The sequence below is a fragment of the Flavobacteriaceae bacterium genome, from assembly GCA_014075215.1.
Classification (GTDB): domain Bacteria; phylum Bacteroidota; class Bacteroidia; order Flavobacteriales; family Flavobacteriaceae; genus Polaribacter.
On record CP046177.1, the window covers coordinates 2,304,555 to 2,362,225 of the forward strand.

The window sequence follows — 57,671 nt, forward strand, 5'->3', positions numbered from 1 at the left end:
AGCTGACCAGCCTTTAGATTTGTATTCTAATCTGCCGTTATATAGATTCCATATTTTTAACACATTATCATCTAAAATTAAAAACTTATCATTTTCTAAATCTATTTTACTTTCATCATATTTTTGATTAAAAACCTTTATTTTTTTCCTCATTGGCATATACCATATATGTATACCAGTTGAATAATACCCAATTAGATATCTATTATCTGAGCTAAGTTTTATTTTTTTTAAATAATCATCTTCTTTGAAAGTTAATTCTTTATTTAAACACCACGTGTCATCTTCATTAATTAAGCTAACAACAATGATGAATCCATTTTTACTTGAAATAATGATTATATTTTGATTTTCTCCAAATATCAAATCAGACACATCAAGTTTCACATTAAAAGAACCTATTTTTGCTTCCTTATTGTTATTATCAATATTTACAATATTAATCTGTGATGAGCCTGAAAGGTTATTAGCTGTAACGATTCTTGTTGTTTTTATTCCATCATTGAAGAATTCAATAGCAGAATGAGTTACCACTTCAGACTTGTGAGTAACATAAAGTATTCGATTTAATTTTGGGACACCCAATATTGATACTTTATTTTTATCGCTAGGGTCTTTTATTATTATAAAATCATTAGTTGCTTCAATTTTACTCTATAAAAAGTCCGAGTATTTATTATCATTGATAACAACACGAGTAATTAGACTTTCATTTTTAATATCCCATATTTTTATACAAAACCTATCATTATCAATACTGTCTCTTGTTAGACAAGTAATTAATAAGAGATATTTCTCTCCAACTTCTTTAATCTGAAAAATAGTTCCATCCCCATAGTCATCTTCAAAAGAATTTAAAAAATCGTTAGAGTTTATATTCCACATTAAAACAGATGCTGTTTCTTTGTAAGATTCCAAGGACGTGGTATAAAAGATATTCTTATTAGCGGAAAACTCATATGTATAAAAATTTTGTTGTCCGTTAAATACGTGAGCAAGATGACCTTGTGAAGAACTTAAATTATTCATTGGACGAATCCAAGTGTCTTTAGTTTTTTCATTAATAACATCTTTGATAGAATCAATATAAGTATTACTGCCTTTTTCTAAATAGCCAAATAACTGTGAATTTAGCTGTTTCGGATTAGCTTCAAGAATATGTACTATTTGTTCTAGTGCACTGCATCAGCTTTAAGAAAAAAATATCCTTTTTTGTTATTAGTTAAAAATTTATCAATAGCATCAAATACAAATTCTCGACCTATGAAATGAGGCAAAATATGTTGTTCTCTTTCAGGATATGTTTGAATATAAGAGCAGATATTTTCAGAAACATATTTTTTTTTATGACTTCTTTATATTGAACTTTCTTTTTTATATTGAATAGTTCCTCAATCAAATTATCAAGAATGATTTTTTGACCATCACTGGATAAAATAGTCTTGTTATTACTTTTTACTATATGCCCGTTTGCAAGTAACAATAGATTCATTCCACCTACTTCAATAAAATGAAATTCTAAGAGGTTTTTTTTATTTAAAATTTCGGCTATTTCATTTTTGTTTTTGAAACTGAAATCTTCCCAACAAAACCTGATTAAAAGTTTATTTAAAGAAAGAAGAATCTCTCGCAATTCTTTATTGTTTTCATTTTCTTTTTTTAAAACAAAAACAAATAGTGATTGCACAATATTTAACGTAAGCCTATCTTTATTTGTGCTAAAGGCACTTTTTAATGTTGTATAAGGTGCTTTTCCGTTACTACTCTTGTTTATTGCATTAAACAACGTAGTGTCTTTTGTATTTCCCCCTATGACATAAGTCTTGAGAAAATCTAAAAGATTTTCATCATATCTTATATGTGCTTCGCTCGTACTCATCTTTAACGTCTGGCTAAAGTCGGACTTTAGTCTTTTTTATTTTTCTGATTATCTGATAGTTATAAAGCAGATTTCACATTTCTTTTCTTATCGTTTTTCATCTCTCGTAATCTTGTTGTGTACAAAAATTACAAGTGAATTCATTTAACAACAATAACAACAAAAATTAAATCTAAAGATATGAATATTAGAATAGATGATATCAAAAAAGCCCTTTTAACTTATATAAAGAGTTTACCACCATATGAAATCTCCAAATTTCTACAGTTCCACAAAATGTTAGTGGATGATGCGCTTTACTATATGGAAAACACACCTGTATCCGTTCAGGATGATTTAGAAACGGAAAAGAAAATCACACAGCTTTTTTCGGAAACCGAAATATTAGAAACAGCTAAAAAGCTATTAAAAGTAAATGCATTATGAACATAGAAGAACAAAGCGAACGCACTGAGTTCGTATTTATAAAACGACAGGATTTAAAAGAAGAATTACGCCTACTAATGACGGAAACTATTTCTGAATATAAGCAAGAGAAGATTTGGATTACAGCAAAAGAAGCAATGGCTCTGTTAGCCATTAAGAGTGCCACTACGCTCCAAATGCTCAGAAATACAGGTAAAATCGAGTTTTCTCAACCTATGAAAAAGCTGATTTTATACAAGAAATCATCGGTTTTGGAATATTTAGAAAAACACTCTAGAAAAACGTGGTAAGATGAATAGGACCAGCGTATATAATAGGGATTTTGTTTTCAGAGTGATGTGTGGTATAAACAGAAACCATTTCAGCACAATGTGCCGACCTACCAATATCACTATTGGTTCTTTTACAATTCATTACCTAATTAGAATGACAGCAGACAAAAAATCAGCATACAGCAAAGAATATCGGAAACTCCGTGTACATCGGGTCATCATTTTCTCAAAAGAAGAATTTCAGCACCTTACCGCTCTAGCGGAAAAACATCGCAAGCCCTTTAGTACACTCGTTCGTGAGCTGGCTCTGGCTCAAAGTAAAAATCAATATTTGTTACCATTGGAGGAACAAACCCAAGAGGTCAAAATTCAGTTAATCAAGATAGGTACAAACATCAATCAGATAGCACACGTTTGCAATGCTACTAAGAAAATCTCACTTGATATTATTAAAAAATTACAAGCGGAATTTTCCGAACTCCAAAAAGCAATTGTTGCCATTTACGATAAGCCACAAAGTTTATCCGATTTAATAAGAAATACTCTTATTAAGATACCTAGCTACGCTGAAGAAATCAAAGCCGTTTTAACCCAATTACATCTATGATTATTAAAAGCCTTAGACATACCCAGTTTTTATCCAATTACAGCGTGAATTACGTCTTTGACGGCGTTTCTAATGAGCCAGAACATCGGTGGCTCATATTTCAAAATATCACGAGTGGTTATGACCGAAAATCCATCATAAAAGAGTTCAATACTAACGCCCAATATTTGACCAAAACAGCGAATAGAAAAAAGGTTTATCGTTATCACGAGGTGTTGGCATTTGCTCACGATAATTCAAAGGATTTATCTCGTGAAAAATTGCAACGTATTTGTAATGAGTATCTCAAATTACGAGACTCACAAGGGTTAAGCAAAGCCGTGTGTGTTCCACATTTAGATAAAGGACATTATCATATTCATATCCTATTAACCTCGAATTTTTTAGAAAGTTCTCGCTCTGGGGATATGCGAATGTCTAATGAACGCTATTACGACATAAGGCGCAGTATGGAACGATGGATGTTACGGGAATTTCCAGAACTGCATAGAAGTACGGTTTATCTCGAACAAGAGGAAATCGAACAGCTCTTACCTGAACGTTTTATGAGGGAACGGCAATTATTACAGCAACGGGAAAAACCGCAGAAAAACCGCAACCACACTAGAGACAAAGTAGCCGAACGTATTAAGGAATTATTGGCTCAAAGCAACACGCTAGAACTCTTTGAAACCCATATCAATAATGAGCCATAATATGCTACTTATAGTAGAAATGGCAAACTAACAGGCGTAATACATAATAACAAAAAATATCGCCTTAAAACATTAGGGATTCCACTTTATGAGGAAAAATTCCACGTCCTCAAACGAATGCAGGAACTCGAACACATCAATCATCAGCGTGAACACTCAATAGAGAGGGAGCGGTAAATCTATTTTATCAACTAAAAACAAAAATTATATGTCATTTTTTAGGTATTCATATTCTCAATATTCGGCGAAATTTTTAACAGGATTGAGGCGTTTTTTATTACTAAACTGTTTTAAAAACGGTTTAGTGGTTGATGGCAAAGCTCGTATTTCTGAAAAGGAAAGTATGCAAGGGTTAATTTGCCTTGGTTCTACAGGGTATGGAAAATCGACCGTTTTTAGTGCCTGTAATTTAATGACGATAAAAAATGCCAGTATGGTCGTCATTGACCCATCAAAAGAACTCTATAATCTCACACATAGGTATTTGAGAAAATACTTTGATGTGAAGTGTATTGACTTGATTGAACCCAAAAAAAGTGATAGGTGGCAAGTTCTCTACACCGCCAAGACCAAAGAAGATATGACAATGATTGCAGATGCGATTATTTCTGCCTCATTTCCACAAGAAACGGCAGGTTCTCGTTTTTTTAACCAATCTGCTAAAAATCTCATTGCGGTTCTGCTCACAAGTGTTCTTAATCGACCAGAGCAGAAAAATTTAGGCTACATCTATGCAATGCTCAATCGCTATAACAAGAATGACAAAGCCGAATTGACCAAGGAACTATCAAAATATTTAGATGCTGAAACGTGGCTTGAATACAAAGCTATTATGAGCCAGCCTGAACGCCTCGTGGGAAATGTTATTGCAACGTGTAGAACTGCTCTTGCACCAATGACAACCGAGACATTGAAAAAAATATCAAGCGGACACGATATTCATATAGCCAGTTTGAGAACAAAGCCAACGGTACTGTTCATTAATATTGCTGAAAATCGTTTTAAGGAATTTGGCTTATTCGTTTCGTTACTACTCAGAGAGATTACAGAAACTTTTTCTGTAATGCCGAAAAAGAATGACTTAACACAATACCTACTATTAGATGAAGCAGGAAATTTTTATTTCCATAAGCTCGCAAATTTCTTGACGATTTGCAGAAAGCGTAGGGTTTCAGTATCGCTAATACTGCAATCAATGCGACAATTACGAGCCTTATATAATGATGATGCCGATACTATCATAGAAAACACTAAACATCACATCTATTTCCCAGGGCTATCCCTTGAAAGCTGTGAACAAATTAGCAAGAAAATCGGCTATATCTATGGGGATTTTGATAACACATTTTTACCAACCAATAAAAAGAGAGGGCGGAAATATCCACTTGTTTCTCCCGAAGCCATCAGAACTCTTAAAAATGGGTTTGGGTTGCTTTTGAGTGGTAATAAGCAAATAGCCTTACTCAAATTCACGCCGTGGTACAAGAATTTTTGGTTACGAATGAGATTAAAATAATAACACAAATTATAACAATTAAATACTATGTCAGATAACGAAGAAAGAAAAAAAAGACATAACGAGGCGATGAATCGTCTGTTTGAACGCAAGAATATAGTAGCACTTGACTTGCAAAATAAAGAAGAAACTCTTGAAAGATTAAAAAATAGCAATTGCTATTCTACTGCTAAAGAAAAAGAAATAGCAGGCATAATAGATCCGCTAGGAGAGATTGTTGATTCTATTTGGGTAGAAGAATTTTGTCTTAAAATACAGCAAAATAAAGAAGTCTTATCACATAAGAAGATAAAAAATATCCTGTCACTTGAAGCTACAATCAAAGAATTAAATGCAAAGAAAAACGAATTAGAAAATACTATTAAAACTTTAAATAATGAGAGATAGAGATATAAACCGTGAATTTGATATGAGGGAAATGGAGTTTGAATACAAATTACTTACTACTCTAGAAAATTCAATACAACGTATGGAAATGAAAGCAAAGTCTATGAGTAAAGAAATCCATAAACTAAAGAAAAGAAAGAAAAAAGGAAAAGAACTAAAAGAATACATATCCAAAAAGCTGGATTCTGCTGTAAATATATCTTGGCAGATAATACGAGAAAAGAAATTAGCTATTGAAACTCTGGAAAGTGAATTAAAAGCTCTTAGATTAAAGACTGAGTTTGTACTTCAAGAAGAAAAAGGTTTAAAAACACAAATAACGGAGTTCTCGGCAGAATTGGAACAAGAGTTTTTGAAATCACAAAACCTTAAAAACAAGAAAAAAGAGTAAAACAATATGGAAAACAAAGATAGTATAATACGAAACATTAAATCTCTCAAAGAGTATCACAACAAAATACAACGGCAAAATAAAACGCTACTAGAAAAAGAGAGGGAATTGAGAAACAAAGCCGTAAACTATGTTAGTCATTTCAAATCCAATGCAATGGAAAATAGAGATTTAAATCTACTTATAAAAAACAATAATTATATGGATTTAGTTTCTATTAGTTCAGTTGTAAAGAGCCTCACTAAACATAGAGATGTAATTAAAAACCCTAAAATGAACTTAATTATTTCTCTCTTAGAAAAAGCAAATAATGTGTCACAGGAACATAAAATACTAAAAAAAGAATTAAATCAATTATTAAGATGAGAACCAATAGTTACAACTTAGATTATATCAATTTAGATAGTCTTGATATAGAAAAACTCAAAAAGATAGAAAGTGAAGTTTCCAGAGAGGTAAATTCGGTTGAAAATTCAATTTCCCTTAGAAATAAAGAAATAAATCGTTTAAACTATGAAATTGGAGTTGGGGAAAAAGTTGTCGCAGAAAACGAATCATTTGTGAAAAATGCTATCTCGTTCTTACAGGATTTTGTCTGGAATAAGGAAAGGAAAATAGTCAACCTCAATAAAAAAATTAAAAAAAGCATCAAAGCTCCTGTAGCGCAAAAAATAAATGATTTTGAACAACAGGCAAAAACAGCATCTAAAGATAGAGATAATGCACTTATCCAAAGTGCAGAAAAAGAACGTCTAAAATCACAAATAACAGCGTTTTCCACAGAATTAGAACAGGAGTTTTTGAAATCACGCAATCTCGGTAACAACACAAAAGAATAAAACGCTATGGAAAACGAGATACAACCTTTTGAAAAAATCAGGAATATTATTGAACTGTACAAAACCGAATTACAGAAAAAGGAAACGGAAATGGCAACCCTAACCGAAGCCAAAGAAAAAGCCTCTACAGAAAGTTTCATCAAAGAAGAAACCATTGCATCAAAACAGCAACGAATCACCGAACTTTTAGAACAAGTAGCATCTTTAACTGAAATGCTGGAAAAATCAGGACTGGAAAATGACAAAAAAGATGAAGCCATTAAAACTCTGAATGACCAAATAACTGACCTTACCTTAGAAAAAGAAAAAGGGCAACGCATATTAAAAGTGGTGAGCAATGAGAAAACCGAACTTGTGAAAAATTTTGACAGCAAGGTTAAGGAAAAAGCCGATAGCACAGCCATTAGGCTGTTAAAGCAACCGTATCTGATACCACGCTATATTACCGAACTGCAAAAGCGAAAAGCCATTGAACTCAAAGAGGGCGAAGAAATGCTCAAAATGGCGCAAATGATGCAAGGCATTAATGAGAAAACATTGGAAAGTAAAGAACAGGCTTTGGAAACTAAAGATTTACAATTATCCATTAGGATTGAACGACAAGATTATGAGATAGAAAAAAACTTTACGATACTGACCAACATTACCAAAGACATTTCAATGGAACGAAAAGAATGGGGCTTACAAAAGAAAGAAGATTTGTTAAGTATAAGAGAAAAACGGTTTGAGATATCTAAGCAGTCAACCTACAATGAAATTTCCACCAAACAAATCCAACTGTTTCAGAAAGAAGTGAATTTACAACTCGACACAAAGAATTTTGATATACAGCAACGGGAAAAATTTGTCACGCTCTTACAAAAGGAATTGCAGATTGATAGAAAAAATGTGTTGAATGAAGTGGTGGAAAAAGCATTTGATTTAAAGAAAAGAAAAACCGAATTACAGCTTTCATATCGGGAATCGGAACTCTCAATTAAAGAAAAAGAAGCCGTACATAATCAAAAAGTGAATCTTTTTAAACTGATAGAAAAAGAATTTTCGCTGAAAAAACAACGGGGATTATTGGAACTGATGCAGTACGGTTTTGACATCAAGCAAGAACGCACCGAACTGGAGAACCAAATTAAGCAAGAAGAATTTAGTAAAGACAAACGCTTGTTTGAAATCAGCAAACGGGAACTGGAGGCGTTCAATGCTGTTGCTGAATCGCAAATCAATTTAATGAAATCCAAACTGGAAAACGAACGCCAATTATTATATCTCGACATCAATCGAGGAAAAAACACCAATGAAAACAATAAACGTCTTTTGGAAATCGACAAGGCAATGCAAGCGGTTAAAAATGAAGTGACATCGGTAAAGTTTTCCAGAAAAGAAATCGAACAGTTTGCCAAAGACAGAGATTTACAACATACCGAAAAAGTACTCAATTTGAAGAAAGATATATTGACAGGATTCCAAGACACTTATCTCAATCAACAATCCTATGATATTAAGAAATCCTATCGAGCATTAGGATTTGGTGTAGATAGTCCGTACCAAGAAGAATCTTATCAATTACGCAAAGAACGTGATGAATTATTAAATCAATTGGAAGAAGAAAAAGGAACAGAAGAATAAAAAATGTTTGAGAATGTTTTTTGATTTTTCCCGAAAACGTTTTGGCAAAATTTCAGAATCAAAATTCGCCGAATTTTGATCCGATTTCGCCGCCGCAACGAATATTATTTTTGATAGCGTAGGTTATGACGATGAGGCTTTGGGTTTTTCTGAATGTTGGAAACGAAGTGAGTAGGTACGTGGGGAGTGCATTGATTGTGAGCGAGTGAGTGAGAGAACGAATAAAAGAACGGTAATGAAATGAGAGTGAAAGTAATGAGAGAACGAGTGAAAGAGAGAGCCAAACAATGACCGTATAGCAAACTTGGTTTCCTTTTTAGTAAAATTAAAGAATAAGAGGAATAAATTGAATAATAAATATGTTAATAAGACCAATGAATACAGGGCTTTAGCGAAAAAGAGGTGTATAGACTAAATCATACACCAAATTATAGGGCAAATACTATAAAGATTATGAAACAATTACAACAAATATACCCCATCAGTATTGAACATAAAACGGTTCAAAAATGGCTCGATGAATACTTTAACTACAACAATTCATCGGCTATGGAATGTGTAAAATTAGGGCAAACTATCCCGTTTCACAATTTGGAATTTGTCGTTTTTTTTATGGAAAAATGGGTGGATTATTACGATAATCTGTATGAGAAACAAAGTGGTTTTGGTTATGTGTTGGAACTGGCATCAATCACCGCCTTACGTGGTTTTAAACGAGAAGAATTACGTCTTGTGTTTTCCAATAAAACCCTGCCAGAAAACTATATCTATTATCGTGTCTTTGATTATTTTACCATTATCGACAAGGAAGCACAAAACTATTTTATCGCAAAATATAATCGTGAGGGTGAATCTTTGGACGACATATTTTTGAGTTTATTGACTGAACGTATTGGCAAGGAAATTCCTGTATTACAAAAGGTGCTATTCACGCCCGTTACGCACCTTGTGCCGATAACATCACTCTACAGGCACGCTTATATTTTAGGGCGTTCTGGAAGCGGTAAATCTGAACTTTTAAAATATCTTTTTTACACGTTGTACCAAACAGATACGGCGCAAAGAAAATCATTGTGTTTGCTTGAACCCAATAGCGACCTTGCTACTCAAATTTTACAGTTTCATTTGAACAAAGACAATAATAAAAAACGGGTGGTATATCTTGACCCGTTTATTAGGGAAACGGCAAAAAAGCTGTTGGGAGAGGACATTTTTACAGACGATTATACGTTTGTACTCAATCCGTTTCATATCGAGAATGCAACTGACAGAGATATAAACTATACTACACAAGAACTCTCTAGCGCATTTTTTGAAATCCTCAAAAGTGAAGCCACACCACAAATGAACTCCATAATACAAGCCTGTATAGATGTACTGTTACGAGCCAATGACACCGACATCACGGATTTAAAACGGTTTATGGACGATGAAGAAAATAAAGACTTGATACAACTAGGCAAAAGCAACCCTAATCCCGAACGTCAAAACCTTATTTCTAAAAAGTTTACAGAAGATAGAGTAAACCCAACCAAATCGGGTATTTATTTTAGGCTACAAAACATCATTGATAATACTGATTTACGAAGCCTTTTACAAGGCACAAGTACCATCAATATTGAACAGGAAATCAATAACGGTAAAGTCATATTGTTTAATCTTTCCAAAGGGTTTTTAGGCGTAGAATCATCGACCTTGCTAGGTAAGTTGATTGTGGCACTCATACAAGGAGCGGTGCGTAAACGGCAAATAAAGAACATTAAAGACAGAGTGCCAACGTTCTTTTTTATTGATGAGATGCAGAACTATATTACTAAAACCATCAAAGAGATTTTAGCTGAAAGTAGAAAATATGGCTTGCATCTGATAATGGCAAACCAAATTCTCGGTCAAGGTATGGATAGAGAACTGCAACGGCTTATTTTAAGTAATACCGCGATAAAAATTGCAGGACACAATGATGAAGATAGCGTTAAAGCAATGGCACAGCAAATGCGAAATATTACACCGAATGACTTTTATAAACTCGAAAAATACAATTTTCTCTGCTATGACAATACAGGCGAACAAGCAACGGCAAATGTGATAAATGTTCCCGATACGCTTGTAAATATAAACCCACCAATGTATATGGATAAAAAAGAACTCAAAGCGTTCTTTTTGTGGTTGGTTCACGAAAGTGGTTATTACGTTAAAAAGAAAAAAACCATTACACAAAAGACTGCTCCAATAGAACCAACAACAAACGATTCAAATACATCAACGATTTATAACCCAAATTTTGAAAACTAAGATGGCAACAAAAAATATTCTCTGGGCGCATACCATAACCAACATACAAGAAAATATATTGTTAGGATTAGCACGCTATAAGTTTCTCACGTCAAGTCAGCTATTATCATTCGATATCGGCACAAAACATTACCCGTATTTGTGGAAACAGTTGGTTTCTTTGCGTGACCGTAATAAACCATTAATACAATGTCATAATTTCCCTGCTCCCAATCCAAAAAAAGGGAGGGTCGAATCAATGTATTTCCTGACTAAAGAAGGCAAACGGCAAATCCTAAATAACGGTTTTATGAGTGCTGAAGAAACCATTAAAATGCCTATTGGTAAAACGATTGCCTATAAAGATTATTTCCACAGAAAATACACGATTGATTTCCAAATACAGCTTGATAGATGGGCTAATACAAACAATAAAACCGTAGATTTTTTTGATACCTATTTTGATAAAACGGGCGATAATCGTACAGGAAAAAATCTGAGAGCCAAAACCAGAATTGATTTTACAGGAAATGCTTTTTTTATTCCTGATGGGATATTTACTGTGAATGGCCAGTTGTACCTTTTTGAAATGTACAACGGCAAAGATACAGGGCGAGTATTGGAACAGTTACACAAACACGCCGAAGCTCTCACCTATAGATATACGCACAAAGCATATCATTTAGACACTAAAAAAGCCTATACAACGGTATTGCTGTTTGAATTTTTATCGGCGAAAAATGCGCTATTACAACGCATACAAAACGAACCGTCTTTTGAGTATATATGCCCTTATTTTCTCACTAAATCACTCGAAGAATTACATCAGGAATTGTTTATGATATGGACGGATTTAAACGGCGTGGAACGACAATTTTTAAGCGAAAAAAATGAAAATTAAAAGTATTTTCTTCTATCAACAATATTCCATCTGTGCCAGTATTAGCATACTTAAATGTTAAGAGTTGTTTACCATTGTCTAATTGCTGATTGAACTGTGGATAAAATGTAAAATCAAACGTATAGATTGGGTTCATTTTGTTATTTTCAATCGTGGCAATGTGTGTTCCCTTATCATCAGAATAAATATGTAACAATCTTTTCTTCGATACAAACGAGGTAGGAATATAAAAATCCATAGTATCAAGCAGTTTTTCAATACCACGCTCATTTCTACTCCCAAATCGCTGTTTAAAATCCCAATTAGATTTTTCGAGGTTTTTTGGGTCAGGAATTTTAATAACACTTGCAAAGCCCATCATATGCCCCATATAGTTGGTGATATAATATTCATCATCAATAGTGTTCACAACAATAGGGCAAGTAGATGAACCCTCAAATAATTCTTTGGTATGTTTATTTTGAAAAAAGATTGTACCACCAAATTCGCCTCGACACCTAGCGTACACATTGAAATTTTCATCTTCAAAACTCTTAAAAGTTCGTGTTGCTGTTGGTTTAAAATCGGTAACATATTTTCCTAAGGCAAAATTTTCTTCATCAAATTGCGCCCTTTGCAAAAAGAGGCTATCATTTTCAATTTCAATATTGAAGTAATTCATTCTTTGGATTCCTTTTGGCAGGAAAACATCTTCTAAAAAATCACCTTTATTATCGAGAACCACCATTTTTTTGAAAGACCTAGATGTGTTCTTTCTCTGGCTTAGAAACATACAATAGTATTTGTCATTAAAGAGTGCTACACTTCTTAAACGACCATTTATAGAAAAATTAAACGTGTCTTTTTTTATAACAAATTCCGAATCGTTTTTTGTTTCAATAGTAACTAAAGCCTGCCTTTTATCTTTTTGACCACAGGAAAAAAACATAAGTACAGTCAAAACTATCAAGAGTATTTTATTCATCTGTATGGAATATATGTTGCCTAAAATAATCAATAGTAATCAAAAAATGTGCCTAAGCATTTTTTCTGGGATTCCAAAGGGTCGCCCTTTGGCAAGTGTGCCAAATTTATCAATCTATATAGATTCACTATTAATTTGGCGTACTTGCTTATGAAACTAGTTTCATTCATTTTGATTTTTGCTCCTTTTCTATATGGAAAAAAGCGGTGGCGAAAAGGTCCAAAATTCAAAAAATCTATATAGGTGCTAAACGCTTTCCGGAAATCTTTTGCTAAGGATTAGCAAAAATTTCCAGAATGGGTTTTATCCAATTATTAAATCTTCTTCCTCATTAACTTTACAATGTTCATCTATGGTAGTAATTAGATGTGCATAATTCGAAGATTTGGCTTTATCCAGAACAAGTTTTATTTCTTCTTTTGTCCATCCTTCTCGTTTAGCTTGTTTGGAAAAAGCCCCCATTATCGCAAAAGCATTCCCATCCATTCCAACAAGGTCAAGGTTAACAGTCTTATTTATAATTTTTCTCATTAAGTAATGTTAAAATAAATGGACAGTTTTATTATAACAAAACCTACTAACTAAGAAAAATATTTTTATTTATAATGGTTTCATCCACCTATTCTATAGCAAACTTGGTATTTACTTTTACGGAAAACTTAATTTTGTTAAAATCAATGATGATAGGTTCACTTTCTTTATTCCCATATATACTAGATGCGCCTCTTATCCTAACTCCAGAGGCTTTTCCTTGAAGTAAGTTTGTAATGGAGTTCAAATCAGAAACAAAGATTACTGAACCTACTTTTTGATTAAGGGGATTGAGCATAGATTCTGCATTCTGTTTTGCTTTTAATATAGCCTTTGATTTCAAATCCAATAAAAGCTGTTCTGCTTTTGAGTATTCCGTTTTCTCTATGGAAATATTTGAAATCCCAGAACTTTCTAATTTGGCTAATACTTTTCCTGCAGTAACAGCATCACGAACAAGTAAGGAATACATTTTTGTTTTTAACACTTTTTTATCGCTAAGAAAATACTTTTTAAAATTGCTGTTGAAATCCAAAAGAGATAAATCCTTTTGCGTATCAATGTTTAAGGTCTTCAACGCTTGTTGCATTAGATTTTCCAGTTCTTCGGTAGATTTTTTGTTTCGGTTATCAGATTCATTGAGAATTATAGTCATATAAATCCTATCTGGGATTACCAATGAATCTATTTCTACTTCTGTTTCCAGATAAGGTTTGTCAATAAAATTTTTTGTTTGCGAATAAGTTGTAAACGCTGTAAAAATCAAAGTCAGAATGAGTATGGTTTTTTTCATTTGGTTATTTTTTTAGTTCGTAAAGCTCAAAACTAAGACAAGTATTGATGTTCCAAAAACCCTAATGAGTGAATCACTTATTTGGATGAGTAAAATGGAGAATAAATCAGATTTTCTATTCCGAACTAGGTTATCTAAAACATAGAGAACTGTCCTGTTTTTTGATTTAAGATGGTTTTTATATCCTCATAATCATCTGCTGTTTTTTGCGAGGTTTTCTTTTCTTGCTTTGGAAATAAATCTCTCACCATATCAAAAGGATTAACGGTATAACGCACATAGTTATAGGCTTGCTGTACGTTGTCGATGTATTCAATTTGTGGCACGCCCGTTTCGTGCAATTTTCTATTGACCACAAACGCACCTTTGAAATCATTGCCAGGGAATAAACCGTTGTCAGCAACAATAATACCGTGAATGCCGTGGTGCATTAGATTGAGCGTTGCCATTTTGGCGCAGGTAACATCAAGGTCAACCAGAAAATGAAAACCACCTAACGAAACTGAATTTGAAGCTAATGAAAAACGACCACTCCCGCAACAAGGGTCACTAAAAGTCTCATTGTTGTTTGGTGCTACGATTTGAGCCATAAAAGTACAAATTGGTGCAGGAGTAAAAAATTGAGCAAACCCTTTTTGTTTAGAGAGAGCTGCACTTTCATAAAACGTTCCAAAGAAATCGTACCAATCGGAATCACTTTGAATTTCCTTATCAAGTATTTTAATGACTTCATACATCATTAGGGTAAACTGTTGGCGTTCTTCCAATTTGTAACGACTCTGTATCAATTCTCGATTGAATTGATAGTTGAAGCACCACGCATTGAGATAAAGGTCGAGAAAGTCCTCGAAAACATAATAATAGCCGTGACGACGTGATAAGGATTGAAAGATGTCATTAAAGACTTTAAATTCATTAGGTAGATATTTTGTTGATTTACTCATTGTGAAAGAGATTAAGAATTAAATATGCCCTTTCACAAGCTGAACAAACGACAAAAAGCACAAGGAGGAATTTGCAAAAGCATTCCTTGTGCATTTTGGCTGTTCAGCTATTTTTGGCGGATTTTATTTAATCTCGGTATGAGTAATTGAGGCGATTATTTCTAATGATATAGTTAAGCTGTATTAAATATCTCCCTCGTCATTAAAGGAGTAATAATCGTCTTTGGTTAGAATAATATGGTCGAGAAGTTTGATGTCTATTAAATTGGAAGCCTGCTGAATTTTTTTAGTAAGTAGTTTATCAGTTTGTGATGGATTGGGATTGGAACTCGGATGGTTATGGCAGGCAATCATCGCTACTGCTCCAGATTGTAATGCACCCATTAATATTAATCGAATATCTACGATTGTTCCCGTAATACCACCTTGACTATGTGGGTATAAGCTAATGACTTGATTGTAATTATTAAGATACAGGATTTTAAACTGCTCTTGTAATTCCAGAGAACCATTATCCCAAAATGCTCTGAGGACTTCTGATGCTTGTCGGCTGTCCAGTATTTTTAGGCGATTTTTAGGCATTACCTCTTTGTTATACTGCAGTTTGATTTCTGCAAGCGGGATCTGTTCTAGCACTCTGGCTCTAAACTCTACTTGTAATTCTTCTTTAGTAGGCTCAAAGGGTTTGTGAAGATAATTTGGTGATGGTTTTTTAGGTGCGTTCATTTTGGTATTGTTGTAAAAAAATAAAAGGGAATAACGTAACAATTTAGAAATGTTATTTGTTCGCTTTGGTAATAAGAAAAAGGGCGTTTTTAGACTAAAAATTGTAATTGCTCTTGATGCTTTTTAAGCCGTTCTATAGTCATTGGATAATAGTCGCTATCAATCTCGCAAGCCGTTAAATCAAACCCAAGATTATGGCAGGCAATAGCAATACTGCCACCTCCTAAATGCGTGTCTAAAACTTTATCGTTTGGTTTGGCATAATTGAGTAATAACCATTCATACAAGCGGACGGGCTTTTGAGTAGGATGGATTCTTGTTTTATCCGCTCCAATAAATCCGCTATAAGCAATTGATATTTTTTTTAGCGTGTGATTAAACGATGTCCACGCCAGTTCTCCATCTGCATAATTCACGCCTTTAGAAATGAATTTATCCCAGAAAATCCACGATTTTGTGATGGGTAGTTTAAAATAATTTCCACCCCAAATAATTTGATGTTTAGAAACTCGAAACAATTCGTCAAAATAAGCTGAATCTGGCGGTTTGTTGTCCCAATCTTTTTTGGTGTGAGGTATAGAAGTGCTGGACTTTTTACGCCCCATATTCATATTGATGTTTATTGCGTACGGTGGGTCAACAATGGCAAGGTCAAAATAGTTATTGGGATAACGTGCCATAAGTTGTATATTATCTTCATTGGTAATCTGCATTAAAAAAAGGATTAATAAATAGAAAAGTGGAATCCTTTTTCGATTACTGTAATTTATCATCTGTCTTGACTCGTAAATACTCTCGATAAGTCATATTTCCGTATTGCTCCAAAAAGAGAATTTTTGCACGGATGCGATATAATTCACCAATATGACCAATAATACAGTAGGCATCTTTAGAATGCTCATCACAAAGAAATTTGACCAAAAGCGAATTGTGACGCAATTCTTCGAGATTTAAGATTGCTCCTTTGTGGATGTCAAAATCAGGAACTGAGCTGACCAATCGGCGATTGATCTTGATAACATTGAGGTTTTTCATAAGAAAAAGGGGTTAGAAAATAGAAAAAAAGACTTCTCAGAGGAGAAAAACTCTTTTTTGCTGTGAAGATTTCTAACACAGATTTTTCAAAAATCCTTGGAATTTCGATTGCTCAAAAAACTTTTGGAAGCAATGGTAGACTTAGGCAAAAGTTTTCCACATTGGAGTTATGCACATTCCTATTGAGTATGGTATAACGTACTTCCATATTTTATTTACTAACCCTCTTTAATGAAAAAATGGAAATCAAAAGATATTACCGCCTTTCAAAAACTGTACTTGAAGCATTACGATGTAAAGCACAATGCAGACGAAGCATATAAAAGTCTTATAAAAAAAGAATAAAGTAAGGTTTTGAATTTCATTTGCTTAGTATATTTTAATCCCATTTTTATGAAAATCCCCCTTATTCTTCCACAATTTAAACGTTTTGCATTGCACGAAAAAGGAATGAGACCTAAAACAATTCGTGAAATTTTAGCCATAGTTTCAGCATTATCTAAAGAACTTTCAAATCCATCTGTAACCACCATAACAACAGCCAAAATCCGTGAATTTATGTATCAAAGAAAACTAGAGCGTATGTGGACAAACAAAACGTTTAGAAATTATCGACAGTATATAAAAACCTTTAGAGGTCAGTAGTTAGTTACATATAATTTCACTTTGATAAATTTTATCACTCATGACCATTTTAGTTATTAAGTTATTGAATATTGTGTTTTTGTTTTGCGAGCGATTAATTCTAAAACAAAACTCATTAAAGTATCGGTTTAGATTAAACTCACTTACCCAAGAATAAGTTGTCCTAATCCATGATTTTATTTGATGAATCATCGTATGTAAGGCTTTAAAGTTTAATCCTTTGTCGCTATCAATCTGGGTAATGTTATAGGCTTTTGCAATAGGCCTGTAGCCTTTCCATTTGTGAGTGATTACTTGAGCCTTTCTATCAATATGCTTAATGAACATATATTGCAACGATTGTGCAGAAAAATCTTTGATGTTTAAAGCATACATACGCTTTACTTTGCCCTGGTCTGTGAACTCAACAGCAGTAATAGCCTTCTTTTTCTTAGCATCATAACTACGACCTATCTTGTTTTGCTCATAACCACCCAACACAAATTCATCAACCTGTACATGACCATCCATAGGGTTATTTTCACTAGAAGCCATAGCTTCTCTTACTTTAAGCATAAACAATCGTGCTGTCTTTTCTGTAATACCATAGCGTACACCCATTTGTGTAGCTGATAAACTCTTGGTGGTAGTTGCCATTTCAAAACAGATAAAAAAGGCTTTTCGTACACCAAATCGCACTCTGTGAAAAATGGTGTTAGCCGTTGGGCTTTCTGTATCACCACATTTATTGCATGTTCTTGAAAAGTTCTTACGTACTTGGTAACTGGTATTACCACATTTACGACATACATAACCCTCTTTCCACTTGATTTGACCTAGATATGCTTTGCAATCTACATCTGTTTTAAAGCGTTCAGCGAACTCTAAAAGGTTTTGACCCTTGAAAATTTCCATAAAATCCCTATTTTTATTGACATACAAGTTATGAAATTATCTACTGACCTCTAAAAACCTTTTTTGATTTCTGTGTTCGGGAACAGTTTATATCTTCAAATCCTGCTGAAAAGATTGAAAAACCAAAACTCCCTAAACGTATTCCCCGATGCTTAGATAAAGGGCAAATAGAAAGCCTATTACTGCATTTAGATTGTTATTCTTGGTTTAATGACTTAGAAGCCAAAAGAAATAAAGCCATTATTCGCACCTTTTTATATACTGGAGTTAGGTTGAATGAGCTTTTGAAATTAAAAACTACTTCTATAAATTTTGAAGCCTCAGAAATTATCATCTATGAAGGAAAGGGGAGTAAAGACAGGATAATACCTATTCATCCAGATTTAATGCTATATCTCAAAGCTTATCAGGATGTAAAGAAAATACCGACAGAATATTTCTTTTCCAGTATTCGTTCAGATAAACCACTTACGGAAAATAACCTATATAGAATCATCAAAAAAATTCGAAGTAAAACTAAGTTTCATTTCTCTCCACATCAGCTAAGGCATACTTTCGGTAAATTATCTATTGAGGGTAATCTCAATCCTTTTAAATTACAAAGAATAATGGGACATTCAAGTATAGAAACGACACAGATTTACGTGTATGTGAGTGATAACAATTTGAAGGAAAGTTTTCAAAAAATCAATTTTGGATAATTATTCCAAAGGGTGTTTACTTATCTGGTCTTGTAAATGTGAAACGGTAGCAGATAAATAGATAGTCGTTGTTTTAATATCACTATGTCCTAATAATCGAGAAACACTAAAGAGATTACAACCAGCTTCTAGCATTAAAACGGCAAAGGTATGACGGAGCAAATGAGCGTGAATATGGATGCCTGCTTTTTTACCAATTTTCCTAAGTAAACGAGGGATAACTTCTGCACTCATTTGTGCTGTGCAAATAAGAGAAACAAAAAAATATACACTTCTATTGTTGATTTTAGAACGTACAGATAGATATTTTTCTAAGTACTTTTTTAATTGAGCATTTATTGGAATCATACGGTCTTTCTTGCCTTTCCCTGCTCGAACAAATAAAACGTTCTCTTTAGTATTTACATCGTCAATTTTTAGATTGAGTAATTCCTGCAATCTAATTCCTGTAAACAGAAAAACGGCAAGAATAGCCACAGCTCGTGGTTTTTCGTAGTAGTGATGATAAGGGTAGCATTTTGCCCAATCCAAAATAAGTGTAGATTGTTCTTTGGTTAAATGCTTTGGGATTTTAGATTCTAATTTTGGCACAGGAATATTATCAGCAGGATTCTTTTGTAAATACCCTCGTGCTACACACCATTTAAAAAACAAGCGCACATTACCTAAACGGGTACGGATAGTTTTAGTTGACCAATTCTTTTCACATTTTCCGTGAATAAGCCAATTTTCAATCACGTTTTGGGTAACATCTTCGATGTTATAAACTTCTGTTTGCTTCACAAAATAATTAATGACTTCCTTAAACCATTTAATCGTTCTTGGAGTGTTATTTTTAAAAACAACTTGATACTGACAGAACTCTTGATGCCGTTGGAGAATAGTGTTCATTGTGACTATCGGGTAAAATCTGACAGTCGTTAGATGAATAAATTCCTTATACAAATGATACTTTGTGACCGTGATAGTCCCATTCTGGTTGCGGAGGCAGGATTCGAACCTGCGACCTTCGGGTTATGAGCAAGTCCACAGATTTTTAAAATGGATTAACTCGCTTCCAGAATGGAACAATGCGTTTTCTTGCAGAAAATTTATTCGTTTTCTAACGATTGTCGGGTTAATTATAAAGGCTAGGAAAATTGCTGTCAAACTTTCTATTAAATAATTCCTAACTTTGTATTTCAACACAAAAACTATGTGCCTATTATAACATAAAATCATCGACATACATAATATAGCGTAGCTATCATCTCTTTAACCGAAAACCGCCAAAATTTTCAAAAAACAGGAAGAAATGAATTAGTGAGCATACCGCTTGGGTGTGTTCCGAAACTAGTTCAGTCCTGTTGGGTGCTTTGGCGGTACCTCGGTTAACCGGATTTAGTGGAGGTTCACTCCTTTTTTATTTACTAATGTTTTGGAGAACCTACAAAACGATAAACAGGAATAATTATGAAATTAATTATCGAAAACCGCCAAACAAAAACCAAATTATTAATCTTATTTCTAGCTACATTTTTATTCTCGTTGCAAAGTTGCGCCCAGAAAAATGTAAGTAAAACACAACAAACCAAAAAAGAAAATTTGAAAGCTGTGGATTATTCAAAAGGTAGCAATATCATTGAATTTCCAGAGAAACTCACAGGCGATGAAAAAGCTATTTTTAATCACAAATACTTTCAAGACTTAACAAGTAATGAAACAAGACATTTAGACCCATTCAAAGTCAAAGAAGAATTTGAAAAGCTAGGGATTACTAAAGAGCAAAGAGCAAGATTTGTAGCTGCTTATACTTTTTTCAAAACACGTTATTTTGGACATAAAAAATCTTGCGAACAATGGGAATATTTCAAAGATTTAGCACCGAAATCAGATAATTGAAAAATCGCTGAGTCTGTGATATAATAAAGGGATGCGGAATAATTTGGAAAATTCTTCGGCTATGTTAGAATCGGCAGATACTTTGGTATCTGCCGATTACGCTTTGCGTAATCGCAAATCATTGAGTTTGGAGCAACTTAATGATAGAGCAAAACAGGAAAAAAGTAAACGAAAATCGCGCGAAAAATTTGAAAGCAGAGAACACGAAAAGGCAGATTTTGACTTATCAAATGAACTATCACTTTTAGATATTTCAACAAATGAAGCAGAAGAAAAATATAGTAAGAGAGAAGATATTGAAATAAATAGAGAACTTTCTATCGCTGACCAAGTTAAAAATTATACGGAATCAATCCGACAAGGCAAATCTCAAACGGAAATTCTACATCTTTTAATTACAAAATTTGAGAATAACAATGCTGTTTCTAAATGGGTGGAAAACTGGCGAGATTTTCTCAAGTTGCATCGGTTCGCTGAAACCAAACCACCACAGGAACGCAAAGCAATTAAGCGTATTATTTCCAAAGCTGATTTTAGTGACGAAACATCGTTTAGCACTTCATTAGCAGAAATCTCACAAAGCAAGGAAATTTCACAAGCAACTAAACTGGAAATTTCTCGAGAATTTGGCGGTGCGCATATTGATAGTGTGGACGGAATGGATTTTCAGCTAAAACAGGTCAAGGAACACACCAAAGCTATTGAACGGGAAATTGACAATAAATCTCGTGAGCAAGAATGGTTGGATTCAGAAATTGAAAGTTTAAAGACTGAATTAGATTCACTGCCTCTTGATAGTCCAAAACGGCAAGAACTTGAAGAAAAAATTGAGCAGAAAAAAGAGCAACTGGAAAACACCAAAGATGAAATTAACCGTTTAGAAAAAGGGAAACCAAAAGAAACCGCCTTTGTGTTGCGTGAGGGATTTTCTGCAAAAATGGATCCCGATGGCAGTCGAAGCATAAAAATTATGAGTAGTGATTTTTCAATCAAGTTACCGAGCAATCGTTGGCTTTTTAGCGATAAGAAAAATATACGAACTATCAATTTAGCCTTTCCGTTTGCTATACTCAAAGAACAAAATTTCGCCAAATTTTTGTTTCGTCCAAATCTTGAAGATAACGCTGTACCAACTGTTGAAAATCGCAAAATGGGAAGTTTAATTTTGAACTCACTTGGCTATAGTGATTCTAAAATTCTTTCGCAAGAAAGTATCAAACAACTCAAAAAAGATTTATCAATGCTTAATCTTAAAAATGGGAAAACTGCACAAGAAAATTTGATTGAGCTAGGGATTTTTGATGTTGCTTCACAGTCTTTAAACATCAATAATTTTAAAAATAGGTTAACTTCTATACGTGAGAATAGAGATATTACTAAAAATTAAGCACTATCATCCAAATTTTTAAGTTCAATTTCTGGTTGGGGGATTATTCTGGTATTGCCAAGGTCTACTACTTTTGAACGCATTAATTCATTGTCAGTAAAAATACGAGACATATTATATTTGCTTATACTTTTCAGAATTATCGTCGCCATAACCAAAAATAATATAGGATTGGATTGACTTTGTAATTCTCCGTGAATATAAAGAGTTCTTTAACCAGTAGCTAGTTGCTTGTTTTTTTGATAAATACTTTCAATATAGTTTGAAAGTAAGTTTTTGGTGTAATTAAAATTAACTATTCCGAGTAGTTTTTCTGTGTCTGGAAATTTTGTTTCTAGAATATTGTCTCGCTGAAAATCATTAACTTATGAAGTTATTAACATCAATATTCGTTTTTTGAAATTTTACTGCGTAACACCAGTTAGTAAGTAAAAAAACCATATTACACACGGAATATTGGTTTAGTCAAGCTAATAATCTAATTTTTTTTGGAAAGGAAGGTGTTTTTTTATATTTTCACTATGATTAACAAGGTTTGGAATAATTATTGCTGAAAATTTATTAATATTAAATTTATAATGTCATGAAAACAAAAGTATTTATTTTAACACTAGTTAGTGTATTACTCAATTCTTGTTCAAATGAGGATTCAATTTCCTCTAATTCTAATGTAGAAATAGAAACAATTATAGAACAGAATAATCTCGACCAGAAAGTTGTTAATAGAACTACGGAATTTAAAAAGTATTATGCGCTTATAGAAAAAATGAAGCAAAAAAAATCGGATAAAAACTAATCTTTATCCGATTTTTTAATCAAGTTTAGGGTTTTAATTTTCAGCATCCCTAATCTGATAATCTCTTCTGAATTGGCAGTAAGAATTTACAAATTCTTGCGCAGTATCTCTATCTGGAGCGGAAAAGTTAAACCTATGTCCGTCTCTACAAACTCCAGTATAATTAACAAATAAAACTGTTCCATCTTTAGAAAGTTTTTTGTCAACTTTAATAATTTTTACATCTTTATTATTATCTACTTCTTCTTTTACATCAATAGAATTAGCTGCACTCAAAGAAATAGAGAACATAAACACTAATAAATAAATGATTTTTTTCATGGTATGTTATTTTCTATTATAATTAATTTTCGTTTACATTATCTCCACCTTCTCCACCAATACTTCTTCTAAAAGCACAATAAGTATTAACAACCTCTTGAGCTACTTCTCTTGTATAAGCAGTAAAATAAAAAGTGTGACCATCTAAACATTTACCTCTATATCTTGTAAAAAACACTTTCCCATTTTTTAAGACATCTTTAACTTTTTCAATCTTCACAATTTGAAGTTCAGCTCCTTTCTTCTTCTCTATTTCTTTAATCTCATTTGCACTTAAAGAAACAGAAAACATGAATACCAATAAATAAATGATTTTTTTCATAATATATTTGTTTTATGATTAATAATTATACATTTTTACTAAAAAATTATGAAATACCCTACTGTTTTTTTGTTTTTTGTTGTTTTTTGTTTTTCCAATCATTTATTTGGTCAAGAAATTAGGTTGAAAGCTATTGTTTATGACCAACAAAATAAGCCATTATCAAATATTTTAGTCTACTTATTAGATAAAGAAAAAAAAACTATTGCTTATCAATATACAAATATTGATGGAGAAGTTTTTTTTAATATTGAGAATTTTACTTCTCCTATTTTTTTTAAAATATCTTCACTTTTTTTTGAGGAAAAAGAGAAAAATGTGTTATTCAATAAATCGACTGTATTCATTCTTAAACCTAAAATTGAGCAGCTAGATGAAGTTGTCATTAGCTCTAATAAGATAAATAGAGATACTTTGAATTTGAATATAAAAAAGTATCAAATAAAAAAAAATGAGAGTATTGAAAAATCACTTAAGAAAATTCCAGGAATTAGTATAGATAAAGATGGGCGTATTAAATACTGGAATAAAGAAATTGAAAAGATATTAATAGATGGAGATGACTTAGCAGATAAACAGTATACTTTTATTTCTAAGAATTTACGATCAGAAGTTTTAGATGATATTCAGGTGCTAAATAATTTTGAAGAAAATACTGTTTTTAAAAGAAGTCGTAAATCAGAAAAAATTGCCTTGAATTTAAAAATTAAGCAAAAATTTAAAAATATATGGTTTGGAAATGTTTCATTAGGGTATGGAGATGGTCTAGGGGAAGAGGAAATTAAAGCTACTAGTAATGTTGGATTGTTAAAAAAGAAAGTAAAATTTCTGAATGCTTTAAAAATATCTTCTCTAGGAGAAGAAGCTATCCCAGTTTTTTTTGGGAATGGTGATGAAGAAAATTCTCCAATTTATTCCTTTAGAAAAAACAATGTTCAACTCCCTAAAGAAGTGGTTAATTTTAATAATGCAAAAGGAAATACTTTTCTAATAAATAAAAAAATTAATAATCTAGTATTAAGAAGTACAAGTTTTATTGGAATAGATGATCTCATGCAACAATCAGTTAATAATACTGATTTCTTTTTTCAAAATGATTCTTTTTTAGAGTCAAATAGAGTAAATGATAAAAACACTCTTTTTTTAGGAGAGATAGAATTAAAACATAAAGGGTTAGAAAATAGTTACTTTGTGAATAAACTCAATTATAAAATAAAGGAAAATCAGTTTAACTCTTATTCTTTATTCAATACTAGCGATATATTTGATGACAACATTACTAAAGAGATGGCAATATATGATAATTTCCAATATACATATCGCTTTAAAAATGGAGTTATTTTAAATAATGAATTGGATTTTGGTTTATCTAATTTAAAAGAAAATACTTCAATTATTTCTGAGAACTTAAATTCATTGCTTCAATCCAATAATGGAAAAATAACTCAGACAGTAAACAAGGATTTGAAATATTTTAACTTGAAAACAGATTTTTCATACTTAATATCAAGAAATTTAAAAAGTAATATATTGTTTAACATAAAGAATAATCAAGAAAAGTATAATATTTTTTTATTTCCCGAAGATTCTCAATATGAAAATAATATCTTTTTTAAAAGGAATGAATTTATTTTTAGACCAACGCTAATTTATAAATTATCAAAAAAGATGAAATTCAAAACTAATATTACTACATCTTTTTTTAAATTAAATAAAGAAAAAAGGATTTTAGTAAATTATTTTGCATCTCTTAATGTTAATTATTGGGGAAGTTTAGATATTTCATTTTTAAATAAACAAGCTATTCCTTCAAATCAAAATTTCTTAGAAAATTTCTATTTAATAAACAATAATACGTTTAAAAGGGGAGGTGTGACTTTTGCCCCGATTGATTATGAACAATTCAAGATTAAATTAAATAATAGAAATAAAAAAAGCACCTATAATAATGAGTTTTCTTTTATGTACAAGAAGTCAAACTCATCATTACTAAATAATTTTTCTATTGAAGATAACATCAATTTTAACAATACTTTTCTTGTAAAACGAAATGGAGAAGAGTATAGTTTTAGAAATCAACTAATATTTTTAATTAATTCAATTGGTCTTAAGTTGGAGACTAAGCAATCTTTTTTGTCTATACCAATAAATAATCAAGGTGCAGAGATAAGCAAACTATATGATGGTATTTATAATATTGAAATGAGTTCTTACTTTTCTTCTCCTTTAAACTTCAATCTTAGATTTGAGTATAATAACAATGTTCAAAAGTTTAACAATAACAAATCTTCATTTAGTACAAAAAAAATAGAATTTGATTTAGATTGGAATTTTGGTAGTGAATTTGCATTTGTTCTTAATGGTGGAGTCTATAGTATTAATAATGATGTGTACAATATAATCAATATGTCTTTAGGTTATGAGCCTGAAAACAAGAATTTTTCTTACAGTTTGAAAATAAATAATTTGATTAATGAAGATGAGTTTTCAATTCAATATAGAGACACTTTTTTTTCATCGGTAACTACAATACCTCTTGTACCATTTTATACATTTGCCAGTGTAAAATATATATTTTAAATTTAGGAAAAATTTTATTATGAGAATATTTACTTTATTGGTGCTGATAATTGTTCTTCATGCTTCTGCTTATTCGCAAGACATTAAAACAGGAATTATTTATTACGACCATATAGATAATCATTATGGAGTTAGTTATAATTCTTATTTGGTATTTAATCAGAACAAATCCCATTTTGTGACATATAAGGATTCTTTAGGGTTATCAAATCAAAAAATTGATTCAGGTAGTGAAGAAACCCTTGTTGAAATAGCCGATTTTGATGATATTTCCAAAACACGAAAAAAGGGTTTACAAGTTTATTTAGATAAATCCAAGGATAGTATTTATTTTTCAAATGCTTTTTCGTTGATATCAAGAGTGATATATGCAAAAGAGAAGATTCCTGATTTTAAGTGGAAATTTGAAAGTGCTACAAAAAAAATAGGAAAATTTCTTTGCAAAAAAGCTGTGACTAAATTTAGAGGTAGAGAATATATTTGTTGGTATACTGAAGAAATACCTTTGCCTTATGGACCATGGAAGCTTCAAGGGTTGCCTGGAATTATATTGGAAGCTAAAACAAGAGATGGGTTTTTTAAAATGGTTTTTAAAAAAATAAAGTACCCTGAACAACAATTAAAAGTTCCTACAAGTAAAATAATGATTCTCCCTAAAGGAAAAAAATTCATTTCACTAGATAAATACATAGGTAGGCAAAGGAAACATATAAAAGAAACTGATAATTCATTAAAAATTCACGCAAAAAAGTTTGGAGTTCACATAGAACCTTTTAGTGAAAAAGATAATTTTTTAGAAATTTTTGGGCAATAACTTGTCATTCCTCCAGTTGAAGGCTTCCTTGTTTTTGAAGACTTCATTTCTCGTGGAATTTCATTTGATGACGATGCTTCAAAATGTACGATTGGTCTATCTAACCTACCAGATACCACTTGCATTGGTTCTGTGTGCGTTCTATATGCTCCGATGTCTGTTAAATCACGTCTACCATTAGTAATCATTTATGCCATTCAAAAAGTTGCTCGTGAGATAGTGGTTTATAATAATTTACATACAAATCCACCATCATTTCGGCGATGTCAAATTCAGCAGGCGATACTTTTCGTTTTTCTACTTGTAATCCTAAATTTCTTTTAATAGATGATTGAACACTGTCTCTGTTTATAAATTCGCCCTCAATTTCTGAAGTCCTGATTGCTTCGTTACTAAATATTTCTACTAATAAATCATTTTTAGAATCATTGTTAACGTGTTTTAATCCACCGACAACCGTACCGCTATTTTCAATAAATAGTTTCCCTAATTCGATAAGACTTTCCTTATCATACGTGAATTGAGGCCAATTTTTCAGTAACCAATTCCATAAAACGTGTGTCATTTGGGCTATATTTATATTAAATATCGCTCAAATTTAATCGGCTCATTTATATAAATAATTATGATATTTCACTTGTTGAACTGGAGATAACTCGATAGAGTTATCCTATTTCAATAAGCCACTTTCAATAATTCACTACACTATCTAATGCCTCATCAAAATCCTTGTGAATAAAATTCGACTGATATTGAATTGTGGTAGTAATTGAAGAATGACGATATAATCTTTGCAATGTCTGAATTGGAATTTTATCACCAGAAATATTGCCAAAAGTATGACGTGCAATGTGCATCGTCAGTTTTTTATCAATCTTGGCTTTTTTTCTGACACTTTCTAAATAAAGATTAAACTTCTTATTAGCTGTTTTCTTTTTTGCCAAAACGTCATTTGGATTTTTAAGGTTGGCTTTCTTCATTTCTGGGAAAATAAAATCATCTACCTTTTCTTTTTCTGATTCATAGGCTTTGAGTATAGGGTAAATTTTTTCGGGTAATTTAAGTGATAATAACTTTTCATTTTTATTCATTCGATAATGTAGTCGTCCGTCATATATATCGCTCCAACGTATTTGCAATACGTCTGCGACACGCATCCCTGCCAAAAAGAAACTAAATAACCAGACATTGCGAGCGTGTTCTTCTTGCGATGTTAGATTCTCCAATGATTCTAAAGACTGCATTTCTTCAACTGATAATCCAACCTTTTCTGTTTCGGGAAATTTGATACGGATTTTATCTGCTCCAAACGGGTAATACTTGCGGTCAATAATCCCCATTTTGATAGCTCTGTTATAAATGGTACGAATAACAATTAGCGCATTAATAACTGAACGCTGTGAATTGTTCTTTTTAGTTTTAAGAAATGTCATATACTTTCTTAAAAATGCTTCGTCAATTTCGCGAAAATTTATGTTATCGGATTTAGCAAATTCAATAAAGTGGTTCACTCTGGCTCTGTCTGAGGAAAAACGGGTGAGTTTTTTATTGTCTTCTAATTCTTTAAGATAAATTTGAGACATTTCTTTAAAACTCTTATTGCTTAATGGATTCGTGATTTCCTTTTTAACTTGTTTAGATGAAATCGTTTTATCCTCTGTTTCTAAGTCCAGCAATGTTTTATTGGCTTCTTTTAACTTGGTTAGAAGAAAATTATTGAGCCGTGTAGAATTAGGATATGATTTCCTTACTTTACTTGCCGAAGCATCCCAATCTTTTTCAAAAAGATATTTTCCCGTAAAAATGTAGCGAGTTTTTCTATTTTGGGTAATTCTGAGAGCAATAGGAAAAGTGCCATCTTTCTTTTTATCGTGCTTCCAAAGTATTATCTTTATTGATGCCATAACGTTTAATGCTTTCAACAAAGATACAAAACATCAATGATTTTACCTAAAACATACCTAAAACAAATTATGATTTTATATGGTTTTTTATGATGTTATTTCAGCTCGTTTTTAACGTAAATCACTGATTATTAATGTATTTAATAAATTATAAAATCAAAACACGCTGGATTCAACAACCTGTGAGGTCTGAATTTTTTATACCACTAAAAATTGCTACTTTATAAGGTGTCAAAGGTTCTGCCTTTACAAACTTGAAATTTTTGAGTACCCCCATAATCTTTTAATTTTTTAATATCAAATACTTTTTACAACATTATTCTCTATAGATTCTCTCGTATAAATCGCAGTAAATTTCTTTGATAATCTTGCGTTTCATTTTCATGGTAGGGGTCAAATGACCACCATCGATAGACCATTCATCCGGTGTCAATTCAAATTTTTTGATTTGTTCCCATTTTCCGCATTTTGTACTACAAATATCTATTTCTTTCTGAATCCGTTCTTTGACCTTGTCCGAATGAGCAATTTCTTTATGAGAGGTACCTATGGTGAAGCCTTTTCTTTCAATCCAATCTTTAATAAAAATAAAGTTAGGTTGTATGAGTGCAGCAGGCATTTTCTCATTTTCACCGACAACCATAGCTTGTTCTATAAAACGAGATTGTTTTAACTCTGCTTCCAATAGGGCAGGGGCTATGTATTTCCCTCCTGATGTTTTGAATATTTCCTTTTTACGATCCGTAATTTTTAAAAATCTGTCCTTACAAATCTGCCCTATATCTCCCGTATGAAAATACGCATCAGTCATTACTTCTTTTGTTTTTTTGGGATCTTTATAATAGCCTTGCATTACATTGGGCCCTTTTACGAGAATTTCTCCATCTGCCGCAATCTTAACTTCCACATTGTCAATCACCCTGCCTACAGTACCAATTCTAAAACCGCCATTTCTTCTGTCATTGACGGATATAACAGGCGATGTTTCAGTTAAACCGTACCCTTCCATGATAGGCATACCGGCAGCGGCAAAAAAACGAGTTAACCTCGGTTGCAGTGCAGCGCTTCCGGAAACCATCAGATCTAATCTACCTCCCAGGCCTTCTTTTATTTTTGAAAAAATTAACTTTCTTGCTATCCTTAATTTTTTTTCATACCACCAACCGTTAGCACCATAAGGTTCATATTTCAGAGCTAATTTTATAGCCCAATAAAATAGTTTTTGCTTACTACCGGAAAGTGCTTCTCCGCGACTATAAATTTTATTAAATACTTTTTCATACAATCTTGGAACTGCAGTCATTACATGAGGTTTCACCTCTTTTAAATTATCGCTCATTGCCTCTATGGACTCGGCAAAATAAATACTAATGCCGCAGTATTGATATAAATACAATATCATTCTTTCAAAAATATGGCAAACAGGTAAAAAACTCAATGAGACCGTATCTCCCTTTTTTAGAGGTACTCTTTTATCACTTGCCAGTACATTAGAAACAATATTATCATGTGAAAGCATTACCCCTTTAGGTTTACCGGTAGTTCCGGATGTATATATCAAAGTGGCCAAACTTTCCGGTGAGATGGAAGCTTTTCTTTCCTCTAATTCGGATTTATTAGCATTGTCTTCTCCTAATTTTAAAACCGTTGTCCAGCTTTTTTCTCCTGCTATTTCATCAAATGTAAAAACATCTTTTAGCTGAGTACTTGCTTTAATTTGATTTAACTTTTCCAGAATGGTTTCGTCCGAAACAAAGCAATAGATAGCCTCCGAATGATTTAAAATATACGCATAATCTTCTTTCGAAATGGTGGGATAAATAGGTACATTCTGAGCTCCAACTTGCAGTATTCCTATATCTACAATGTTCCATTCTGTCCTGTTATTTGTAGAAATTACGGCAATTTTATCGTTGGGTTTCACTCCCAATCTCAGCAAACCACGGCTAATAGCATTCGCTTGAGCAATATATTCTTTAGAAGAAGTAGCTTTCCACATTCCATTATACTTTGTTACAAACGCTTTTTCCAGATTGAATTTTTTTTCCGCATAATATGGAAAATCAAATAATCGTGTAATTTTTATTGACATATTTTTGACTTGTTACCGTATTTTAAATTTTGTTTTCTCAAAGAATATTACCATTCTTTCAGTGTTTTAAAACAGTTGAAAAACTTTTAACTTGAAACTTTACAACTTTCAAACTGTATTACTAACCAGCAAAATACAAAAAAGCAAAATAACTCACAACCGCCCGTTATTTGGTGCTAGAATTATGCTGCTTTTTTTAACCCGGATGATATTAGAACTTCGTAATGAAGGTTGAAATCGTGATAAAATATAGGGTTTTCCGGAATGTAGAGTAGCACCGCTACGGTTCATTTCAAAAATGGCAGTGAAGCGATATATTTTGAAACGATTTCAAGCTGTAATAGATTTTCTAATGCATAATTCGAGTTAGTTTATAAAACTCTTGAGAATTTTTACATCAATTTACCTGAAAATGTATGAGATTACCTATTCTCCAATAAATACTTGTTAAATCCTCTTCCGTTTATTTTAGTGTATTTTGAATTGATTTCATAGGCAACCTTCATTCCTTTGATATCAAAATTTCCGGTCACTTTGGTATATTTGATATTTAAATCTTCCTGAAAATCAGTTTGGTTAAAAGAAACACCATCTCTAAATTTTGTGTATTTAAAGGTAGCTGTTTCTTTAAATACGGCATTGGCAAAACTTACGTTATTATCAAATTGCGAATACTTAAAGGTTGAGTCATCTCCAAATGTAGTCCCTTCAAAGGAAGCATTGCCATTAAATTTGGAATATTTAAACATTGCTTTTCTTTCAAACGTACATCCTTTAAAAATGGCGTCATTATCAAAGCTGGCCACAAATGTGTAGCCACTATTTTCAGAATCCGGAACATAGGCTAAAACATTATCCTTGAATGTACAGTTTGCAAAAGAAATTTTAGACTCGATCAGGTTTTTAACAGTATTGCCTCCTTTGTTTTTCCACCATTTTTTTTTCTTTTTTTGAGGCAGATCTGCCAATTTATCTTCCATATAAGTGAAATCTAAATCGCCTGTGACGATAGCATCATGGTAAGAAATGTCTTTTCCGTTTTTAATATCTTTTATAATATCCGTAGCCTCCACTGTTTTTTGAGCGACTGTAAACGAAGTAATGAAAAGGATAGTTAAAGTAATTGTATTCTTCATGGTTTTATCTGTTTTGTTATGAGTTAAAGACCCATTCCTTTTTTATTTGTGACAGTTACTCCAGAATTTTTACGCTCAATCCAGATCCTGGCATTTACGAAAGCTTCTAACCACGGAGATACTTCATCTTTTCTCCCTTTCGGATAATTTGCCCAATTCCATTGAAATATGGAGCGTTCTATATGAGGCATGGTGACCAAATGCCTCCCGGATGCATCACATAACATGGCAGTATTAAAATCAGAACCATTTGGATTGTGGGGATACTCTTCATAGCCATATTTGGCTACAATGTGATAGTCGTCCTCACGATAAGGCAAACTAAACTTTCCTTCGCCATGAGAAATCCAAACTCCCAATGTGGTGCCGGCCAAGCCGGATAACATTACAGAATTGTTTTTTTGCACTTTAACCGAGATAAAAGCACTTTCGTGTTTCCCGGAATCGTTGTAAGTCAGCTTTCCGTGTTTTTCATGCTCCGGATTGATCAGGCCTAATTCCATCCATAACTGGCACCCGTTACAAATACCTATGGAAAGCGTATCTTCTCTTTCAAAAAATTTTCTAAGTGCCGTATTTGCTTTTTCGTTATATGTAACAGCGCCGGCCCATCCTTTGGCAGACCCGAGTACATCCGAGTTAGAAAAGCCGCCGACTGCTCCTATAAATTGAATATCTTCCAAGGTTTCCCTGCCCGATATTAGGTCAGTCATATGTACATCTTTTACATCAAATCCGGCCAGGTACATAGCATTGGCCATTTCCCGTTCGGAATTACTTCCTTTTTCTCGTAAGACAGCTGCTTTAGGCTTTAATCCCTGTCGATCCGATAACTTCTGTATATCTGCTAACTTTCCTGTAAAATACTTGGGAAATACATAGGTTAAGGGTTGGTGTTTATAATGGTCAAACCGACTTTTTGCCAGGTCGTTTGCTGTTTGTTTTCGGTCGAGTAAGTATGAGGTTTTATACCATAGATCCCTCATTTCCGGAACGGAGAGCGTAATGGTTGTTTCGTTATTCTTGATTGATACGGTATCCCTTTCCGTAACGGATCCGATAGTTTTAAAATCGATATTATTTTCAAGAAATACGCTTTCTATAGCAAGGTCTTTTGATTGAATGATAACACCGGCATTTTCAGCAAATAATAATTTAACCGTATCTTTTTCACCTAAAGCACTCAAATCAAGAGCAGCACCAATACCATTATCAGCAAAACACAGCTCTAATACGGTGGTTACCAATCCGCCGGAAGAGATATCATGCCCGGCAATAATTTGCCCTTCTTTTAGTAAGTTTTGAACCGTGTTAAATACCTTTTTTACATATTCGGCATCTCTAACGGTAGGTGTTTCTCTCCCGACTTTATTCACTACCTGTGCAAAAGAGCTTCCGCCAAGCTTATAGCTATCCCGGGAAATGTTGATATAATAAACAGGTCCCCCGTTTGTTTGAAAAACAGGCTCTACAACGTTGCAAATATCATTGCAATTAGCCGCTGCGGAAATAATTACCGTACCCGGTGAAATCACTTCTTCATTCGGATATTTCTGCTTCATTGACAGTGAATCTTTTCCCGTAGGAACATTAATTCCCAGTTCAATTGAAAATTCGGAAACTGCCTCAACTGCTTTATACAAACGCGTATCTTCACCTTTATTTTTACAAGGCCACATCCAGTTTGCCGATAAGGAAACGGACTGCAAACCATCTTTTAAAGGTGCCCATATGATATTGGTCAAGGCTTCCGTAATTGAGTTTCTGCTTCCTGCTACCGGATCAATTAACCCGGATATAGGGGAGTGCCCGATAGCGGTGGCAATACCTTCTTTTCCGTTATAATCCAGTGCCATCACCCCTACATTGTTTAGCGGAACCTGTAAGGCTCCCACACACTGTTGTTTGGCAACTTTTCCGCCTACGCATCGGTCTGCTTTATTTGTCAGCCAATCCTTACAAGCGACTGATTCCAATTGCAAAACTTGGGAAACATAATCTCTTAAAAGAGAAGTATCATAAGTTACGGGAGTATACGTTCTTTTTACGGTAACATCATTCATAACGGTTTTTGGAGAAGCACCAAACATGTCTTCCAGGTCCAGGTCCATAGGTTTGTTTCGGGAGGTTGCAGACGTAATGGTAAAACGTTTATCCCCGGTAATGGTTCCTACCTTATACATAGGTGAACGTTCTCTTTCTGCAATCCTCTGCAATGTGTCAATGTCTTCTTCCGCAATAATCAAGCCCATTCTTTCCTGGGATTCATTCCCTATAATTTCTTTATCCGACAATGTCGGGTCTCCAACAGGCAACGCGTCCAGGTTTATGTTCCCCCCGACATCTTCTACCAATTCCGATAAACAATTCAGGTGTCCGCCCGCACCGTGGTCATGAATAGAAACAATAACATTATTTTTACTTTCTACCATTCCGCGAATCGCATTAGCAGTTCGTTTTTGCATTTCGGGATTAGACCGTTGGACGGCATTTAGTTCAATCCCGGAGGAAAACGCTCCCGTATCTGCCGATGATACTGCTGCTCCCCCCATGCCAATCCTGTAATTATCACCACCCAAGACAACTATTTGATCGCCCTTTTTCGGGGTGCTTTTCACAGCTTGAAGCAATTTTCCATATCCAATCCCTCCGGCTTGCATGATGACCTTATCATACCCTAATTTTCTGGCATTTTCTTCGTGTTCAAAAGTGAGTACAGCGCCTGTAATCAAAGGTTGTCCAAACTTATTTCCAAAATCAGACGCTCCGTCGGATGCTTTGATCAGAATATCCGACGGGGTTTGGTATAACCATTTGCGTTCCGCTATATTTTCCCAAGGCCTGTTTTCTTCCAGGCGAGTATACGAAGTCATATATACGGCTGTTCCTGCCAGGGGGATGGAACCTTTTCCTCCGGCCAACCTGTCTCTGATTTCCCCTCCCGAACCGGTAGCTGCACCATTAAAAGGCTCTACAGTGGTAGGAAAATTATGGGTTTCTGCTTTTAAAGAAATTACAGCATCAATTGTTTCTGTTTCATAATAATCGGGAATATCGGCTCTTTTCGGGGCAAACTGTTTAATTTTTGGCCCTTTTATAAATGCTACATTGTCTTTGTATGCCGAAATAATGTCATTCGGATTTTGCTTTGATGTTTCCTTGATCATTTTAAATAGAGAAACAGGCTGTTCTACTCCATCAATAATGAAAATTCCATTAAATATTTTATGCCTGCAGTGTTCGGAATTTACCTGAGAAAAACCAAAAACTTCGGAATCCGTTAGTTTACGCCCCATCTTTTTTGACAGGTTGTTTAAATATTCGATTTCTTCATCATTCAAAGCCAGTCCTTCCTGCTCATTATAAGCTGCAATCGTATCAATTTCCAAAATCGGATCCGGCTGCATATCAATAGTAAATATATCCTGATCCAAGCCTTGAAATTTTTGTAAAATCATGGAGTCAAAATCAGCAAAATCTGCATCTGCATTTTCAAATTTTTCTATTCGTATGATCCCGTCAATACCCATATTTTGAGTAATTTCAACGGCATTTGTACTCCAGGGCGTAATCATTGCCACTCTGGGGCCAATAAAAAAGGCGTCAATTGACGCCAACGGTTTACCTGTTGTATTGGAAACAAGTTCCGGGCAATTGAAAAGCCATGTTAGTTTTGATTTGTTTTCTGTGGTTAAATTTTCTGTGGTTTGCACGGTAAATACCGTACTGTTTGTGTTGCCAAAGAAATGAATCATAAAATAGTATTTAAAACGGGTATAAATTTAAAATTTTACACTAAAAGAAAGATGTAAAAAAAATGTATTATTTTTAGACTTGTAAACGATGTTATTAACATAAAAACAAACATTTTAAATATCCGTTTGGGCCCCCAAAGAAAATTATCAGAATATGAACTAGAGCTGCATCATAATTACGAGCCGTAATGTCAATCCAACCTAAACCAAGTTCATCTTGATGTTCTTTTCCGGTAAAGCCCCACCGTTACGCTACAGAATTCCCATTCGGTGAAACCACATTATTGTAACCACGATGGCGTAAGCCAAAAGGATAATACCACCCCACCTTTTTTGAGGGCTTTACCTCTTTTTTTGAGTATGCCAACCTTAAATTTGACCTCGTTTCGATATGTAGTTTTAGACATCCCACAATAAATCAAAGCTAAATAATTGTTCCCGAAAGACCTAATCTTTTACCCTCGAAATCACTTTTGGAATAATATGTGCAGTTTATATCCAATAAAAATGTGCTATAATTTTACTAACTTTGTTAAAATAAGTATTTAATTATTATGGGAGCAATAGAACTTAGAGACAAAATCATACAATCGTTAAATACCGATAATGTATCTTTTCTTCAAAATGTTTTTGAGTTTGTAAAAAAAGAAAAAGAAAATACCTCTGACCATGAAATAGTTGCATATACCGTACAAGGACAGCCTCTCAACAAAAAAGAATATATAAGACAAATCAAAGAGGCTGATGCTGAAATTGATAAGGGTGAATATATTACAGTTGAAGATTTAGAAAAAGAATCTGCAGGCTGGTAAAATGACTAAAAAAGAAATCCGTGTTATTTGGTCTAGAAAAGCCAGAACAGAATTAAAGCATATCTTCGAGAGAGTTAAAGAAAAAACAAAATCTTTACAATTAGCTACAAATACAAAAACTGACATCCTTAATGCCAGTAAAGAAATTGTATTTATAGACCAGTATCAAGTTGAGGAATTTTTAGGAGAACCTTATCGAAGAATTGTAGTAAGGCACTATAAATTAATCTACAAGGCTCAAAGTGAATCAGAAATAAGAATTCTTAAGGTCTTTGATACATTTAAACACCCTGATAAAGTAAAAGACATATAGTGTATCTACACAAGAGCATCGACTGTTTTTAAAGCCTTATCTAATGCGTAGATTGAGGATTTTGAGTTTATGTAATTATCAATAGAATCATCAATAAGCCTATTTATATAAAATAAATCTGTTCCTTTTTGAGATAAATCTTTCTTTATCAGAACTAAAATATCTTGAATTGTTTCAAAAGAATATTCTTTCACAGAAAATATTGTAATTAAATAATTAAAAAAGTTTCTATAAGTATGAGATTCAAAAGCATCAAATTTAGGCTTGTAAATTAAATCGAAAAGGATTTTAAGTTGATTTAAGTCATTTACGTTATTAAAATTATTAAATTTTATGTAGCCAAAAGACGGCACAATACCTTGCTTCAATAATTGGATTAATTCTAATAATGCACTTTCATCATTAAGTATAAAAAGAGTTTGAAGTGCGTCAACTCGATATCTATCTTCATTGAGTTTTAGATACTTCTTTGCTGTTTGGATACAAAATTCCGCTTCTTTTCTAAGATCAACTAATATATTAATAGCATCCCAAGTTATATGCTCTTCTATTTTTTTAGAACATTCTTTAAGCAAATCGATATCACCAGTAATAATAATATACTGTTTCAAAATTTCTCTATGATTATATAGGGAATGTTCTGTTTTAAAATATGTTCTTACCTCACTAAAGACGGATTTCAAATTATTTTCAACGGCATATTTTATATGTTTATATTTTGAAAAAGCTACTAAACCACCGTCTTTTATATTAGAAATTATTTTTGAATTAAATTCGTTTTCATCATTAACGAGTTTTTTCAGTTTTGCATACTCTTCATCTGAATCATGTGATTTAGTGAACTCGTAAAACTTAATACATTCTAACAAAAAAGCTTGAGGTAATTCTATATCGAACAAATTTTGAAAAAAGAAAATTGTTTCTATTCTCTTGTAATCATTTAAAATAAAAAATGAGTTAGGACCTGAAGCTCTGGCAACATTATTAAAATCAATAGCTTTAGTTTGAGTTATACACCAATCTGTGATTATTTGTTTTTGATTTTCAGATATTACATATTCGCGATTTGAACTATCATACTTTTCAATAGTTTGCTTCATTTTTTTAAATAGAACAAAATCATCTTTTAAAAATTCTGAAACTTCTTTAAAACTTATAGATAATTTATTTCTTGAAAAAATAATCTGGTCAAGAACATCAATTTGAACATCAATAACATTCCAATGTCCATTTTTATCCCACCATTTCCTTCTTATATCTCTAATTTTTTTGCCATCAATTGTTTTACCATGCTTGGTGAAAAGATATCTAATTTTTGATTTCAACTTTTTCTTATCGAAAAGTAAATCAAAGTTCTCCTGAATATTTCTTTTGTATTTTTCTACTTGGTTATCTGCCTTTTTTTGAGTGAATACAGGCTCTTTAAAAACTATACCGTTTTTCTGCATTAAGTTGTCAAATTTTACAGATAAATCTCTATGACTTGAATTGCCAATATTATTACGCCAGTATTCAATTTCTTTATCTATTGTTTTTAATTCTATCAATTTTTTACAAATGACACCGATTGACTCTTGATTCACAATACTTGATATAAAGTATCTTACTTTACTAGCAGGAAAAGAACTTAACAAGAATTCAATTACTTGCTTATTTGAATTAGTCTCGGTGATAATTTTTTTAAGTAATTTTTCATGGGTATGGAACCTAATATCATTTGTTATTTGCGACATTAACTTTATTAAAAAAGTTTCATCATTTTGTGTATTAAATATTATTCTATCAGCAATTCTATTAAATAATTCTTGTTCATTAGATATATGGATAGTGATATCTTCTGTAAAATAATATTTAATGATATCTAAGAATTTGTCGGCATCTTTTATCTTGAAAATTAATTGATTTATGATGTATTGACCACCTCTCATTACCTCATCTTCAACCTTTCTTTCTTTTAACTTATAAATCAATAAGAACTCTTCCTTGATAAATTCATAAAAGTCTTCAATGTCATCTTTCTCTAGCAATAAGTTCATTAAGCTTCTATTGAACTCTTTGTGTGTGGAATTCTTAAAGCAATTAAATACTTTATTCAAGTATGCATCATCATCGACTGTCAATTTTTGAATATAAATTACTCTTATAATCATTGACTTTAAACTCAAATCAAAGTGAGTATTTTTTGTTTTGAGTTTTTTTAGTAAGAATTGTTTTAGTCCTTCATATTGGTTAAAAGGAATCTTAAAATACTTCAATAAATCTAATGCAGAGAGGGTCGTTCTTCTATGGTGGCTTTTATAATTTTCAATTATTGAAATTAAATAATCGTAGTTTGCTTGACATGAAGCAAATAGTGAAATTTCGTTAGAGGAATATGTACTATTATTGTCTATCCATAAAGTTTGTTCAATACAAACCCTCTGGAAGTAAGTTTGAAAAACTTTAACTTTTAAATCGTCTGTAATTCTGTTACTGTCTGCTTTAAATAAGATTTCTGGTTCATTATCAATTAACCATTCAATTAGTGTTTTATACTTATCAGAATCTTTTTGTAATAGGTTTATCAAAAAGGTAATGGAGTTAAACAGTGAAGGATGAGTTCGTTTTTTACCTGATATTTGGATAAATTTAATCATCTCTTGGGCAGATAATTTTGATATTTGTTTGGATGCAAAATATTCTTGAATATTTCTATGCTCAAAATACCATTCTTTAGTATCGGTAGTAATATCTAATAACGGGCTTTTCTTAAACTCTTCTAAATGTTCATCATTACCTTTAAATATTTCTAAAAGCGAATCTTCATCGATTGTATTTTTCTTCATCAGTTCGTTTACTAAAGATATTTTTAAAGATTGCCGCTTGATTAAGGAAGACTTAAACTTCTTCTTTTTTTGTTTACCATTAGCATCTATTTTTAATCTTTCATTTATATATGTTTCCCACAAAGCGGCTGAATTAGTAGGAATACCATTAAATTTATTTATGTATGTAGCTAATATCTCTATTTGAAAAGGATTGTTCAAAAATGAATCAGGAATTTGTTCAAAATCTGAACTAGATAAAGAATTTAAACAAAGTTTATTGAGTAGATTTAAAGATTCACTAGGTTTTAAATCTTTCATGAAAAAAGCAGAAAAGCCAGAAACATTTTTAACTATACTTTCATAAATGTTTGTTCTGCAACTTATGACGCACTTTAATTGACTAGCTTTTACATATTCAGAACTGAGAAAATCTTCAAGTTTAGAAATAAAATCTTCTATATCAGCAATTTCGTCAATACCGTCTAAAATCAATAATACGTTTTTAATTTTTTCATATTGTTTAGGGAGCTTTTTTTCTATTGTATCAGTGATAGTAAAGTTTTTAAGGTTACGAAAAATAGGGGTAGAACTATTTTGTTCTCCTGTATTCCAATATTTTAGTGCAAATTGTTTTAGAGAAGTTGTTTTTCCACATCCAGGATTACCCAAAATAAATACTCTTTTATTATTGCTTACTAACTCTTCGAGATTATAAACCGTTTCACTTTCAAAGAAATATTCATAATTAGTTCGGGACTTTGAGAATCTTCTATCTATAAAGTACTCTGTGGGTTCTATTTCTTTAAGAAAACTAAACTTATCGGACTCCTTTAAATGAACTTTCTTAAAGGGTTCATTGCTAAAAATCAAGCTTTTAACCTTTTCTAAAAGCTTTTGCTCATCAATTATAAAACTTGGTTGTTCACCGTATATTTCTTTATAAAAATGTTTATTTAAAGCAAATATTTCCCTTACTCCATTTGAGGTATCCAAAAGCTGAATATGAAAATCAAATTTATTATTAAGTGTGTGCTTTGTTTTCTCAGGGTTATCTTTATTCTTGAATATTGATTTTGAATTGATTGCAATGAACAAATCATTGGTGTTATTTAATGGATAATTAGTTTCTAATTCAAGTGCTTTTTGAAAAATATGCCCCATGTCAATACCGCTTGAATAATTCTTACATTCAATGTAGATATTATGTGATATAAAGTTTTTTGAAATTTGAATTTGAACATCAAAACCATCTTGTGTTCCTGATGTTTGAATTCTATCTTTAGTTATTCTTAAATCAATTTTATCAAATAACCACACAAAAAAATCTCTAGTGATTATCTCAAAATCTGATCCTAATTTTTGACTCTTCATTGTTTAAAATTATATATGTTTTTATCAAGACTGCTAACTGAAGTAGTTAATCTTAAGATATAGTAATGTACTAAAAATAGAACTAATCTTACGAAAATAATTTAACTAATCGGATGCAAACTTTCAATAAGTTCATGAAGATTTTCTAAGTCGTCCTGTTGGTAACGTTCTGTAGAAGAAATATAGGCTCAAGTAAATTTTATGGGTATTAAGCGAATAATTTTTCAAGTCTAAAGAGGAAAAATTGTGTATCTCTTACGCCTCTTTGATTGGCTCTAAAGAGTTTTATTTTTGAATTAAAAGACTCTGCATTTGCATTTGTATTCCTATTGTAAAAAAAGTTTAAGATGGTATTAAAATGATGTTTAATACTGTTCATTGCTGTATTGAAATTTTTAAATTCCAATTTTTCTGTATCCTCAAACCAATGTTCAAATCGTTGTTTGGCTTTTACTTTACATTTTTCTTGATAAATGCTTCTAAATTCTAAAGTGTGTTTATAGGCTTGTTGGATGTTTGGATAAAGATTACATAATAATTCTGCTCTTTGTTTTTGATTAGGTGTCCAATCGTTTGTCTTTTTAGCTAAAATATATCTACTTCTAGCCAAAAGTTGCTTTTTTGTATCACCATTAGATAGCACTATGGGTTTGTGTTTCTTCCTTGCTTTTTTAGCAGCTTCAATGGCTTTGTTTTCATCTTCTATTGCTTTCCACCGATGCTGTACTCTAACATGCTGTAAAGCTTCTGTTACCAGTTTTACCACATGAAATCTATCGGTAACAATTTTAGCATTTGGAAAACAAATCTTAGCTGTTAAATTCATATTATTTGCCATATCTAAAGTTACTTCTTTGACTTGTTTGCGTTGTTCTAAGGGTATTCTTTCAATAGCAGTAATAATATCATCACTTTTAATTCCTTTTACACAAGCCACTAAAGTTCCTTGTTTACTTCGTCCGTTCTTGTTGGTCAAATAGGTATAAAGTTCACCTTTAGATAGACTTACTTCATCAAGACTTAAATACTCTCCTATATTCTTCGGATAAATAAGATAATCTTCACAATGGGGCTTTTGATTCCAACTATCAAACCCACTTATCTGTTTCTTATAATGGCGTTGTAAAGTTCGTGGGTAAATACCGTAATAACTCGCTATATTACTGATCGTATCTTCTCGGGCCTCTACCTGTAGCTTTTAAAAAATCAGAAAGTTCTGACGTTAATTTAGAACCTTCTGCAATGAATGAATAATCATTTTTAGTCGCTCCCTTTTTAGTCTTCTTATCTCGCCATCGTCTTGTTTTTATATGTAGATAAACTGCTTTACCGCGTATGGGAAAATCTTGAATCTGTTTACTGCTAATAAAACCTTTGGACTCATAATTACCCTTTGAGTAACCCTCTGGTAGAATATTCTTCTCTTCTAAATAAATGTGAAAAGCATCCTTTTTAACTGAAATATCTCCTAATTCTTCAAAAAATACAATATCAAAATGAAGTAATAAATCTTGAGGGAGGATAGATGCTAATAATTCTAAATGCATCGTCTTTTTTTATGCATCTAAAATAATCAATCCCCATAAATTGTCGTTGACCCATTAAATCTTTTGTAATCTGAATTTTGTTAATAGCCATTTTCCAAGCATTGATAATGGTATTTTCTGTGGTTAAGTCTTTACTAAACGACCATCCCACTACCTTTCTATTAAACAAATCTATAATTACAGTTAAGTACATCCAGCCTTGTTTTGTAGAAATATAAGTCATATCTGACACCCATACTTGATTTTCTCTATCAACACTAAAGTTTTGATTTAATAAATTTGGTGCTATGGGATATTTATGATTAGAATCTGTTAACGCTCTAAATTTATAAGACCGCCTTACAAATAAGCCAAGTAACTTCATCAACTTACTGATCCTTCTTGGAGAAACAAAATAGCCATACTTTTCTAATTCCTTTTTTATTCTAGGAGATACATAGCTATGATAACTATCTTCAAATATTTTTTGTATAAAAAACATAATACGTTCATTTGTTAACCATCGTTTTGAAGAACCACACTTAAGCCAATTATAATAACTACTTCTACTTACTTTTAAAATACTACACATTTTCTCAACAGGAAATTTCAATTTATGATATTTTATAAATTGATACTTCTCTTGTCGCTCTTGGAGAAAATGCTTACCGCCTTTTTTAATATCTCATTCTCTAAATGAATATCCTGTAATTCTTTTTTTAAAGCTATAATTTCTCGCTCTTGATCTGTTAATTTTAAATTCCCTTTACCAGGAAAACTATTTTTATTACCGTATTGTTTTAATTCTTGACCCCAGCGAGATAAAGAGGATATGGAAATATCCAAATCTTTACAAGTTTGTTTTATACTACCTTTTGCATAACTTAACTCTACTGCCTTATGCTTAAATTCTTTGGTATAAAAATTTCGTGGGTTTGACATTGTTTAATTTTTAAAGTTTATAAATATATAAACTCCTTTCTTACTGTCCTGTCAAATGTAGCACTTCCAACCTTTACCACATTGGGAAGATATCATTGGTTTATTTTCTACAACTGACGGTGAGATTTTAAGGTTTATGCTTTTGGCTAAAATCTCTTTAGAAAAATTAATTCGTCACGAATTAGCTTGTCGCGGATATGATGAAAATCACCGTTGGGTTGGCTTTAATAAAGCTCATGAAATCTGGAAGACAACTGAATAATTAAACTTTTAAATCAAACGCTCACTTTTCCCAAGTGAGCGTTTTTAATTTATTTCGATGTTTCTACTTAATTTAATTATTAATGATCTTTTTTGATTGTTCATTAATTCTTTTATTCTCAGCCTCAATTTTAGAAATAAGGCTAAGTATATCGGAATTAGTTATTGATTTATCTTTCTTTAAAACATTATATGCAACAGCACTGTTAATAAAACCTTCTGAATGCTCAGCAATATTGTTAGACTGTAAAAAGTATTCAATCAAAAATTTTGCTTTACCTTTTTTCATAGAATAAAGATTATAACCTTGATTAGCTTTTTTTAGATGATACAAATACTGTTTTAAAAAAAGATAGTTAACAATTAAATCTTTTTTAGATTTATCATTTTTTTTATCATTAAATATTGAAGCAATATTAAAGTTTTCCAAAAAATCAATTTCTGATAAATCTATTTGATTTGGAACATAGTTTTTAGATTTAATTAATAAATCATCAATATTATTATTTAATTTTTGCTCAATTAGAACAATTTCATTTGATTGCTTTGATTTTATTTCTTTTTTACAACAAAAGAAAGAAACTAACGCAACGAATAAAAAATATTTTTTCATTGTGCTCATTTTTAAAGTTTACTTGGATCAATAGTATCTCCAAGATCTGTTTGAACTATTCTGGAGTTTATCGTTTTCATATGTATAACTTTTTTATCAGAACTAAGAGCTGCATTTATTGCCTCACTCATATTTTTTACAGTTTTTGTTTCAAGAACTTTTCCATTTCCATCTGTAAATGAAATATCAAAAACTTTTTCTGTTTTGGTAAACGTTCCTGTAGTAGTTAATTTACCTGTTTCTTTACCATTTTTTATTTCGGGTTCTACAAAACCTGTTGCTCCAATGGTAGTAACTCCAGTCTCCTCGGTTATTTTTTTTGCTAATGGTGGACTAGCCCCAGCACCACAAGCATGACAACTACCAAAAACTATGGTTGCATTATCTTCAAAAACAATACTTCCATCTTTTACTCCTTGAGCTATATCACTAACTGTTGCTGAATTAGGATTAGTTGATTTATTTGCATAAAACCCTGCTCCAGGGTCTAAAAATAATCCAGCACCTGAACCGTGAGCAAAAATTACAGCAGATTGTACTGATCCTTCATCTGCTGTTGCAGTTTTCAAAGCAGAAATTAAAGCTTGTCCGTTATTAACTTTTTCAGCATTATATCCGTTGTTTTTTTCAAGAGAACTTGCTCTAGCATGAAAAGCATTTCTATCGCTACTTGTATAATTAGTACCACTACCGTCTCCGTATATTGCGAGCTTAGCTTCCAGACCTTCTAACTCATAGTTCGCTATTACACTATTTTCAGCAAAATTATATGGACTATTGTATACGTAACCATCTGCCAAAGGGTCAATACTCCAAAACCTTCCTATATCAGAATAGTAAAATCTAAACTTAAATTCGTGTGCATCTAAACCAAGCTCTTTGTGTAATTCCTGTCCTTGATACGTTTTATAATTATTTTCAACGCCATTAATTACGTTATTATACCCTTTATGTTTCAAACCGAATGGATAATAATTTGATTCAGAAACAATTACAGTCCTTGCCGTATTGCCTTTTACAATTTTTACATCATCAAACCACACCTTCCCGGCATGTTGTTGTCTATTCGAATACCCACCTCTCTTACATCTGCCGCCACATGAACGGTTTTTGCTACATATACCCACCGGTTTTTCTCGGTAATCTTATCCGATGTATGATGTCCGCTAGGCCAGCCTGTCTCTCCTGATTTCCTGGTGGTCAGAAAAATCTCCGCACTGTTGTTTGTTACATCCTCTACAAATACCCACCCCGATACCGTAATAGTAAGTATCTTCCGGGTTGTTAACGGCTGTCCAACTATCATTATATACATAGTAATCACTAGTAGCAGCAATCGGGTCAATCCTTCCCGAATAACTTCCCGATTTCTTTTTACTGCTGTCCAGTGTAGTAAGCGCCCTACTCAAACCATTACTGCTATCCCAGTTAGCCATACTTTCAAATCCATCGGTAAACACGGTCTGTTGGCTGTTATTCGTATTTTCCGTATAACTCAGTCTCACGTTTCCGAGATGATCTTTTGCCTGGTAAATATAATCAAAACCTCCCGAATGATTGGGCGTAGCATAGCCTTCGGGTGTGGAAAAGAACTGCAAAACATCGTTTTCGTATACATAATTGCCGGCATACTGTGTGGTTATCAGGCTGTTGAGGTTTCTTACTTTTTTCTCCATTTTAGTTCCCATAGCATCGTACAGGTAATCAATAAACTTACCTGTACTAAAATATACCTGTGTCGGCAAATTCAGATGATTGTAGCTAATAGCTGTAATTCCTTTATTCTTGTCTTGTATCATATTACCATTGGTGTCATAAGCATAATCCTCATCCGTATTGATACCGTCTTTAAATCCGTAGTTTTTATTTCCGTTGTCGGTTACTTTGGTAAGTTGGTTTCCGTCATAGGTATAGCTTATATAGTCCATAGTACCGTAGTGTCCGGCATTGGAGATGACAGGGTTGTTTACCACAGCTCCTCTTCTGAAAAGGCGTTGTATATTGCCGTTTTTATCATAACTGATACTACCTATGTTAAACCGAGACGTCTCATTCCAGGCATAGTAGTAGGCTCCGGTAATCCGGTTGAGGTCATCATAATAATAGCTGTATTGTCGTTTGGCATTGTCCGAGGCTGTTTTCCACAATATTTGTGAGATATTGCCATTATAGAGATAAGAGCCTGTGTCATTGTATTTGAGTTCCATAGAGAACAAATCGTCTGCCAGTCCTGCCGAAGGGTCGTTGATCTTTTTTAGCCAACCCCTGATATTGTAGGTATAGTCTACTTCCTGTAGCGGAGCAGCTTCCCTATCCCCTACCTTTTTTTGGATGAGCTGACCCAAATCATCGTAATGGTTCCTGACCATGAACTCTTCCGCTGTGCCGTTTACGGTTTGTTTTTGAGTGAGCAGCCGTTCTGCGTGGTCATAGGTAAATACATCTTCTACCACAATGGGCGTATTGCCGGCTTTGGTATGAGTGGTTTTGCTTCGTAAGGTTTTTCCGGTAAAGTCCAATTCCAATTCAACGATGTCTTCGGTATCCAGGTACTCATTTTTTGTATAGGTATATATGGCACGTCCTTTTTCATCATAGTACATTATGGTAGTGATCCAATCGTCAGTTTCCAGGATACGTACCTTACTTACTGTTGTATCGGCAGTTACCGGCTGTTCGTACACTACTGTGGGTGGGGTAAATCCGCCGGGTAAGTCTATATACGTATCGTAGTAATTGACAGTATGTATTTCGGAGGTTGAAACCGTAGTGTAGTCTGAATGGTTATAGTAGAGAGGGATTCCTGCTATCATTATAGCAGTAGCCTCTTGGCTAACAAATAAAGGAGTTGTATTGTTGGCTATATCCTGTAATGCATCTCTGGTAGCATCTCGGAACATAACACCGGTATAAGCAACTCTTCCGTGGGTATCGTATTTGGTAAAGAGCCACTCTCCGTCAGGTGCCAGATTTGCATCCTGAGTGAGAACAGGCCTGTATAGTTTGTCATAGACAATATGCTCCCAACCTTTGCCGGGTATTTTCTTTTTTATCAGCCTGTTGCGATCGTCATATTTGTACTGATAACACAATTTATCTAATAATTCCCGGACTTTTTCTGCTGTTTCCGCTTCGGTATACCCTTGTATTCTATGATAAAAACAAGTAAAAGTTGAGATATTATTTTTACTAATTTATGCAGCAAATTTAAAAGTATCTACATAGGGTGTTTGTCGTTTGACAACGGCAAACACTCTTGCTATTAATTTGTTTCTAATAATGTTAACGGTACTCATTTTACTTTTGCCTTGTTTTATTCTTTTATGATAGTATAATTTCATTTCTGGGTTATGTTGTATAGCAGAAATAGCGCACATATTAATAATTGCTTTCAATTTTTTATTAGCCAAATGAGAGACTTTTGTACGTCCTTTAATACTAGTTCCAGATTGGTAAGGAAAAGGAGCAACACCACAATAAGAGGCAAACTTTCTCCAGTTTTCAAATTTTGAAAAATTGTCAGTAAACACAATCATCATTATAGCAGTTTGCATTCCTATACCTTTAACACTAGTAACAAGTTTATAGGTTTCTTTTAACATTATATTTTGGTCAATAATAGCTTGCATTTGAGTATTAATCTTGTGTATTTGTTTGGTTAGTTCTGCAATCATTTTTTGTTGAACGTCAAAGATTATTTTATACTCTTTTGCTTTATAAATTCTTTTTTGTTCTTTCAAAGTAACTTTAAAACCAGCTCTTTGTTTGTTAAGTTTTGTCCTTAAAGATAAGAGACTTTTTAGTTGTAATATACTTCTTTTAGGTAGCTTACTGGGTTTAAGTTCTTCTTTTAATCGATACCCATATAGAGCAATGCGTTTGGCATCAATTTGGTCATCCTTTCCACGAGCAATACCAATAGATCTTTTAATTTCTAAACCAGAAGCTATGAAAAAAGATAATTTTTGTTCAGTTAAAGACACAGATAATAAATGAGAGTACATTCCTGTATGTTCAAATACAAACATGGTTTCTTCTTTAGAGAAAGACGAATTTTTAAAACTCCACTTTAGCATTAATTTAAATCCAGATTTACTGTTCTCAAACTGTTGAACAATTTGTTTAGAATAGATACAAACATCAATTAATAATTTACTGACATCGATTCCGATAATTTCATTTGTTTTCATAATTTTGTAATTAGATATTAATAATAGTTACTTAAACTAAGACCTTTAATAAGGGCAGAAACTGAAATTCTATATGGTTCTAAGTAACTTTTAAAAAGAACGGAGACTAATACGGGGGATGGCTCTAAAAAGCTAGCTGGCCGCTAAAGTTCACTCCGTTCTTTTGTGTTTTTGGTTATCAACAAAATAAGAGTTATTAACAAAGAAAAAAAGAAGCAAAAAAAGAAATTTCATCATAACTATTATGTTTTTATTTTAAGTAATTATTTCTATTTGCTAATCTAAAGGCCGGGTAGTTTATGATTCTTTTTAATGCTTCTTCGTCATTGGGGTTCATTAACAGTCTCAAATAGGACAGAATGTCTTTGATTTCTTTTCTTTGATAAAATGAAATACCTCCGTATATCTTATATTTTATGTCTTTTTTCCGCAATGCGTCTTCTATTGCTCTGGATTGGGCATTGGTACGATATAAAACAGCAAATTGGTCATTCTGTAATTGAAAATTCATTTTGTTATCAAAAATAGATTGTGCTACAAAACGTCCTTCTTCACCGTCGGAAATGGTATGCATTACTTTGACAGGTTCTCCCGCTTCATTAGATGTCCAAACCTCTTTATTTAATTTGGTTTTGTTTTTTTCTATAACCGAATTTGCCGCATTTACAATATTTTTTGTCGACCTGTAATTTTGTTCTAATTTAAATGTTTTTACATCCGGATAATCTCTCTGAAAATTCAGGATATTTTGGATGTTTGCTCCTCTAAATGCGTAAATACTTTGAGAATCATCTCCTACTACGCAGATATTCTGAAAACGATCTGCCAGGGCTCTTACGATTAGATATTGCGAGTGATTGGTATCTTGGTACTCATCTACCAAAATATATCTGAATCGATCCTGGTATTTTGCCAACGTTTCCGGAAAAAGAGTAAGTAGCTCATTGGTTCTCAACAATAAATCATCAAAATCCATAGCTCCGGCCCTAAAGCATCTGTCCACATATTCTTTATAAACTTCTCCTGTTTTAGGTCTGCTTGCCATCAGATCTGTTTCTTGTAAACCGGAATCATTAAAATACGCTGTTACGGTGATTAATGAATTTTTAAAAGAAGATATCCTGTTGACCATTTGTTTTGGTTTGTATCGTTCTTTATCCAACTCCATTTCTTTGATAATCGCAGTCATTAAACGAACTGAATCTTGTGTATCGTAAATAGTAAAATTCGAGGGAAAACCTAATTTATCTGCTTCTGCCCGCAAAATTCTGGCAAACACAGAATGAAAGGTACCCATCCATAAGTTTTTAGCCTCATTTGTACCAACAATACCTGCAATTCTCTCCTTCATTTCCCGGGCTGCTTTGTTTGTAAAAGTAAGTGCCAGAATGTTAAACGCATCCACCCCGTATTCTATGATAAAAACAAGTAAAAGTTGAGATATTATTTTTACTAATTTATGCAGCAAATTTAAAAGTATCTACATAGGGTGTTTGTCGTTTGACAACGGCAAACACTCTTGCTATTAATTTGTTTCTAATAATGTTAACGGTACTCATTTTACTTTTGCCTTGTTTTATTCTTTTATGATAGTATAATTTCATTTCTGGGTTATGTTGTATAGCAGAAATAGCGCACATATTAATAATTGCTTTCAATTTTTTATTAGCCAAATGAGAGACTTTTGTACGTCCTTTAATACTAGTTCCAGATTGGTAAGGAAAAGGAGCAACACCACAATAAGAGGCAAACTTTCTCCAGTTTTCAAATTTTGAAAAATTGTCAGTAAACACAATCATCATTATAGCAGTTTGCATTCCTATACCTTTAACACTAGTAACAAGTTTATAGGTTTCTTTTAACATTATATTTTGGTCAATAATAGCTTGCATTTGAGTATTAATCTTGTGTATTTGTTTGGTTAGTTCTGCAATCATTTTTTGTTGAACGTCAAAGATTATTTTATACTCTTTTGCTTTATAAATTCTTTTTTGTTCTTTCAAAGTAACTTTAAAACCAGCTCTTTGTTTGTTAAGTTTTGTCCTTAAAGATAAGAGACTTTTTAGTTGTAATATACTTCTTTTAGGTAGCTTACTGGGTTTAAGTTCTTCTTTTAATCGATACCCATATAGAGCAATGCGTTTGGCATCAATTTGGTCATCCTTTCCACGAGCAATACCAATAGATCTTTTAATTTCTAAACCAGAAGCTATGAAAAAAGATAATTTTTGTTCAGTTAAAGACACAGATAATAAATGAGAGTACATTCCTGTATGTTCAAATACAAACATGGTTTCTTCTTTAGAGAAAGACGAATTTTTAAAACTCCACTTTAGCATTAATTTAAATCCAGATTTACTGTTCTCAAACTGTTGAACAATTTGTTTAGAATAGATACAAACATCAATTAATAATTTACTGACATCGATTCCGATAATTTCATTTGTTTTCATAATTTTGTAATTAGATATTAATAATAGTTACTTAAACTAAGACCTTTAATAAGGGCAGAAACTGAAATTCTATATGGTTCTAAGTAACTTTTAAAAAGAACGGAGACTAATACGGGGGATGGCTCTAAAAAGCTAGCTGGCCGCTAAAGTTCACTCCGTTCTTTTGTGTTTTTGGTTATCAACAAAATAAGAGTTATTAACAAAGAAAAAAAGAAGCAAAAAAAGAAATTTCATCATAACTATTATGTTTTTATTTTAAGTAATTATTTCTATTTGCTAATCTAAAGGTAGGATATGTGATACGTTTTAGTGCACCTAATAGAGTTGTATTAAAATTGGTTACTTTTCGTCCTAACAGGGTATTATTATAATTACTGTTCAGAAGGGTTGTACTGTAATACCCCCAAACATCTTGGTTGTCTGAGTTGATAATGGATGGAGGTGTTCCATAATAAGCTAATTCATAGGCGTTATCTTCTGTGTCATTTTGACCTAAAACTTCTACTTTTGTTAATAGTTTAAAGTTTGAATTGACATTATCATAGGTGAATTCATAAGATTTTATTTTATTGTCAAAATTGTCGTACAAGCTTATACTATGTAGGTAACTATTAGTTGCATTGAGTGAACCTGCCGGTGCAGTGCGTACATCAAAATGCAATTCGCCGTCTGGAAAAGTGATTTTTGAAATTTGATTTTTACCTGCTACCGTAGTTTCCATATAACTGGTTATCACTGATTGGGCATTTGTACATGAGCTTGAAATTAAATGACCAGCAAAAAAATCAGAATAACTATCAACTTGTCCATTGCTCATAATCAATTCACGATAGGATTTTGAAATACCTTGTTTATGGTAATCATCTTCCTGCGTATATTCAAAATCTATGGTTTGGTCTGAAGTAGGTAAACTTATTTTTGATAATGCCCATGCTGAGTTGTAAATCATTGGTGGAGCCAATTGCTCATTATCAGTTATAGGTTCGGAAGTAGTTTCCTCCGGATAGGCAAAATCATAAGTAATACCATTGTCATCTATAATCCTATAACTATTGGCAGTTGGTTTTGTAATCTGGTAATTCTTATGGGGCCTGAAAATAATATCACCATCTTCATTATGGTAAAAATTAGCTGAAAGTGTTCCTGCATTTATAACAAATTTATCAGGTTGTGAATCCATCACATTGCTTGATGCTTTTCTAAAGAAGTTATTTAGATGGGCTTCTCTTGCTTCTGCACTCATATTGCTAAAACCATGTTCAATAAACGGCACGACATAATCTTTACCAATATTACCTGCAACATATCCTAAACTGCCTTCATCCGGTTTACCTCTTAGTTGTCTTACAATCATGCCTCCTGCATGCAATGTCCAACCCAAACCTACTAAACCGGGATCTTCTTCGGCTAATAATCCGGAATGGTTATAAGATAAATAAACAGGCAATTCAAATCCTGCTTCTTTAATGGTATAGATAGGAATCGAATAATTAATCCGGCCACTGGCCAAATTCACCGGCAGATCACCGTATTTTCCCAAACTGGCTGCTTCGGGAGAAACAGGGGCTACGCTAGGGAGTTCTAACTTTGATAAGTCCTGATTTCCTTGAGCAGTACTAAAGCTTGAAACATAAGCTAGTACAATGCTTAAAAATAGTTTTTTCATATTGATTTGATTTAAATGATACTTCTGTGTTTTTGGTTTGTTGTTCTCATATTTTGGCTTTTTATTAAATAATGATACAAACCTATTTGCTTTTTTTGAAACTTCAGTACGCCTGAACCGTACTTTTTTTACTTTTCGCTTTTTTTCATATAGTGTAACTTTTTAGGGTTCATACTATTTTTACTTTAATACCAACAACAGGCTACCGTTTGAATAGCTATCTGTAAACAGCCGAAAAAAGCACACAACTCCAAGGGAATTCTTATCTTAACTCTGAAAAAACTATGGGGCCATAGCAATCTTCGTCTCTTATGTTAGCAGTAGCAAAGATAGGGGTCAAGCAAAAAAGTTGTGGGATTTAGATTTTTACGCATAAATTTTAGATAGTCTGAATAGGAAGAAAGGAACAGATCTTACGCCTCTAAATTGTAGTCTAAAAGTTTTTATTTTAGCATTAAAAGATTCAGCAGAAGCATTGGTACTTCTATTATCAAAGAAATTTAAGATGCTTCGATAATGACTTTGTATTGATCTAGCTACTGTTCCAAAACTTTTACTGAACTCTGATTTTTCTACCTTATCATACCATCTAGCTAGTTTTGTATATGCTACCGCCTTGTCTTTTGTCTTTTGATAAATCGTTGCCAGTTCTCTAGTAAGCTCATAAGCTCGTTCCAAGTTGGGGTATCTTTCAAAGAGTAATTCTGCTCTAAATTTTTGTTTGGCTGTCCATTTGTTAGGGGCTTTAAAGAGTAAATACCTACTTCTAGCTAGTAGTTGTTTGGGAGTATCTCCATTGTCAAGGATATTCGGTTTAAAGTTTTTTCCTGTTTCTTTAGCCAATGCTATTTCATTATTTTCTTGTTCTATGGTTTTCCATCTATACTGTATTCGAATTTCTTGCAAGGCATCATAAGCTCGTTTTTGTACATGAAATCGGTCTGTGACCTGAGTAGCTTTAGGAAAGGCTTTTTTAGCAATCTTTTCCATAGTAGGTGCCATATCCAAAGTGATTTCTTCTACTAAATATCGGTCTTTACTTGGAATTTTCCTTAACACTTCTATGACTCGTTCACTTTGTGTGGTAGCTACTATGGCTACTAAACTGCCTCGTTTTCCTTTACCTGCTTTGTTGGTAATCACTGTATAGAGCTCGCCTTGAGTAAGTGCTACTTCATCAATACTTAAATGAGTTCCTATATTCTTCTTAAAAAGCAGCCATTGGTCGGCATGAGCTAATTGATCCCAAGTCAAAAAGTTACTTAAATGATTGCGATATTGTTCTTCTAATCGCTTGCCGTTAAGGTGATAGTAGGTAGATAAACTTTTACAACTTACTGGAATACTATCTAACAAGCCTCTTTAAAAAAAGAGAGAACTCTTCTGTCATTCGAGTTCCCTTTGCTACCAAATTCCAATCTCTTGAGAATACTTCTGAGGTATCAACATAACCATCGTCTACGTTTTACTTGTAAAAAACAAGCCTTGTTACGTACTGGAAAATCTTGAATATCTACTACTGGGTAAAATCCTTTGGAATGTAATTTACGATGAGATAACTCATCTGGTTGTATAGGTTTTTCTTCTAAAACCAAAGTAAGTTTGTTCGTTGAATCTTTTACCTCTTTAAGTTCAAAGTAATCTAAAATACCTTCGGGTAAAAAATGCTTCAGGAGCTCTTGTGTATGCATTTGAGTTTTTAAACCAAAACTCTAAAAAATTAACCTACTCCACAAACTTTTTGCTTGATCCAAAGATAGGCCATATATAGCTACCCTGCAAGAAAGAGCCCTATTTTTAACAAATCAGCAAGGTTTTTTTAGTTTGTTTGAAAATAATGTAACAGAAATGGCAAAACCTTTTAAAAACAGGCAGCAAAAGACAGGTTTAATTGGCTTTTTTAAATAAAGAAATTGTTAAGGGTATGTTAAAAACCGGGGTTAAACCAAAGAAGACTAAAGTAAAGGGTCATTTGTTGTACCGGATAAAATCTATAAAACCTTAATTTATTGCTTAAGTATATTATTTATAGTTAAAAACTTTAGTACATGACAAAAAATATAATTAATTGATTATCAGTAAATTAAATGTTAAATAATTAAAATAAAGCATTGATTTTCAGTATATTAGAAGAATAACATCACTCATTTTTCTAATGAAAAAAACCAATGCTTCCACTAAAAGTAGTGAATTAAATTCAGTTTTAAGTTCTCATTTCCAAGGTAAGATCAATTTGGCAAGAATCAAACTCATATCACATTTCATTATCGCCCTCTGTAAGGTACAGACAGTTACCTTTGAAAAGGTAGCCAACGCTTTTGAGACCTCAGTAGATTCGAAGTCATCACTCAGACGTATTCAAAGATTTATTGCTGATTATTCGTTGGATGGAGATTTGATCGCTCGTCTTATATTTAGTCTCCTTCCTAAGCAAGAGGGATTGATCTTGAGTATTGATAGGACCAATTGGAAGTTTGGTCAGACCAACATCAACATTTTTAAGTTGGGAGTTGTCTATAAAGGTGTTGCCTTCCCATTGTTATTTACTATGTTAGATAAGCCAGGGAACTCTAACAGTCAGGAGCGTATTGATCTTGTGAATCGTTTCATAAGACTTTTTGGCAAAGATGTTATTAAATCCATTGTAGCCGATAGAGAGTTTGTAGGTAATCATTGGTTGGATTTCTTGAATACAAATGGAATCAAATATTATATCCGCATTCGAAACAACTTTAAGGTAGAGCTTCCTGATAAGAACAAAACCATCAAAGTATTTCACTTGTTTAATCCACATAAGATCAATGAGTTTGTGTATTATCCTAAAATTGTACGTGTTAATGGTCAGCTTTGTTTCCTTTCCGGATGCAAGTTGTACCCAAAAAATGGAAAGCCTGATTTCTTAATCATTGTATCGTTCAACGCTCCTGATAAGGCCTTTGAACAATACAAAGAACGATGGCAGATAGAGATGTGTTTTAAAGCAATGAAAGCCAGTGGCTTTGATATTGAAAACACACACCTGCAAGATATTAAGCGTATTGAAAAATTAGTACTGCTTGTAATGATGGCTTTCGTATGGTGTTACAAAGTTGGTATATATTTACATCAGATTAAGCCTATCAAAATAAAAAAGCATGGAAGAATGGCTAAAAGCATATTCAAATATGGATTAGATTATATCGCTTCTGTGCTATTAAACCCTGTAAATCAAAACAATATGAACTTGACTAAATTTTTGTCATGTACTTAGGTTAAAAAGTCTAAACGAGTTCGATATAAAATTTAGATTTAACAGGTTTTAAAAGCTTGTGAGATATGTCAATTACAGTGATTTATGAAATCGTATGACGTTACTTTACATCCATTAATTCTACATCAAAAATTAACGTTGCATTTGGAGGAATGACACCTCCGGCCCCGTTTTCTCCATACCCCAGGTGGGAAGGAATTACCAGGCGCGCTTTACCTCCTGTTTTTAGCAGTTGGGTTCCCTCATCCCAACCTGCAATTACCTGCCCGACGCCAATGGTAAAATCCAGAGGCTGTTTGCGCTTGTATGAAGAGTCAAAAACAGTTCCGTCCGGTAACTGGCCTTTATAATGTACTGAAACCGTAGCTCCTTTAACAGCTTGTTTTCCTGTTCCGTTTTGTAAAATCCGGTAACGTAATCCGCTTGAAGTGGTATCATAGCCGGCAGCTATTTCGTCTGCCAGATCTTTTTGTTTTTGTAGCTCTTCTGCTTCTCGTTTTGCTCTTGCCCCCTCAAAGGTTCTGAAAGCTTCAATGGCGTTAAAATTTTCTGCTTCGATACCCACTTTGATGATTTCGACACTGGTTAGCTGATCTCCTTGTACAACTGTATCTACTACATTTTGTCCTTCTACTACATTGCCAAATACAGTATGTTTGTTATCTAACCAAGGAGTGGGAACATGTGTGATAAAAAACTGGCTTCCGTTTGTTGCCGGGCCCGAGTTTGCCATTGATAAAATACCGGGTTTGTCATGCTTTAGATCTTCATGAAACTCATCATCAAATTTATATCCCGGATTTCCTGTTCCGGTTCCGAGAGGGCACCCTCCCTGAATCATAAAGTCAGTGATAACCCTGTGAAATGTTAAACCGTCATAAAAAGGAGTTCCTTGCGGTTTGGATGAGTTTTCCAGTTTTCCTTCTGCCAAAGCAATAAAATTGCCTACTGTACCGGGGGTTTTTTCAAACTCCAGGTTTACCAGAACAGTACCTTTAGAGGTATTTAATTTTGCATATATTCCATTATTCATAATGATGTGGTTTTATTATTGAATTCGTTTAATTTTTTTGGATTTAAAATTCACTTGTAAAATGTAATCTAACCGATGGGTATTTGCTTTGAGTCATTTGTAGGGTAAAAGCAGAATCTGCCAGAAACACCAATTGCCCTTGCTTGTCTTTAGCCAAATAACGTTGTTTCACTCTCTTAAATTCTTTAAAATCTTCATTTTTTTCATCTTCAGGTTGTACCCAACAAGCCTTATGGACCTGAATATGTTCATAAGTACACTTTGCTCCATATTCATGTTCTAACCTGTATTGAATGACTTCATACTGAAGTGCTCCCACCGTACCGATAATTTTACGGCCATTCATATCCAGCGTAAACAACTGCGCTACACCTTCATCCATCAATTGATCCAACCCTTTATATAA

At 32.8% G+C, this 57,671-nt stretch carries 55 protein-coding genes and 2 pseudogenes (2 of these 57 cut by a window edge); 22 read left to right on the forward strand and 35 right to left on the reverse strand.

Annotated features, from left to right (window positions below):
* The 3 genes from GKR88_11270 to GKR88_11280 all read right to left on the reverse strand — a co-directional run.
* Window positions 1–585 carry the 5' end (the start) of a hypothetical protein gene (locus GKR88_11270; protein ID QMU64808.1) on the reverse strand. Its footprint begins 1,248 nt before the window's first position, so the window shows 585 of its 1,833 coding nt (coding positions 1–585); its start codon is at window positions 583–585; its stop codon lies beyond the left edge, outside the window.
* 69 nt (window positions 586–654) lie between these two features.
* Window positions 655–918 carry a hypothetical protein gene (locus GKR88_11275; protein QMU64809.1) on the reverse strand — a complete coding sequence of 88 codons (264 nt, stop codon included), beginning with the start codon at window positions 916–918 and terminating at the stop codon, window positions 655–657.
* 343 nt (window positions 919–1,261) lie between these two features.
* Window positions 1,262–1,786, reverse strand: coding sequence for a hypothetical protein (locus GKR88_11280; GenBank protein ID QMU64810.1), 525 nt, complete (start codon window positions 1,784–1,786; stop codon window positions 1,262–1,264).
* A gap of 273 nt (window positions 1,787–2,059) precedes the next feature.
* Between GKR88_11280 and GKR88_11285 the strand changes: the two genes are divergently transcribed.
* From GKR88_11285 to GKR88_11340, 12 genes are all read left to right on the forward strand, one after another.
* Entirely contained in the window at window positions 2,060–2,305 is a 246-nt protein-coding gene (locus GKR88_11285; protein QMU64811.1) for a hypothetical protein, read from the forward strand.
* Entirely contained in the window at window positions 2,302–2,595 is a 294-nt protein-coding gene (locus tag GKR88_11290) for a helix-turn-helix domain-containing protein (protein QMU64812.1), read from the forward strand. The genes GKR88_11285 and GKR88_11290 overlap by 4 nt, the downstream gene beginning before the upstream one ends.
* Window position 2,596: 1 nt before the next feature.
* A complete protein-coding gene (mobC, locus tag GKR88_11295) occupies window positions 2,597–3,184 on the forward strand; it encodes a plasmid mobilization relaxosome protein MobC (GenBank protein ID QMU64813.1) in 588 nt (195 codons plus the stop codon).
* Complete coding sequence (locus tag GKR88_11300) at window positions 3,181–3,879, forward strand: relaxase/mobilization nuclease domain-containing protein (protein ID QMU64814.1); 699 nt, start codon at window positions 3,181–3,183, stop codon at window positions 3,877–3,879. Before mobC ends, GKR88_11300 begins: the two co-directional genes overlap by 4 nt.
* Before the next feature lie 208 nt (window positions 3,880–4,087).
* The gene (locus GKR88_11305; protein ID QMU64815.1) at window positions 4,088–5,395 is read left to right on the forward strand and encodes a type IV secretion system DNA-binding domain-containing protein; all 1,308 of its coding nucleotides are present in this window, start codon (window positions 4,088–4,090) and stop codon (window positions 5,393–5,395) included.
* Between the two features lie 27 nt (window positions 5,396–5,422).
* Window positions 5,423–5,782 carry a hypothetical protein gene (locus GKR88_11310; protein ID QMU64816.1) on the forward strand — a complete coding sequence of 120 codons (360 nt, stop codon included), beginning with the start codon at window positions 5,423–5,425 and terminating at the stop codon, window positions 5,780–5,782.
* On the forward strand, window positions 5,772–6,173 hold the full coding sequence (locus tag GKR88_11315; GenBank protein QMU64817.1) for a hypothetical protein: 402 nt from the start codon (window positions 5,772–5,774) through the stop codon (window positions 6,171–6,173). Before GKR88_11310 ends, GKR88_11315 begins: the two co-directional genes overlap by 11 nt.
* Window positions 6,174–6,179: 6 nt before the next feature.
* Window positions 6,180–6,539, forward strand: coding sequence for a hypothetical protein (locus tag GKR88_11320; GenBank protein QMU64818.1), 360 nt, complete (start codon window positions 6,180–6,182; stop codon window positions 6,537–6,539).
* Entirely contained in the window at window positions 6,536–7,012 is a 477-nt protein-coding gene (locus GKR88_11325) for a hypothetical protein (GenBank protein ID QMU64819.1), read from the forward strand. The genes GKR88_11320 and GKR88_11325 overlap by 4 nt, the downstream gene beginning before the upstream one ends.
* Before the next feature lie 6 nt (window positions 7,013–7,018).
* Window positions 7,019–8,635, forward strand: coding sequence for a hypothetical protein (locus GKR88_11330; protein QMU64820.1), 1,617 nt, complete (start codon window positions 7,019–7,021; stop codon window positions 8,633–8,635).
* Between the two features lie 453 nt (window positions 8,636–9,088).
* Window positions 9,089–10,927: a TraM recognition domain-containing protein gene (locus tag GKR88_11335; GenBank protein QMU64821.1), complete on the forward strand. Its 1,839-nt coding sequence runs from the start codon at window positions 9,089–9,091 to the stop codon at window positions 10,925–10,927.
* Between the two features lies 1 nt (window position 10,928).
* Window positions 10,929–11,807, forward strand: coding sequence for a hypothetical protein (locus GKR88_11340; GenBank protein ID QMU64822.1), 879 nt, complete (start codon window positions 10,929–10,931; stop codon window positions 11,805–11,807).
* Here GKR88_11340 and GKR88_11345 read toward each other — a convergent pair.
* The 7 genes from GKR88_11345 to GKR88_11375 form a co-directional block, all read right to left on the reverse strand.
* The gene (locus tag GKR88_11345; protein ID QMU64823.1) at window positions 11,743–12,771 is read right to left on the reverse strand and encodes a hypothetical protein; all 1,029 of its coding nucleotides are present in this window, start codon (window positions 12,769–12,771) and stop codon (window positions 11,743–11,745) included. The two genes, GKR88_11340 and GKR88_11345, sit on opposite strands and share 65 nt — an antisense overlap.
* A gap of 303 nt (window positions 12,772–13,074) precedes the next feature.
* Entirely contained in the window at window positions 13,075–13,302 is a 228-nt protein-coding gene (locus GKR88_11350; protein QMU64824.1) for a hypothetical protein, read from the reverse strand.
* An 88-nt stretch (window positions 13,303–13,390) separates the two neighbouring features.
* The gene (locus GKR88_11355; GenBank protein ID QMU64825.1) at window positions 13,391–14,095 is read right to left on the reverse strand and encodes a DUF541 domain-containing protein; all 705 of its coding nucleotides are present in this window, start codon (window positions 14,093–14,095) and stop codon (window positions 13,391–13,393) included.
* Window positions 14,096–14,229: 134 nt separating this feature from the next.
* A complete protein-coding gene (locus GKR88_11360; GenBank protein QMU64826.1) occupies window positions 14,230–15,039 on the reverse strand; it encodes an N-6 DNA methylase in 810 nt (269 codons plus the stop codon).
* Window positions 15,040–15,222: 183 nt separating this feature from the next.
* Window positions 15,223–15,765 (reverse strand): DNA repair protein, encoded by a 543-nt coding sequence (locus GKR88_11365; protein QMU64827.1) that lies wholly within the window; start codon window positions 15,763–15,765, stop codon window positions 15,223–15,225.
* Between the two features lie 89 nt (window positions 15,766–15,854).
* Window positions 15,855–16,538, reverse strand: a complete 684-nt coding sequence (locus GKR88_11370) for a site-specific DNA-methyltransferase (protein ID QMU64828.1) — start codon at window positions 16,536–16,538, stop codon at window positions 15,855–15,857.
* Window positions 16,522–16,800 (reverse strand): hypothetical protein, encoded by a 279-nt coding sequence (locus GKR88_11375; GenBank protein ID QMU64829.1) that lies wholly within the window; start codon window positions 16,798–16,800, stop codon window positions 16,522–16,524. The genes GKR88_11370 and GKR88_11375 overlap by 17 nt, the downstream gene beginning before the upstream one ends.
* 393 nt (window positions 16,801–17,193) lie before the next feature.
* On the opposite strand from GKR88_11375, the gene GKR88_11380 reads away from it, so the two are divergent.
* Window positions 17,194–17,445, forward strand: coding sequence for a hypothetical protein (locus GKR88_11380; protein QMU64830.1), 252 nt, complete (start codon window positions 17,194–17,196; stop codon window positions 17,443–17,445).
* Here GKR88_11380 and GKR88_11385 read toward each other — a convergent pair whose 3' ends face one another.
* Window positions 17,446–18,339: an IS1595 family transposase gene (locus tag GKR88_11385; GenBank protein ID QMU64831.1), complete on the reverse strand. Its 894-nt coding sequence runs from the start codon at window positions 18,337–18,339 to the stop codon at window positions 17,446–17,448.
* Between the two features lie 89 nt (window positions 18,340–18,428).
* On the opposite strand from GKR88_11385, the gene GKR88_11390 reads away from it, so the two are divergent.
* The gene (locus tag GKR88_11390) at window positions 18,429–19,040 is read left to right on the forward strand and encodes a tyrosine-type recombinase/integrase (protein ID QMU64832.1); all 612 of its coding nucleotides are present in this window, start codon (window positions 18,429–18,431) and stop codon (window positions 19,038–19,040) included.
* On the opposite strand, the gene GKR88_11395 is transcribed toward GKR88_11390, so the two are convergent.
* Complete coding sequence (locus tag GKR88_11395) at window positions 19,041–19,931, reverse strand: tyrosine-type recombinase/integrase (protein ID QMU64833.1); 891 nt, start codon at window positions 19,929–19,931, stop codon at window positions 19,041–19,043.
* 561 nt (window positions 19,932–20,492) lie between these two features.
* On the opposite strand from GKR88_11395, the gene GKR88_11400 reads away from it, so the two are divergent.
* The 3 genes from GKR88_11400 (at window position 20,493) to GKR88_11410 (ending at window position 23,104) form a co-directional block, all read left to right on the forward strand.
* Window positions 20,493–20,921, forward strand: a complete 429-nt coding sequence (locus tag GKR88_11400; GenBank protein QMU64834.1) for a hypothetical protein — start codon at window positions 20,493–20,495, stop codon at window positions 20,919–20,921.
* Window positions 20,922–20,982: 61 nt separating this feature from the next.
* Window positions 20,983–22,308: a hypothetical protein gene (locus GKR88_11405; GenBank protein QMU64835.1), complete on the forward strand. Its 1,326-nt coding sequence runs from the start codon at window positions 20,983–20,985 to the stop codon at window positions 22,306–22,308.
* A gap of 583 nt (window positions 22,309–22,891) precedes the next feature.
* A complete protein-coding gene (locus GKR88_11410; GenBank protein ID QMU64836.1) occupies window positions 22,892–23,104 on the forward strand; it encodes a hypothetical protein in 213 nt (70 codons plus the stop codon).
* 33 nt (window positions 23,105–23,137) lie between these two features.
* Here the strand turns inward: GKR88_11410 and GKR88_11415 are convergent, their stop codons facing one another.
* Both GKR88_11415 and GKR88_11420 read right to left on the reverse strand, forming a co-directional pair.
* Entirely contained in the window at window positions 23,138–23,425 is a 288-nt protein-coding gene (locus tag GKR88_11415) for a hypothetical protein (protein QMU64837.1), read from the reverse strand.
* Between the two features lie 22 nt (window positions 23,426–23,447).
* Window positions 23,448–23,747 carry a hypothetical protein gene (locus tag GKR88_11420; protein QMU64838.1) on the reverse strand — a complete coding sequence of 100 codons (300 nt, stop codon included), beginning with the start codon at window positions 23,745–23,747 and terminating at the stop codon, window positions 23,448–23,450.
* 48 nt (window positions 23,748–23,795) lie between these two features.
* Here GKR88_11420 and GKR88_11425 point away from each other — a divergent pair, with 48 nt between their 5' ends.
* Window positions 23,796–26,327, forward strand: a complete 2,532-nt coding sequence (locus GKR88_11425) for a hypothetical protein (protein ID QMU64839.1) — start codon at window positions 23,796–23,798, stop codon at window positions 26,325–26,327.
* 19 nt (window positions 26,328–26,346) lie between these two features.
* Window positions 26,347–27,141 carry a GLPGLI family protein gene (locus GKR88_11430; GenBank protein ID QMU64840.1) on the forward strand — a complete coding sequence of 265 codons (795 nt, stop codon included), beginning with the start codon at window positions 26,347–26,349 and terminating at the stop codon, window positions 27,139–27,141.
* Window positions 27,142–27,325: 184 nt separating this feature from the next.
* Here GKR88_11430 and GKR88_11435 read toward each other — a convergent pair whose 3' ends face one another.
* The 5 genes from GKR88_11435 to purL form a co-directional block, all read right to left on the reverse strand.
* Complete coding sequence (locus GKR88_11435; protein ID QMU64841.1) at window positions 27,326–27,706, reverse strand: DUF4172 domain-containing protein; 381 nt, start codon at window positions 27,704–27,706, stop codon at window positions 27,326–27,328.
* Window positions 27,707–27,830: 124 nt separating this feature from the next.
* Window positions 27,831–29,045, reverse strand: a complete 1,215-nt coding sequence (locus GKR88_11440; protein ID QMU64842.1) for a tyrosine-type recombinase/integrase — start codon at window positions 29,043–29,045, stop codon at window positions 27,831–27,833.
* Between the two features lie 316 nt (window positions 29,046–29,361).
* Window positions 29,362–31,137, reverse strand: coding sequence for an AMP-binding protein (locus GKR88_11445; GenBank protein ID QMU64843.1), 1,776 nt, complete (start codon window positions 31,135–31,137; stop codon window positions 29,362–29,364).
* A 422-nt stretch (window positions 31,138–31,559) separates the two neighbouring features.
* Window positions 31,560–32,273: a hypothetical protein gene (locus GKR88_11450; GenBank protein QMU64844.1), complete on the reverse strand. Its 714-nt coding sequence runs from the start codon at window positions 32,271–32,273 to the stop codon at window positions 31,560–31,562.
* 23 nt (window positions 32,274–32,296) lie between these two features.
* Complete coding sequence (gene purL / locus GKR88_11455; GenBank protein ID QMU64845.1) at window positions 32,297–36,028, reverse strand: phosphoribosylformylglycinamidine synthase; 3,732 nt, start codon at window positions 36,026–36,028, stop codon at window positions 32,297–32,299.
* Between the two features lie 554 nt (window positions 36,029–36,582).
* Between purL and GKR88_11460 the strand changes: the two genes are divergently transcribed.
* On the forward strand, window positions 36,583–36,840 hold the full coding sequence (locus GKR88_11460) for a hypothetical protein (GenBank protein ID QMU64846.1): 258 nt from the start codon (window positions 36,583–36,585) through the stop codon (window positions 36,838–36,840).
* Between the two features lies 1 nt (window position 36,841).
* Entirely contained in the window at window positions 36,842–37,153 is a 312-nt protein-coding gene (locus GKR88_11465) for a hypothetical protein (GenBank protein QMU64847.1), read from the forward strand.
* A 5-nt stretch (window positions 37,154–37,158) separates the two neighbouring features.
* Here the strand turns inward: GKR88_11465 and GKR88_11470 are convergent, their stop codons facing one another.
* The 14 genes and pseudogenes from GKR88_11470 to GKR88_11535 form a co-directional block, all read right to left on the reverse strand.
* Entirely contained in the window at window positions 37,159–41,331 is a 4,173-nt protein-coding gene (locus GKR88_11470; GenBank protein QMU64848.1) for an NACHT domain-containing protein, read from the reverse strand.
* A gap of 208 nt (window positions 41,332–41,539) precedes the next feature.
* Window positions 41,540–42,433, reverse strand: a complete 894-nt coding sequence (locus tag GKR88_11475; protein ID QMU64849.1) for a DDE transposase — start codon at window positions 42,431–42,433, stop codon at window positions 41,540–41,542.
* A 58-nt stretch (window positions 42,434–42,491) separates the two neighbouring features.
* Window positions 42,492–42,878 (reverse strand): hypothetical protein, encoded by a 387-nt coding sequence (locus GKR88_11480; GenBank protein ID QMU64850.1) that lies wholly within the window; start codon window positions 42,876–42,878, stop codon window positions 42,492–42,494.
* Window positions 42,823–43,539: an IS3 family transposase gene (locus GKR88_11485; GenBank protein ID QMU64851.1), complete on the reverse strand. Its 717-nt coding sequence runs from the start codon at window positions 43,537–43,539 to the stop codon at window positions 42,823–42,825. The genes GKR88_11480 and GKR88_11485 overlap by 56 nt, the downstream gene beginning before the upstream one ends.
* Complete coding sequence (locus GKR88_11490; GenBank protein QMU64852.1) at window positions 43,482–43,799, reverse strand: transposase; 318 nt, start codon at window positions 43,797–43,799, stop codon at window positions 43,482–43,484. Before GKR88_11490 ends, GKR88_11485 begins: the two co-directional genes overlap by 58 nt.
* A 334-nt stretch (window positions 43,800–44,133) precedes the next feature.
* Window positions 44,134–44,673: a hypothetical protein gene (locus GKR88_11495; protein ID QMU64853.1), complete on the reverse strand. Its 540-nt coding sequence runs from the start codon at window positions 44,671–44,673 to the stop codon at window positions 44,134–44,136.
* A gap of 11 nt (window positions 44,674–44,684) precedes the next feature.
* The gene (locus tag GKR88_11500; protein QMU64854.1) at window positions 44,685–45,800 is read right to left on the reverse strand and encodes a hypothetical protein; all 1,116 of its coding nucleotides are present in this window, start codon (window positions 45,798–45,800) and stop codon (window positions 44,685–44,687) included.
* Between the two features lie 39 nt (window positions 45,801–45,839).
* The gene (locus GKR88_11505; protein ID QMU64855.1) at window positions 45,840–47,765 is read right to left on the reverse strand and encodes a hypothetical protein; all 1,926 of its coding nucleotides are present in this window, start codon (window positions 47,763–47,765) and stop codon (window positions 45,840–45,842) included.
* Window positions 47,766–47,867: 102 nt separating this feature from the next.
* Complete coding sequence (locus GKR88_11510; GenBank protein QMU64856.1) at window positions 47,868–48,863, reverse strand: transposase; 996 nt, start codon at window positions 48,861–48,863, stop codon at window positions 47,868–47,870.
* A gap of 286 nt (window positions 48,864–49,149) precedes the next feature.
* A pseudogene (locus GKR88_11515) lies at window positions 49,150–50,343 on the reverse strand (AAA family ATPase).
* Window positions 50,321–51,316, reverse strand: coding sequence for a transposase (locus GKR88_11520; protein QMU64857.1), 996 nt, complete (start codon window positions 51,314–51,316; stop codon window positions 50,321–50,323). Before GKR88_11520 ends, GKR88_11515 begins: the two are co-directional and overlap by 23 nt.
* A 250-nt stretch (window positions 51,317–51,566) precedes the next feature.
* Window positions 51,567–52,982 (reverse strand): hypothetical protein, encoded by a 1,416-nt coding sequence (locus tag GKR88_11525; GenBank protein ID QMU64858.1) that lies wholly within the window; start codon window positions 52,980–52,982, stop codon window positions 51,567–51,569.
* A 366-nt stretch (window positions 52,983–53,348) separates the two neighbouring features.
* Window positions 53,349–54,326, reverse strand: coding sequence for a DDE transposase (locus GKR88_11530; protein QMU66698.1), 978 nt, complete (start codon window positions 54,324–54,326; stop codon window positions 53,349–53,351).
* A gap of 1 nt (window position 54,327) precedes the next feature.
* A pseudogene (locus tag GKR88_11535) lies at window positions 54,328–54,673 on the reverse strand (transposase).
* Between the two features lie 464 nt (window positions 54,674–55,137).
* Here GKR88_11535 and GKR88_11540 point away from each other — a divergent pair.
* On the forward strand, window positions 55,138–56,232 hold the full coding sequence (locus tag GKR88_11540) for an IS4 family transposase (GenBank protein ID QMU64859.1): 1,095 nt from the start codon (window positions 55,138–55,140) through the stop codon (window positions 56,230–56,232).
* A 100-nt stretch (window positions 56,233–56,332) separates the two neighbouring features.
* Here GKR88_11540 and GKR88_11545 read toward each other — a convergent pair whose 3' ends face one another.
* Window positions 56,333–57,265: a peptidylprolyl isomerase gene (locus GKR88_11545; GenBank protein QMU64860.1), complete on the reverse strand. Its 933-nt coding sequence runs from the start codon at window positions 57,263–57,265 to the stop codon at window positions 56,333–56,335.
* A 43-nt stretch (window positions 57,266–57,308) separates the two neighbouring features.
* Window positions 57,309–57,671, reverse strand: partial view of a peptide chain release factor 3 gene (locus GKR88_11550; protein QMU64861.1) — the final stretch only. Its footprint extends 1,224 nt past the window's final position; the window shows 363 of its 1,587 coding nt (coding positions 1,225–1,587); its start codon lies beyond the right edge, outside the window; the stop codon is at window positions 57,309–57,311.

What these genes read in the sequence shown, in the direction of transcription:
- GKR88_11430 (QMU64840.1), top strand. Translation starts at nt 26,347, where the DNA reads ATGAGAATATTTACTTTATTGGTGCTGATAATTGTTCTTCATGCTTCT.
- GKR88_11340 (QMU64822.1), top strand. Translation starts at nt 10,929, where the DNA reads ATGGCAACAAAAAATATTCTCTGGGCGCATACCATAACCAACATACAA.
- GKR88_11495 (QMU64853.1), bottom strand. Translation starts at nt 44,673, where the DNA reads ATGAAAAAATATTTTTTATTCGTTGCGTTAGTTTCTTTCTTTTGTTGT.
- GKR88_11490 (QMU64852.1), bottom strand. Translation starts at nt 43,799, where the DNA reads ATGTCAAACCCACGAAATTTTTATACCAAAGAATTTAAGCATAAGGCA.
- GKR88_11330 (QMU64820.1), top strand. Translation starts at nt 7,019, where the DNA reads ATGGAAAACGAGATACAACCTTTTGAAAAAATCAGGAATATTATTGAA.
- GKR88_11370 (QMU64828.1), bottom strand. Translation starts at nt 16,538, where the DNA reads ATGATAAATTACAGTAATCGAAAAAGGATTCCACTTTTCTATTTATTA.
- GKR88_11435 (QMU64841.1), bottom strand. Translation starts at nt 27,706, where the DNA reads ATGACACACGTTTTATGGAATTGGTTACTGAAAAATTGGCCTCAATTC.
- GKR88_11385 (QMU64831.1), bottom strand. Translation starts at nt 18,339, where the DNA reads ATGGAAATTTTCAAGGGTCAAAACCTTTTAGAGTTCGCTGAACGCTTT.
- GKR88_11480 (QMU64850.1), bottom strand. Translation starts at nt 42,878, where the DNA reads ATGCATTTAGAATTATTAGCATCTATCCTCCCTCAAGATTTATTACTT.
- GKR88_11425 (QMU64839.1), top strand. Translation starts at nt 23,796, where the DNA reads ATGAAATACCCTACTGTTTTTTTGTTTTTTGTTGTTTTTTGTTTTTCC.
- GKR88_11520 (QMU64857.1), bottom strand. Translation starts at nt 51,316, where the DNA reads ATGAAAACAAATGAAATTATCGGAATCGATGTCAGTAAATTATTAATT.
- GKR88_11460 (QMU64846.1), top strand. Translation starts at nt 36,583, where the DNA reads ATGGGAGCAATAGAACTTAGAGACAAAATCATACAATCGTTAAATACC.
- mobC (QMU64813.1), top strand. Translation starts at nt 2,597, where the DNA reads ATGAATAGGACCAGCGTATATAATAGGGATTTTGTTTTCAGAGTGATG.
- GKR88_11540 (QMU64859.1), top strand. Translation starts at nt 55,138, where the DNA reads ATGAAAAAAACCAATGCTTCCACTAAAAGTAGTGAATTAAATTCAGTT.
- GKR88_11395 (QMU64833.1), bottom strand. Translation starts at nt 19,931, where the DNA reads ATGAACACTATTCTCCAACGGCATCAAGAGTTCTGTCAGTATCAAGTT.
- purL (QMU64845.1), bottom strand. Translation starts at nt 36,028, where the DNA reads ATGATTCATTTCTTTGGCAACACAAACAGTACGGTATTTACCGTGCAA.
- GKR88_11360 (QMU64826.1), bottom strand. Translation starts at nt 15,039, where the DNA reads ATGAGTAAATCAACAAAATATCTACCTAATGAATTTAAAGTCTTTAAT.
- GKR88_11290 (QMU64812.1), top strand. Translation starts at nt 2,302, where the DNA reads ATGAACATAGAAGAACAAAGCGAACGCACTGAGTTCGTATTTATAAAA.
- GKR88_11410 (QMU64836.1), top strand. Translation starts at nt 22,892, where the DNA reads ATGAAAACAAAAGTATTTATTTTAACACTAGTTAGTGTATTACTCAAT.
- GKR88_11285 (QMU64811.1), top strand. Translation starts at nt 2,060, where the DNA reads ATGAATATTAGAATAGATGATATCAAAAAAGCCCTTTTAACTTATATA.
- GKR88_11300 (QMU64814.1), top strand. Translation starts at nt 3,181, where the DNA reads ATGATTATTAAAAGCCTTAGACATACCCAGTTTTTATCCAATTACAGC.
- GKR88_11380 (QMU64830.1), top strand. Translation starts at nt 17,194, where the DNA reads ATGAAAATCCCCCTTATTCTTCCACAATTTAAACGTTTTGCATTGCAC.
- GKR88_11400 (QMU64834.1), top strand. Translation starts at nt 20,493, where the DNA reads ATGAAATTAATTATCGAAAACCGCCAAACAAAAACCAAATTATTAATC.
- GKR88_11345 (QMU64823.1), bottom strand. Translation starts at nt 12,771, where the DNA reads ATGAATAAAATACTCTTGATAGTTTTGACTGTACTTATGTTTTTTTCC.
- GKR88_11325 (QMU64819.1), top strand. Translation starts at nt 6,536, where the DNA reads ATGAGAACCAATAGTTACAACTTAGATTATATCAATTTAGATAGTCTT.
- GKR88_11365 (QMU64827.1), bottom strand. Translation starts at nt 15,765, where the DNA reads ATGAACGCACCTAAAAAACCATCACCAAATTATCTTCACAAACCCTTT.
- GKR88_11510 (QMU64856.1), bottom strand. Translation starts at nt 48,863, where the DNA reads ATGAAAACAAATGAAATTATCGGAATCGATGTCAGTAAATTATTAATT.
- GKR88_11405 (QMU64835.1), top strand. Translation starts at nt 20,983, where the DNA reads ATGTTAGAATCGGCAGATACTTTGGTATCTGCCGATTACGCTTTGCGT.
- GKR88_11355 (QMU64825.1), bottom strand. Translation starts at nt 14,095, where the DNA reads ATGAAAAAAACCATACTCATTCTGACTTTGATTTTTACAGCGTTTACA.
- GKR88_11420 (QMU64838.1), bottom strand. Translation starts at nt 23,747, where the DNA reads ATGAAAAAAATCATTTATTTATTGGTATTCATGTTTTCTGTTTCTTTA.
- GKR88_11375 (QMU64829.1), bottom strand. Translation starts at nt 16,800, where the DNA reads ATGAAAAACCTCAATGTTATCAAGATCAATCGCCGATTGGTCAGCTCA.
- GKR88_11445 (QMU64843.1), bottom strand. Translation starts at nt 31,137, where the DNA reads ATGTCAATAAAAATTACACGATTATTTGATTTTCCATATTATGCGGAA.
- GKR88_11350 (QMU64824.1), bottom strand. Translation starts at nt 13,302, where the DNA reads ATGAGAAAAATTATAAATAAGACTGTTAACCTTGACCTTGTTGGAATG.
- GKR88_11315 (QMU64817.1), top strand. Translation starts at nt 5,772, where the DNA reads ATGAGAGATAGAGATATAAACCGTGAATTTGATATGAGGGAAATGGAG.
- GKR88_11440 (QMU64842.1), bottom strand. Translation starts at nt 29,045, where the DNA reads ATGGCATCAATAAAGATAATACTTTGGAAGCACGATAAAAAGAAAGAT.
- GKR88_11525 (QMU64858.1), bottom strand. Translation starts at nt 52,982, where the DNA reads ATGAAAAAACTATTTTTAAGCATTGTACTAGCTTATGTTTCAAGCTTT.
- GKR88_11310 (QMU64816.1), top strand. Translation starts at nt 5,423, where the DNA reads ATGTCAGATAACGAAGAAAGAAAAAAAAGACATAACGAGGCGATGAAT.
- GKR88_11545 (QMU64860.1), bottom strand. Translation starts at nt 57,265, where the DNA reads ATGAATAATGGAATATATGCAAAATTAAATACCTCTAAAGGTACTGTT.
- GKR88_11415 (QMU64837.1), bottom strand. Translation starts at nt 23,425, where the DNA reads ATGAAAAAAATCATTTATTTATTAGTGTTTATGTTCTCTATTTCTTTG.
- GKR88_11450 (QMU64844.1), bottom strand. Translation starts at nt 32,273, where the DNA reads ATGAAGAATACAATTACTTTAACTATCCTTTTCATTACTTCGTTTACA.
- GKR88_11465 (QMU64847.1), top strand. Translation starts at nt 36,842, where the DNA reads ATGACTAAAAAAGAAATCCGTGTTATTTGGTCTAGAAAAGCCAGAACA.
- GKR88_11470 (QMU64848.1), bottom strand. Translation starts at nt 41,331, where the DNA reads ATGAAGAGTCAAAAATTAGGATCAGATTTTGAGATAATCACTAGAGAT.
- GKR88_11335 (QMU64821.1), top strand. Translation starts at nt 9,089, where the DNA reads ATGAAACAATTACAACAAATATACCCCATCAGTATTGAACATAAAACG.
- GKR88_11305 (QMU64815.1), top strand. Translation starts at nt 4,088, where the DNA reads ATGTCATTTTTTAGGTATTCATATTCTCAATATTCGGCGAAATTTTTA.
- GKR88_11320 (QMU64818.1), top strand. Translation starts at nt 6,180, where the DNA reads ATGGAAAACAAAGATAGTATAATACGAAACATTAAATCTCTCAAAGAG.